Here is a 56,100-nt window from a genome sequence, read left to right as displayed (position 1 = left end):
GTACCCGGAGCGGCTGGAGCGCAACGGCATCTCCTGGAAGATCTACCAGGACGTCGGCACCGGCCTCAACGCCGCCGGCTCCTGGGGCTGGACGAACGACCCGTACATCGGCAACTACGGCGACAACTCGCTGCTCTACTTCCACCAATACCAGAACGCGCAGCCCGGAACGCCCCTCGCGGACAAGGCCAAGACCGGCACGGAGATCCGCACCCAGGGCCGCGACCCCGAGGCGCTGCTCGCCGACTTCCGGGCCGACGTCGAGGCGGGACGCCTGCCGCAGGTCTCCTGGATCACCGCGCCCGAGGCGTACACCGAGCACCCGAACTGGGAACCGGCGTACGGCTCCTGGTACATCTCCCAGGTCATCGACATCCTCGCCGCGAACCCCGAGGTGTGGAGCAAGATGGCGCTCTTCATCACGTACGACGAGGAGGGTGGCTTCTTCGACCACGTGGTCCCGCCGACGCCTCCGCAGACGCGCGAGCACGGGCAGTCGACCGTGCCGACCACCAACGAGATCTTCCCCGGCGACGCCGACCACCCGGCGGGCCCGTACGGTCTCGGCATCCGCGTACCGATGATCATCGTGTCGCCGTGGACCCGCGGCGGCTACGTCAACTCCCAGGTCTTCGACCACACCTCGCTGATCAAGTTCCTGGAGACGCGGTTCGGGCACGGCCGGCCGGACCTGGTCGAGAAGAACATCACCCCGTGGCGTCGGGCCGTCGTCGGTGACCTGACCACGGCCTTCGACTTCCGGCACCCGAACCGGTCGCGTGAGGTCACGCTGCCGGACACGGACGACTTCAAGCCCGACGACCTCGTCCGGCACCCCGACGAGGTTCCGGTGCCCCCGGCCGAGGGGCGGTTGCCCAAGCAGGAGCGCGGCGTACGCCCGGCACGGGCGATCCCGTACACCCTGCACGCCGACGGCCGCGTCGCCGACGGCGCGTTCCGGATCGACTTCCGCAACACCGGCGGCGCCGGCGCGGTCTTCCAGGTCCGCCTGGCCGGCAGCACGGCGGTGCCGCGCAGCTACACCGTCGAGCCGGGCAAGCGCCTCACTGACACCTGGGCGATCGAGTCCTCCTACGACCTGTCGGTGTACGGGCCGAACGGCTTCTACCGCCGGTTCGCGGGCGGCCGGTCGCAGCTCGACGTCACCGCCTCGTACGACGAGCACGACCACAAGGTCGTCCTCACGCTGGGCAACCGGGGCGCGAAGCGGGTTGAGGTGACCGTCCGCGACGGGTACCACTCCCGTCCGGTGACGCTGGCGCTGCGGCCCGGCCAGGCGGAGCGGGCGACGTGGGAGCTCACCCGCACCCATGGCTGGTACGACCTGACTCTCACCGTCGCGGGTGACGCCGGCTTCGTGTACCGCTACGCCGGTCACGTCGAGAACGGCAAGGACAGCATCAGCGACCCGGCCCTCGGCGGGCTGGTCTGAGCGACGCCGCGGCACCCGGACCGCTGCTGGTCCGGGTGCCGCGGCAGGACGGATCCTCCGTTGAGCGGTATGACTCACCGGAATGTTTATTCCTCTGAGTCATACGGCTTGTCGCCACGTCCGAGCCCGCAGGTGTCACGCCCCGTGACACCCCGTGCCCGGGTGGCCGAGCCCTCGGGCGGCGTTCAGTCGTCGGCGCCGTGCCCGACGGAGGCGGCCGGGGCGCTGCCCCAGACGGCCTTGGCCCCGGAGTCACCCACCCGGTAGACCTGCACCAGGTTCGCTACCGCCACGACCACGGCCAGCACCGCGACCACCACCGCGAGCGCCCTCGGCGTTCGGCGGGAGTCGCTCGACCGGGTGTCGCGACGGTGCAGCCAGACCAGCGCGACGGCGGCGACCAGCAGGGGCAGGGCGAACCAGATCAGCGTGTCACCGAGTTCGGCGTGCTCGCCCGGGTCGCCGACCCGGTGCTCCAGGCTCTCCCCGCTGGAGGTGGCGAGCGGGATCGCGGCCGTCGCCAGCGCGGTGATCAGGACGACGAGCCCGCCGTAGCGGCCCCGCCACGACGGTCGGACGGCCAGCGCGGCGACACCGAGCGCGGCCAGCGGCAGGAGAACCACCACCGCGTGCACGACGAGTGGGTGCAGCGGCAGTCCGTTGACGGTGTCGGGCACGGGGTCTCCTCGGCGCTCGGGATGTCACTGCCCGTCACCATATTGCCGAATTCTTGCGAAGTTCTTGCGCCCTCGAATCCGAACCAGCAGCGGCGTCGGTGGGTCCCTCAGGATGCCGGCAGCAGCAGCGTGAAGGTGGCACCCGCACCCGGAGCGCCGGCCACCGTGATCGAACCCCGGTGCGCGTGCGCGACCTGCTGCACGAGCGCCAGGCCCAGCCCGAACCGGCGACCCGCCCCGGCCGTGCCGTGCGCGAAGCGCTCGAAGAGCCGGTCCGCCTCGGCCGGGTCGAGGCCCACACCGTCGTCGCTGACCTCGACGGCCACCTGATCGGCGTGCCGTCGCACGGTCACGGCGACGTTCCCGCCAGCGGCGACGTGCCCGATCGCGTTGTCCACCAGGGCGGTCGTCGCTCGCCGCAGCGCCGTGCGCGCTCCATGGACCAAGGCCTCGCCGGAGGTCTCCACGCGCAGCTCGACCGTCCGCTCCCGGGCGTACTCCTGCATGCTCGCGACCACCTCGCGGGCCACCTCGCTCAGATCGACGACCGCGGCCGGTGGCGGCTGATGCTCGGCAGCGGCAGACACCAGCAGGTCCTCGACCACGTCGCCGAGCGCCCGGGTGTCCGCCACGAGCTGGTCGAGCTGGTCGGTGAGTCGCGCCGCCGGCTGCGTCTGGGATCGTCGGGCCAGCATCTGTGCACGGGTGTGCAACACGGTGAGCGGGGTGCGCAACTCGTGCGAGGCGTCGGCGACGAAACGGCGTTGCAGAGTCAGCGCGGTGGCCAGGGGCGCGACCGCCCGCCGGGCGAGTAGCGTCGCGGCCACCAGCGCCCCCGTCAGGCCGGCCAGTTCGGCAACCAGCAGCGCGACGCCGAGCTGCCCCTGGCGTTGACGCAGCGGCGCGAGGTCGGCGGCGACGGCCCAGCGGCTGCCGTCCGCTCGGTCGGCGACCAACACCCGTACCGGATGGTCGTCTCCCGCATCCGTGTCGAATCGCCCCGGCTGCCGTCCCAGCGCGTCGCCGAGGACCCGGGCCAGCTCCGGCGAGGCGCTTTCAGTCACCTCGACGGCGCCGGATCCGGCCGCCCTGTGGGCCAGGAATTCGCCGGGCGGCGGGTCGTCGGTGTCCTCGGCCATCGCGAGCACCTGAGCCAGCTCGGTGTTCAGCGCCCGCGATTCCTGCCGGCTGGTGAGGACGAACATCAGCGCGCCGACCAGCAGCAGCACCACGCCGATCGCCCCGGCGGTCTGCGCCACACTGCGCCGTCGGGCCTGGACCAGTCGGGCCTCGTCCACGCCGTCAGACCGCGCCGATCCGATAGCCGAGACCGTGCACCGTACGGATCGCCCCCCGGCCCAGTTTGCGACGCAGGTGATGCACGGAGGCGTCGACGCTGCCCGGTGCGTCGGCGTGGTCGAACGCGCTACTCAGCAGCTCGGCACGCGTGAAGACCTTCGTCGGCCGGCCGGCGAGGGCGCGCAGCACGGCGAACTCGCGGGCGGAGAGCGGAATCTCCCCGTCGTCGTCGAGCACTCGCCGGTTTCCCACGTCCAGCCACCGCCGCCGCCCCAGCGGCAGCCGGCCCGCCGCGTCCTGGTGTCGACGGCGCAGTGCCCGCAGTCTGGCCAGCAGTTCAGGGACCTCGAAGGGCTTGACGAGGTAGTCCTCGGCGCCCGCGTCGAGCCCTTCCACCCGGTCGTCCAGGGCGCCCCGGGCGGTGAGCAGCAACACCGGGGACGTCACACCCCGCGCCCGCAATCGGGTGACCAACCCCAGCCCGTCCAACACGGGCAGCCCTCGGTCGACCACCAGCACGTCGTAGTCGCGGGCCAGGGCGCGGTGCAGGCCGCTCTGCCCGTCGCCGGCCACCTCGACCTCGTACCCCTCCTCGGTGAGCAGGTCGGTGAGCAGCGCGCTCAGCGCGCCGTCGTCCTCGACCAGCAGCAGGCGCGGGCGGGCAATCTCCACCCGGCCAGTATTCCCCCTGACCACGACCCCGCCCGGGATGCTCAGAACTCCTCGTACACCGCCGGGTCCTGGTCCGCGAGCCGCCCGTCCGGGCGGCCCAGCGCGGTGATGGCCTCGACCTGCGCGTCGGTGAGCTTGATGTCGAAGACGTCCAGGTTCTCGATCTGCCGCTGCGGCGACGCGGCCTTGGGCAGCGGGATCACCTGGCGGGCCACGTGCCAGGCGAGGATGGTCTGCGCCGGGCTGACGCCGTGGGCGTTCGCGATCTCGGTGATGACAGGATGCTGTTGCAGGTCGTTGCCGTGCCCGAGCGGGCTCCAACCCTGCACGAGGATCCCGTGCTCCCGGTGGTAGGCGATCGCCTCCTGCTGCGGGAAGTACGGATGCACCTCGATCTGGTTGACCACCGGGGCGACCCCGGTCTCGGCCACCAGCCGGTCGATGTGCTCCGGCAGGAAGTTGGAGAGACCGATGTGTCTCACCAGCCCGCGCTCCCGTGCCTCGATCAGCGCGCGCCAGGCCTGCACGTACAGGTCGACCTTGGGGTTCGGCCAGTGGATCAGGTACAGGTCGATCCGGTCGAGGCCGGTGCGGAACACACTCTCCTCGATCGTGGTCAGCGCCTCGTCGAAGCGGTGGTGCCGCCCCGGCAGCTTCGAGGTGACGACCAGCTCGTCGCGTACGTCACCCGCCGCACGAGCGGCCCGACCCACCGCGCCTTCGTTCTCGTAGTTGACCGCGGAGTCGATCAACCGGTAACCCGCCCGGATCGCTCGCCCGATCGCGTCGACACCCGCCGAGCCGTTCAGCCGGTACGTGCCGAGCCCGATCGCCGGCAGCGCGGTGCCGTCGGCGGCCGTCAGGTGCGGAATCGTCATGCTGGGGACCCTACCGGTGCGTCTCGGATGGCGAGTGCGGCCTGGATGAGCGCGGCGTGGGTCAGCGTCTGGGGGTAGTTGCCGAGGTGGGCACCCGTCGCGGGGTTCACCTCCTCGGGGTAGAGGCCCAGTGGGCTGGCGTACTCAACCACGGCCTGGAACAGCTCGATGGCCGCGCGGCGACGCCCGGTGCGGGCAAGCCCCTGAGCGAGCCAGAACGAGCAGGGTAGGAACGCGCCCTCGGTGCCGGGGAGGCCGTCACGTCCCGGCGGGTAGCGGTAAAGCAGTGGACCGCCGGCGGACAGTCGGCCCCGGATGGCGTCGATGGTGCCCCGTACCCGGGGTGACTCGGTCCGGTCCATGCCGAGCAACGGCAGCACGAGCAGAGCCGCGTCGAGGTCCTGGGATCCGTAGCTGCGGACGTAGCTGGCCGCCGTCGGGTCGAAGCCGCGCGTCCGGACCTCGGCGGCGATGGCATCTCGGGCTGTCTGCCAGCGTCGACGTTGGCGGTCGGGCAGGGGGTGCGTGTCGGCGATGGCCAGGGCGCGGTCCAGGGCGAGCCAGCCCATGAGCTTGGAATGGACGTGTTGCGCGGGCTCGCGTACCTCCCAGATGCCGGCGTCCGGCTCCTGCCAACAACCGGCGACCACGTCGGCGAAACCGCGCACCGCCCGCCACGTCTCGGGGTAGAGGCGGTGTCCGGCCCGAGCGAACGCCCAGGCCGCGTCGATCACCCAGCCGTAGCCGTCGAGCTGATGTTGGCCGGCGGCGCCGTTGCCGATCCGCACCGGACGGCTGTCGAGGTAGCCGGGCCAACCGCCCAGTTCTCGTTCCGCTGGTACGTGCCGGCCATGCAGGGTGAGCAGCGCCGGCAGGCGCGGTCGTTGCAACCGACTGGCGTGCAACAGCCACGCGAGGAAACCGCGGGCCTCGTCGGTCTTGCCGACGCTGAGAAAGGCGCTGACGCCGATGCTGGCGTCACGGGGCCAGACGTAGCGGTAGTCCCAGTTTCGTACCCCACCGGGATCCTCGGGCAGTGACGTGGTGGGCGCGGCCACCGGCGCTCCCGAGGGCGAGTAGGTCAACAGCCGCAAGGTGAGCAGGCTTCGTGCGACGTGTTCCCGGAAAGGCAGCCGCTCGTCGATCTCCGCGGTCCAGGCCCGCCACCGGGCCTCGTCCTCGATGAGCAGGTCCCAGGCGGCCGTCGGCTCGACGTGGATCACCGGTTCGCGGTGCGCCACGGCCAGCACGAGGGTGACCGGCCGGCCTGGCCGGACCGTGATCGAGGTGGGCCGACCGGGTTCGATTCTGAACCTGGGCGTGCTGTCCAGCGCGACCGCGAGCGGCCCCCACTCACACACGAGGGCCTGGCGTCGGTGATGGACTCGGGGCCGGCGGCGCCGTGCGCCAAGGCGGGGATCGAACTCCACCACCGCGTCGAGGGCTGCCTGCTCGGCCGACAGCCGTCGCACGATCAGTGTCGTGGGCAGCAGGCGACCGCTGACCTCGGCCACCATCGCCTCCGTGAGGCGGAGCCGGCCGCTGCCCACCGCCCAGGTGGTCTCCAGGGTGGCGGTGTGCTGCCGGTAACGCCGCTCGACGACCGTGGCCTGGCCGGCCGGGCCGACCCGGAACGTTCCGGCGTCCGGGCCTCCGACCAGTCTGCCGAACAGGGGATCGCCGTCGAAGCGTGGTACGCAGAGCCAGTCCATGCCGCCGTCACTCGCGACCAGGGCGGCGGTACGGGTGTCGCCCAGCAGGCCGTAGTCGCTGATCGGTGCCGAAGGCTGAGGACGCATCGGGTCGGGCCCATCAGTCATGGAGATCGCCCCGTGCCGAGCCGCGTTGGCAGGCGTCAGGCGCGGACGACAGCCCCGCGCGGGTCACCGGGCTTGCAGGAGCAGCCCGAGGAAAGCCCCGTAGACGACGTGGACGACAGCCGTGACCAGGGGAGTCTGGATGCCGTAGTTGACGGCGAACAGACCGGGCGGCTCCAACACCGCCGTGCTGGCCGGCCCCGCTCGCTGCGAGGCCATGCGCGGGTGGACCCCAGGAAGCAGCGGCAGAAGCACCGTCAGCGCGATCCCGACGTGCACAATCCCGAACAGCGCCCCAATCCACCAGGTGGCGCGGTGCAGCAGCGCGAACGCGGCCGCGTAACCGAGCGCGAAACCCTGACCGGCGCAAAGATGGAGGAAGAACCCGACGACACGCGCCCGATCGGGATCCTCGGTGACGAAGGCCCCGAGCACCAGGGGAAGGTCGAGCCGAGTGAGGCCGGCCAGTTGAGCTGTGATCATCGCCGCGGTGAGCGCCGCGGTGGCGACCAAGCCGAACAACGCCCATCCGGCCCAGTCCATCTCAGCAGTCGTCGACGTCGCGGGCGTTCTCGGTCATCGGTCCACCCTCCGGCTGAGCAGCGTGAATCCCACGGCCCCGACCGGACACCCGCCCACCGGGTGCCCGGTTTCTCACCATAAGCCACCGGAGGTGTCGCGCTGACCTGCTCGCCCAGACGTCCGTTGACGAGTTGGCAGCGAGACGGGGCAGTCGGTCAGTGCCTTGCCCCAACCGGGGTGGCCTCTGGTTCGTCCAAGATACTGAGGACAACACCGAGGGGACCCTGTTGTGGCCGGTTGGGAGCGGGTGCTGACGGATCTCGTCAGCACCAGAGGTGCGGCGCTGAAGCGCTACGCCTTCCTGCTGTGCGGCAACGACAGCGACGCCGAGGACCTGGTGCAAGATGCGCTGGTGCGGGTGTTCACCCGGCAACGACGCGACGAGATCGGCAACCCCGAGCAGTACGTTCGCAAGGCTGTACTCAACCTCTATCTCGACCGGGTCCGCCGGCGCGGTGTGTGGCGGCGGGTGCTGCCGTTCGCGCTGACGCCAGATCGGATCGACGACGCCTCAGACGCCGCCGACGCTCGCCACGACCTGCGCGCGGCGCTCTTGGCGCTCACCCCACAACAACGAGCGTGTGTCGTCCTCTACTACCACGTCGATCTACCGATTCCAGAGATCGCCGCGCAACTCGGCTGCGGCGCCGGCACGGTGAAACGCCACCTGTACGACGGAAGACATCGCCTGGCCGGCCTGCTGCACGACGACACCAGGGAGGACGACCGTGCCGTCCGATGATCACCTTTGGCGGGACAGCCTGGCAGGCCTGGCAGACCGGGCCGCTCCGCCGTCGTTCGCCGCCGATCGCCTGCGCGCACGTGTCCGGCGACGCCGTGGTCTGCTGGCGGCGGGAGCCGGTGCGGCGTCGATCATGGTGGTCTCGCTGGTCGCGGTCGCCGCCGCCGGGATCGTCGGCGGCGGCGATCCAACCACCGGCACGGGCGCCACGCCGGGGCCGTCGACTCCCACCAGGCCCACCGCAGAAGAGCCTGCGGCGTACGTCTGCGGCGACCGCTACGACCACCCGGGTTCAACTCCGGGAGGCATCCTCAGGGCCGAAGTGTCCTCGCTAACCAAGGTGAATGGCGACTCCGGTCCCACGATAACGGTGACATTCGCCGCCGCGCGGGCAGTCCATGTGGCCTCCAGTCCGCCATCGCTCCTTCAGGTGCTCTACCTGAAGGACGGCGTGATTGTCGGCGGAGGGCCGATGGTGAACCGGCAGGGCGAGACTCGCGGCCAGGGCGTCGACGCGATCCGAGACGGGTTCGATCTCGCTCCCGGCAAGCCTCACGAACAGCAGCTCGGTCCGCGAGAAACGTTGTGCCCGTCAGTGACCTGGTCCGAGATCTGGGCCACGCCGGACCGCTACGAGGTCGCGGTGGTGCTCGGCCCGGTCGAAGACCGTGGGAAGGAGCTCATTCTCGGTGTTCCGCTCCCGCCCTCGGTCGCCGCGCTGGTGGTGAAAGCGGCACTGCCGGGCTGAAACACGATGCTCAGCTGGAGCGTCACCTCATCACGCATAGCAGTCCAGAGGCGAGTGGCCGAACAGACCGAGTGTGGGCGGGCGGGGCCGCAGCGCCACGGCGACGGGCAACTATTGGTTCGTGGTGCTGGCGGTCGGTTGGAGGTGCGTGAGCAGGGTGCTCACCTCGGTGTGCAGGCGTCGCAGCTCCGCCGCCGTCGGGGCCAGCTCATAGCAGTGATGGTGCGTGGCGGTGGAGAGCGTCGCCCAGGCGAACGCCACCCGGCGGGCGGTTTCAGTGCCCGGCCCGAGTCGGCCGCGCAGCATCAACTGCTTGGCGCGGCCCTGCCGGCATACCGCCACGGCCGGCTTGACCCGCTGCCAGTAGCCGTCGATGCCGCCTTCCAGGGCGAGCCGGATCAGGCAGGCGCAGGCCCGCGGCCACCAACCGGCGCTGACCGCCGCGGCACCGAGCAGACCGGACCCGCGCAACAACTGGTCGGCCGCCGCCAGGCAGCGCTGTGGCGTCGGCGCGGTCACGACAGCGCCGCCGCGAGGAGGCGGGCGTCCGCGACCAGGCCGGGCAGGTCCGCCAGGTACGCACCGTGCACGCCCTCCCGGCACGCCTGGTACGCGTTCACCGCACGTCTTCCGTGCCGGCGGCCGAGCCAGCCGAGCACCTCGCCGCCCTTCTCGGCATCGTCGAACGCCGCCATCGCGACGATGGTGGCCAGCCGACGCGACGCGTCCACGATGGCCGCCTCGATGTCGGCGTGCGGAACACCCCGCACCACCCGGGTCCGCCAGACCGTCCGGTGGCAGGCAGCCTCCACCGCCGAGCGGCACAGCTCGGCGACCACTGGCCCGCGCACCTCGGCGGGGATCTCCTTGTTCCGCGACAACGCGTACGCGTCGTCAAGGTAGCGGGCCACCGGGTCGGAGCCGGGCCGCAGCGTCACCACCGACTTCTCCGCCCGGGTCACCTCGATGATTCGCGCCTTGCCGATGTCGAGCCGGCGCACCGCGTCCGGCAAGCGCGTGTCGTGGGTGAAGACCACCACCTGCCGCTGCTCGGCCAGCGCGGCCAGCACCCGGGCGAGCCCGTCCACCTTCGACGGGTCCATGCTCTGCACCGGGTCGTCGACCACGATGAACCGGAACGGGCTCTCCGGGGCGCAGCTACGCGGCAGGAAGGTCGCCAACCCGAGCGCCTGCATCTCACCCTGACTCATCACCCCGAGGGCCGTGCCATTGTCGGCGCCGTCCACGCTGACCGGGAAGACCACCCGCCGTCGGGTGTTCGCGCCTTCCAGCGTCATCGCACCCAACTCGACGTTGCTCTCCTGCCGCAGCTGCGCCCAGATCTGCTGGGAGTGCTCCGCGAACGGCGCGACCCGCTCGTTGCGGATCTGCGTACCGGCGTCCTTCAGCCAGGCGCGCGCGGCCTTCAACCGGGTCAGGGTCGCCTCCCGCGCCGGCAGCCCGTCGGCGGCGGCCACCCACTCGCGCACGTCGGCCGCCGCGGCCCGCCAACCGGTGTCGCGCTGCCGCAGGAACCCTTCGGCGTACGCGCGGGCCGCGTCCGCCGCGGTCACCACCGCCGGGTACCGTGCGGCCAGGTGGTCGGCCAGTTCGGCCGGCTCCCCGGGTACGCGCCGCAGCGCGGCCACGTCGTCCCGCAGTGCCCCGACCGTCGGCTCCGCCCCGGGGCCCTCGGGCACCGCGAGGTCGTCGATCAGGTGGTGCGCCTGCCGCAGCAGAGCCGTCAGCCGGGTCGTCGCCGTCTGGGCGGCGACGCTGCGCTGCCGAAGCTCGGTGAGCGACTGCGCGGCCGCGGCACGCCACCCGCCGTCCAGGGTGCCGGTGGCGCACACCGGGCACGACCCGTCGCCCTCGTCGTCGTGGTGTTCGAGGGCGAGGCGGAGCAGCTCGGCGCTGCGCAACGCCGCCCGGGACCGGCCACCGTCGTAGCGCATCGCCTCCGCCGCCGCCTCCCGCAGCTGGCCGGCCAGCCGGGTCACCTCGTCGACCGGCGGCGGGGCGAGGGCGGCGAGCTCCCGGCAGAGCAGCACCTCCCGGTCGGCGGTCGCCTCGTCCGGCTCGTCGAGGATCGCCGTCACCGCCGCGAGGTCGACCGCACCCCGGCCACGCAGCAGAGCGGCGGTCCGCCGAGCCCGATCGTCGGCGATTCCCGCAAGCGCGTCGGCCAGGGCGGTGCGCTGTGCGCGTACCTCCTTGATGGTGGCGTCGTGCGGCCGGGCGGCGCGCAGCAGACGCTGATCGGCGTCGGTGAGCGCGTCCAGGCCGAGGATCGCGAAGAGCGCGTCGAAGAGCTGGCTCTGCGTGCCAGCGGCGAGCTTGCCCAGCTCGGCGGCGGTGAGGAACGGCCGGTACAGCTCCAGCGGGCGGGCCAGACCCAGCTCGGAGAGGCCGATGTGCCGACCCTGGGCGCTGGTGACGGTCACCTCGGCGTCGGCCAGCTCGGCCCCGACCGGCCACGCACGGTTCACCCGCGTCGGCGTGGCCACCCCGTCGACCCGCAGCTCGACGTCGACCCAGCACGGGTCCGGGCTGTGCAGGTTGCGCCATCCCGTACGCCAGACGCTCGTCTTGTCGGCCCACCTGGCGCTGTCACCGGTCAGGGCGAGCTCGACGGCCTCGGCGAAGCTGGACTTGCCGGAGCCGTTGCGGCCCACGACCAGGGTGAGGCCCGGACCGGGGTCGATCTGGAGGGTCCGCTCCGGGCCGACGCCGCGGAACCCGGCGACGGTCACCGACTTCAGCCAGATCCGTTCGGTTGGGCCGTCGCCGGTGGGGGAGCGGGGGTCGAGCCGGGTGGGCGTGCCGGCGAGGGCTGCGGTCAGGTCGTCCTCGCTGGTGAGGGCGGCGAGGACCAGCTCGGCGGTCTCGGTCGGTACGTCAGCGGCGGCGAGCCGGTCGAAGATCAGCTCGATCAGGGGCGTGGTGGGCGGGGGAGGCTGGGTCATGGTCGTCTCCAGGCGTGTGGTGTCCGCGGACCGACGGGTCGTCGGTCCGCCCGGGTGAGCGGTGGATGTGCGTTACCGTGGTCGCGCGGTCAGAGCGTGACGTTCGCGTGCCAGTCGCGCAGGAACGCGTCGACCAGGGCGTGCGCCCGAGGACGCAGGTCGAAGGACTCCTCCTGCCGCCGGCGGGCCATGTGCGACAGGCCGTCGGCAGCCTCGTTGAGGGCGTGGCCGCTGTGTCCCTTGACGTGCGCGAACGTCAGATCGGGGCGGCGGGCCACCTGCTCGGCGAGCCGGACCAGGGTGGGCTGGTCCGACCAGCGGCGCTCCCGGAGGCTGTAGCCGGCCGGCATCGCGCCGGTCTCGCCGGCCTGCCAGCGGCGCAGATAGCGCAGGGCGGCGAGGCTGTCCAGCAGTACGGTCATGCCCGCTGGCACCTCGTCATACCCGGTGAGCAGGTAGTCGACCGCGCGTAGCTCGTTGATCAGCACCCGGGAGACGCCGGTCGGGTCGAGCCGACCGGTGCCCCGGCCGAGCAGGCCGTAATGGCCGTCGCTGACGACGTACCCGATGCCGCCGACGCGGCCCTTCCAGCTGGCGTCGGTCGCGGCGACCAGCGGCGCGGACGTCGCCGCCCAGCGGACCACCCGGCCGCGGCCGCGCTGCTGGTCGTCGCCGGACCGGCGGTGGATGCCGTGGTCGGCGGCCAGCCGCTCGGCGGTGTCGAGCAGCTCACCGGTGGAGGTCAGCTCGTCGTAGTGGGCGGCGGTGAGGGCCAGGCGGAGGGCGTCGCCGATGCGCTGGCAGTCGTCGCAGCGGGTAGGGCGGGTGAAGGCGCGCAGGGTGAGTGCACGGTCGTGCAGGGGAGGGGGGAGCAGGGCCAGGGTGCGGAGGAACTCATCGGGACGCACGACGCCTCCTGACGTCTCGGGAGAGGATGGTCGAGGCGCCGGCTGTGGCCGTCTTCCGCCTCGACGCTATGGAGCTGATGTCGTCAACGGATCAGGCGGGCGTGATGGTCCAGTTGCCGTCCGCCGTCACCTGAACGAGGGCGGGCGCCTGCAGGGGACGCACGCCGGAGTAGCCGCCGATCTCGTTGACGAGCAGGCCACCTTCGCCGGTCTCCATCGAGTAGGCGTGTACGACGAAGTTCGAGCTGCCCCTGGAGTGCGTGATCTTCGCGGCGGCGGCATCGCCGCCGAGTACCAGCACGTCGTCACCCTTGCCCGCAGCCTTTCCGGTGAGCGCCTTCGTGGCCATCTGCTCCACGCTGCCGATCGTCAACGTCCACGACCCGGACGCCTCCACCTCGAACTGGGTGGTCAGTGAACCGTCTTCAAGGTTGATCCACCGCTTACCGCTGTAGGAGCCGATCTCGTTCACCAGCAGGCCGTCCCCGTCGCTCTTCAGGGTGGTGTTGCTGGAGCACTTGCAGGTGAACTTGATGACCGACAGATCGGTCAGTTCCTTGATCCGTACGACGTCGTCGCCTCGTCCCTTGAGCACCTTCGGCTTGGGGGTCGGCGGGGCCGTGGTCGGCTCGGCGGCGGTGGTCGTGGGCGCGGTCGTGGTGGGCGCAGCCGTCGTGGCGGTGGCCGTCGGCGCAGCAGTGGTCGGCGTGGCACTGCTCGGAGCGGTAGACGTGGAGCTGCTCGCACTGGCAGCCGGCTCGGCGTCGTCGCCGGCGACCGCGCCGACGACGGCGCCCCCGCAGCAGAGGGCGATGACGAGGGCCAAGCCGCCGGCGGCCCAGGCCTTGGCGACAGATCGCTTGGTCGGGACGGCGACACCGGCCGGAACGCCAGCGAGCCGGACCGTCGGGTCCTCAGGCGGTACGGCGGCACCGGCCGGCGGCGCATCGCCAGCCGCCGCGTTGCGCGGCTCTTCAGACGCCTCGGGCAGGCGGGTCGGCTCGTCGGGCGAGGTCGGGGTGGTCGGATTGGTCACGACGGTTCCTCCAGTGAACTGACGATGGCGGGGGACAGCGGGGCGGGCGGGACGCCCACCCCGCTGTTGCAAGGGGATGGCGCTCGTCAGCCGAGGGCGACGTCGACGCCGCCGGAGAACATCGAGTCGTGCAGCTCGAGCTTGGCGAGCTTGACGTTCTTCGGGATGTCGAAGACCACGACGCCGTTGACCTGGTTGCCGGGGTTGATGTCGTTGAGGAACGTCTCGGCGTTCTTGTTGGCGTAGATCGCCGCGCCGGTGTCGGCGGAGTACTCGGTGCCGTCGGCCGCGTACGCCTTCTGGCTGCTGCCGTCGAACATCTGCGCTTCCTTGCCGATGTTCTTCACGTTGAGCGTGACCAGGCAGAACTGGCCCTGCGCCTTCGCGCCGATCAGGTCGGTGCCGATCTTGGCGACGCCGCACTTGGACGACTTCACCGTGAACTCGAACTTCCCGTCCCGGGCCGCCTCGCCTACCTTCGCGGTCTTCGCCGGGGCGTCCTCGCCCTTGTCTCCGGCGCTGGAGCTCGTGGACTTGTCGGCGGTACCGGAGCCGCAGCCCAGGGCGATGAGGCCGGTGGCGAGCAGGGCGAGAGTCGTGGTCTTGCGCATCGTTGTCCTCCTGAAGTGATCGTTGCGGGGTCAATAAGAGCATCGTCCGACAACAGTGTCAACAGACAATCTCGTGCTTGACAGATGTGCGAGACTTTCGGCGTGCAGGAGAACCCGACCATCACGGCAGCGGAGATCGCCCGGCTCGCCGGCGTCGGTCGTGCTGCGGTCAGCAACTGGCGTAAACGGCATCCCGACTTCCCTGCCCCGGTGGGCGGGACGACGGCGAGCCCCGAGTTCGACCTGATCCAGGTCGAGCAGTGGCTCCGCGCCCAGGGCAAGCTCCCCGAGCTGGCCACCGCCGACCGGCTCTGGCGACACCTCGCCGCGGCCAGCGACACCCCGGCCGCCGGCCTCGCCGCCGTCGGCGCCCTCCTCCTGGCCCGCCAGCGCGGCTCCCGAACCGGTCACCCCGACGCGCAACTCGCGCCGCTGCTGCCCGACATCGACGCCCTCGCCGACGAGCTGGGCCCGCAGGGCGCGTTCGACGAGCTGTGGCAGCGGTTCTCCGCACCGGGGCCCGGCCGCCCTTTCGCCACCCCCGACGACCTCGCCGACCTGATGATCGGGCTCGCCAACGTCAGCGGCGGCTCAGTGCTCGACCCGGCCGCCGGCTCCGGCGCCATCCTGCGAGCCGCCGTCCGCGCCGGCAGCACATCCGTGTACGGGCAGGAGCTCGACGACGACCTGGCCCGGCTCGCCGGCCTGTGGTTGGCCCTGCACGACGTACCCGGGGAGGTCAGCACCGGTGACTCGCTGCGCGCCGACGCCTTCGCCGGCCGCGCCGTCGACGCCGTCGTCTGCCACCCACCGTTCGGCGCCACCAATTGGGGTGACGAGGAACTCGGCCACGACCCCCGCTGGGTCGTCGGCACCACACCCCGTACCGAACCCGAGCTGGCCTGGGTGCAGCACGCCCTCGCCCATGTGCGGGTCGGTGGGCACGCCGTCCTGCTGATGCCACCCACGGTCGCCAGTCGCCGCGCCGGCAAACGCATCCGCAGCGAGCTGCTGCGCCGAGGCCACCTGCGCGCCGTCATCGCGCTTCCACCGGGGGTGGCGGCGCCGCACGGCGTACCCCTGCATCTGTGGGTGCTGCGGCGGGCCGCGACCGACGCGCCGCCACCGGCGCGTGCGCTGCTGATCGACGCCGCAGGCGGCGACCTGGCCGACACCGCGCCGCGCGTGCTGGCCGCGTGGCGGGCCTTCGCCGCCGCCCCGGACTCCGACATCGAGGAGGCCGGGTTCGCCCGCGCGGTCCCGGTCATCGAGCTGCTCGACGAGGAGGTCGACCTCACCCCCGCGCGCCGGCAACCCGCCGTCGTGGGCGAGGCTTCCGGAGAGCATCTGGTACGCACCAGAGAGCGACTGGCCGCCATCGTCGGTGAGTTGCCGGCGTTGCTACCGCAGGTCACGCCAGCACCCGACGGGCCGGACGGCCTCTTCCTCACGGTGGGGGAGCTGGCGAAGAGCGGGGCACTGCAACTGATCGGCCCGGTTCGCGCCGGCACGTCCACACCCGCACCGGACGGGCCACCAGTGCTCACCGTTCAGGACGTGCTCGCCGGGGTGGCGGCGTCCGGGCGAATCGACGACCGCTTCGGGCAGGAGATCCGCCTCGCTGTGGGGGACGTGGTGGTGCCGATGATCGCGCGGCAGCTCACCGCGCGGGTGGTCACGACCGAGGGGGCGCTGTTGGGGCGCAACCTCTACCTGCTGCGGCCCAATCCGGCGGCGTTGGATCCGTGGTTTCTGGCGGGTCAGCTGCGAACGTCGGCGAACGAGAAGCAGTCGTCGAGTCTCTCGGGCACGATGCGGTTCGACATTCGACGGGCGCAGGTGCGGCGACTCTCGTTGGAGGAGCAGCGGGCGCACGGCGACGCGTTCCGGCGCCTGGACGCCTTCGAGTCAGCGATTCGGCAGGCCGCGTCGCTCGGAGCGGAGCTGGCCCAACTCACCGCCGACGGCCTGGCTCGGGGAACGATCCGACCGGACGCCGCGCGGTGACCTCAGACCTCGACGATCGGCCAGTCGTCGCCGAGTACCTTGCGCACCTGATCGGCCCGAGACGTGATGAGGCCGGCAGCGCTGCTGATTGCGAGGAACGCCGCGTGGCCGGCACCGAGGCGGCCGGCCTGCCGGGCCATGCCCCCGATCACCGGGCAGTCGTCGGCCCGGTCGACGTGCAGGGCCGGCGTGACGACCTGGACGGCCGGGTTGCGACGCAGCATCGCCAGGTACTCGTGCTCGGTGTGGTCGAGCAGGCTGTACGCCTCGAGCAGGCAGACCAGCGGAACGGCAACAGTCGCGTCGGCGTCGGCCGCCGCCACCATCGCCTCACCGACGGCCTCGACGCCCTGGGCGTAGGCCATCAGGGCGCCGGTGTCGAGCACGTAGACCGGTGCGCTCACGCCGCGCTCGGCCGGTCGAAGTCGGCGCGGACCTCGTCGACCGGACGCTCCAACAGCTCCGCCACCCGGGCGATCGCCGCCTCGCGCATCTCCGGTGTCACCTGGCGAGAGGCGAGGCGCCGCGCCGCGCCTTGCGGGTCGTACGGGAACTCGCCGTGCCCGGCCGCCCGCAGCGCGGCCCGCATGTCGTCGGATATCCGACGGCGGCGCAGCGCTTCGGTGACGTACGCGGAAACCTGGCGGGCCGGGAGCGCATCCAGCTGCTCGGCCACGTCATCAGGGACGGAGATCGTCACACGCCGACTCATACTCGCGAGCCTAGCGAAGTATGAATCCTCCGTCAGCGACGACCCGCTGACACTTGGTTGATCATCTCCGCCGAGTGGGGGACCCCGACAACGCCGGCCAGCAGCAATACTCCTGACTTAAGGCAATCGAAAGGAACCTGGTGAGCACCAAGCACCAAGAGCTCGCGAACTTCATCTGGTCGGTCGCCGACCTGCTCCGCGGGGACTACAAGCAGTCCGAGTACGGCCGGGTGGTCCTTCCCCTGACCGTCCTGCGTCGGCTGGACTGCGTGTTGGAGCCGACGAAAGACGCGGTGCTGGCCCGGCATGCGCAGCTCAAGGACATGGGCGTGCAGAACATGGACCCGGTGCTGCGCAAGACCGCCGGGCTGTCGTTCTACAACACCAGCGAGATGTCCTTCCGCAAGCTGCTCGGCGACCAGGACAACGTGGCGCTCAACCTGCGCGCCTACATCGGTGGCTTCTCGCCCGGTGCGGTCGACGTGCTGGAGAAGTACGGCTTCGACACCCAGATCAGCCGCCTCGCCGAGGCCGGGCTGCTCTACCAGGTGGTCGCCAAGTTCGCCGACATCGACCTGCACCCGGACGTGGTCTCCAACCACCAGATGGGCTACGTCTTCGAGGAGCTGATCCGCCGCTTCTCCGAAATCAGCAACGAGACCGCCGGTGAGCACTTCACCCCGCGTGAGGTCATCAAGCTGATGGTCAACCTGCTCCTCGCCCCCGACGAGGACGACCTGATCACCCCGGGCATCGTCCGCAAGATCTACGACCCGGCCTGCGGCACCGGGGGCATGCTCAGCGAGGCCCAGGACCACATCCAGGAGCACAACCCGCACGCCACCGTCGAGGTGTACGGGCAGGAGCTCAACGGCGAGACGTACGCGATCTGCCGCTCCGACATGATGCTCAAGGGCGGCGACCCAACGAAGATCGCCTACGGCAACTCGTTCAGCCAGGATGGCCACGAAGACGAGCGCTTCGACTACATGCTCGCCAACCCGCCGTTCGGGGTCGAGTGGAAGAAGGTCGAGCCGTTCATCAAGGCCGAGCATGCCCGTGGCCACGCTGGGCGGTTTGGCGCTGGCCTGCCTCGGATCAACGACGGCTCGCTGCTCTTCCTCCAGCACATGGTCTCGAAGATGAAGCGCCCCGAGGACGGCGGAAGCCGGCTGGCAATCGTTTTCAACGGCTCGCCGCTCTTCACCGGTGCCGCCGGGTCGGGCGAGTCGGAGATCCGCCGGTGGATCCTGGAGAACGACCTCCTCGAAGGCATCGTCGCGCTGCCCGACCAGCTCTTCTACAACACCGGCATCTCCACGTACTTCTGGATCCTTACCAACCGCAAGGAGCCCGCCCGCCGGCGAAAGGTCGTGCTGCTCGACGGTCGCGATTACTGGACCAAGATGCGCAAGAGCCTCGGCGACAAGCGCAAGATGCTCACCGACGAGCACATTGCAGAGCTGACCCGCGCGTACGTGGACGCACTGTCCATCGCGGACGACCCGGAGCACCCGCAGCACGCCAAGGTAAAGATCTTCAAGACCACCGACTTCGGCTACCAGCGGATCACCGTCGAACGCCCGCTGCGACTGCGCTTCGAGGTCACCGAGGAGACGGTCGCGCTGCTCGCGGAGGCGAAGGCGGTCTTCAAATACGCGGAGCGGGAGTCACTGCTGACGGCGGCGAAGTCCCTGATCGGTACGTTCTCCGGGACGCGGGCCGAGTTCGCGATGAAGCTGAACGGGCTGGGGAAGCTGCCGGCGGCGGTGGAGAAGGCGGTGTGGGAGGCGTTCTCGATTAGCGACCCGGAGGGGGAGGTGCAGACCGACCGCAAGGGCAACCCGCTGTCGGACCCGGACCTGCGCGAGAACGAGAACGTGCCGCTGGACGAGGATGTGCACGACTACCTCAAACGGGAGGTACTGCTGTATCACTCGGATGCCTGGATTGATGACACAAAAACAAAGGTCGGCTATGAACTGCCTGTCAATCGGCACTTCTACAACTATGCACCGCCGCGACCCTTGGCTGCCATCGACGCTGAGCTGAGGGCTGTCGAGATCGAAATCCAGACCTTGCTACGAGCGGTGGTCAAGTGAGTTCGTACAAGTCGTGGGTGGCAACGCCAATCAAGCGCCTGGCTCGGGTGTCGTATGGGCTGGGGCAGCCCCCGCGGCTAAGCGCCGAAGGCGTGCCGATTATTAGGGCTACAAATATCACTGACGGGCTCATCGTTCGGGAAAATCTGATCTTCGCCGCAAAGTCTGACTTGCCGCTTGATAGAGCCCCGCTGCTCCGTTCCGGTGAGATTCTAGTAGTCCGGAGTGGCGCTTGTACCGGCGATTCGGCAATCGTGACGGATATGTGGGCCGGCTCGGCGCCGGGCTACGACTTGCGCCTTACTCCGCAATTTGCTGAACCCCGTTTCCTCGCCTATGCGCTACGTAGCCGGCCTGTTCGGGGCCAGATCGAAATCGCCAGAAGTCGAGCGGCTCAGCCGCACCTCAACGCTGAAGAACTTGGCGAGATTCGGATTGATGTCCCAAATAAAGACGAACAGCGGCGGATCGCGGACTTCCTTGACGGCGAGGCCGGCAAGATCGATGCCTTGGTCTCGAAGAAACAGAGAGTACTTTCTCTACTGGATGAGAAAATCAATAGTCGGATCCTCGAATTTATCGGATCAAGCCAGCTGGTCGGGTTGGCTGATCCGAGCACGTCCGTGATCCCCATTCGTAGAGCTCTGGCTAAGCTTGTTCGGCCTGCGGATCCGGATGGCGATGTCGTAACTGCTTTCCGCGACGGACAGGTGGTAGCCCGGTCGGCGCGTCGCCCTAGTGGTTATACCCTACCCACTGGCACCGAAGCGCAGGGGCAGTTCGTACAGACGGGGGACGTGGTGATACATGGCTTGGATGGATTCGCGGGAGCGATTGGAACATCCGAATCATCGGGAAACTGCAGCCCGGTCTATCACGTCTGCGTTCCGCGTGACAGAGGAAACGCGCTCTTCCTGGGAAGATTGCTTCGGGTGCTTGCGATCACTGGGTACTTGGGCCTCTTTGCTACCAGCACTCGGGAACGTGCGGTAGATTTCCGCAACTGGGATGGGTTTGGCCGAATTCCTATTCCCGCCGTCCCTCCCCGTTTGCAAGAGGAGATCGGAGGATGGATTGGCTCTGCTCGCCCCCTTCGTTCCGCCGTAAACCGGTCTTTTGTTCTCGCTGAAGAGCTCCGGCAAGCGCTGATCACGGCGGCGGTTACCGGACAATTCGACGTGTCGACGGCGCGGGGGGCGGAACTATGAGCGGCGTCGACCAGGAGAAGTCGTTCGAGGCTGCCATCCAGGGAGCATTGCTCCGCTCGCGATGGTTGCGCGGTCTGCCCAGCAACTATGACCGTCAGCTGGGCCTCGATACAGGGGAAGTTTTCGCTTTCATCGGCGCGACCCAACCCGACGACTGGGCGAAGCTGCTGGCCTACCAAGGAAACAACCCCGACGAGGCGCAGCGGCACTTCGCCCAGCACCTCGCGAAGCAGATCGACGAACGAGGCCCTCTCGACGTCCTGCGGAGGGGGATCAAGGACAAGGGCATCCTGATTCGCCTTGCCTACTTCAAGCCCGCTCACGCCATTACCGAGGGTGCGCTTAAGCTCTACCGCGCCAACCGCCTCACCGTCACCCGCCAGCTCGCCTACTCGACGAGCAACAACAACATCCTCGACCTGGTCCTCTTCGTCAACGGCATCCCCCTGGCGACCGCCGAGTTGAAGAACCCGCTGACCGGACAGACCGTCGAGGACGCCAAGAAGCAGTACCGCGAAACCCGCGACCCGAAAGAACTGCTCTTCGCGAGGCGTACCCTCGTTCACTTCGCTGTGGACCCCGACATGGTCTTCGTCACGACGAAACTGGCTGGCGACAAGACCCGGTTCCTGCCCTTCAATACGGGCTCCGATGGTCCGGGAGTGTCCGGCGGCGCCGGCAACCCGCCTGCGGGCGAAAGCGGCTACCGCAGCTCTTATCTGTGGGAACAGATCTGGCACCCGGACACGTGGATGGACCTGGTCCGGCGGTTCCTGCACACCGCCAAGGAGTCGCGGAACCTGATCTTCCCGCGCTACCACCAGTGGCACGCCGTCACCCAGCTCACCGAGCACACCGCCCGCAACGGCTCCGGCCACAACTACCTGGTCATGCACTCGGCCGGATCGGGCAAGTCGAACACCATCGCCTGGCTGGCGCACCGGCTCTCCAGCCTGCACACCGCACCGGCCCTCGATCAGGATGCCCAGGCCAAGGGGCTGCGCCCCAACGAGCCGGTCTTCGACAAGGTCATCATCATCACCGACCGCGTGGTGCTCGACCGGCAGCTGCAGGACACCGTCTTCCAGTTCGAGCACGTACCGGGCGTGGTGCAGCGGATCGACAAGGACTCAGCTCAGCTCGCCGCCGCCCTCCAGGGCGAAACCGCGAAGATCATCATCACCACGATGCAGAAGTTCCCCTACATCCTCGAGAAGGTGCAGGGGCTCAAGGGCAAGCGGTTCGCGGTCATCGTCGACGAGGCGCACTCGTCGCAATCCGGCGACTCGGCCGCCGCGTTGAAGAAGGTGCTGCTGAAGCTCGGCAGCGACGACGTGGACGAGTCGGGTGACCTGCTCACCGCGTCGGCGCTGGCCCGGGGCCGGCATGAGACGCTGTCGTACTTCGCGTTCACCGCCACGCCAAAGCCGAAAACCCTCGAACTCTTCGGCACGCCGCATCCGGTCACTGGCAACCCGCAGCCGTTCCATACGTACTCGATGCGGCAGGCCATCGACGAGGGCTTCATTCTCGACGTGCTGCGCAACTACCTGACCTACAAGTCGTACTGGAAGCTGGCCAACGCCAACCCCGATGACCCGGAGGTCGACCCGAAGAAGGCCGGCGCCCAGCTCGCCCGCTTCGCCAGCCTGCACCCCACCATGCAGGCGCAAAAAGCCGAGATCATCGTCGAGCACTTCCGCAAGCACACCGCACCGCGCCTGGGCAACCGCGCCAAGGCCATGGTCGTCACCGGCTCCCGCGAGGCCGCCGTCCGCCTGCACACCGCCATCAAGAAGTACGTCGAGATGCAGGGTTACGTCGGCTGCGAGTCCCTGGTCGCCTTCTCCGGCGACCTGGAGATCGACGGCGTCGAGCACACCGAGGCGCGGAGCAACGGCTTCAGCGAGGGCGAGCTGCCCGAGCGGTTCGCCTACACGGCCGCCGACGACAAGTACGCCGGCACGGCGAAGGCCAAGCAGGACGTCGAGCACAAGATCTTGGTCGTCGCCGAGAAGTACCAGACCGGCTTCGACCAGCCGCTGCTCACCACGATGTACGTCGACAAGCTGCTCAAGAACGTCGCCGCGGTGCAGACCCTGTCCCGGCTCAACCGCACCCACCCGCTCAAGGCCCAGGGCGACGTCTTCGTCCTCGACTTCGTCAACGAGGCCGGCGACATCGCCGAGCAGTTCAAGCCGTACTTCGAAACCGCCGCCACCACGCCCACTGACCCCAACCTGCTCTACACCGCCCAGAACGCGGTGACGGGTTACCCCGTGCTGGTCGACTCGGAGATGCAGGCGTACGCCGAGGCGTTGCTCGCCGTGGAGCAGAAGGCGACGAGTGACACCGCCCTCCAGCGGGCGCACGCCTCCCTCTACCGCTTCACGGAGCCGGCCGTGCAGCGCTTCAACGCCCTGGCCGCCGACGACCCCGAGGCCGCGGACGGCTTCCGGTCCGCGCTGCGCGACTACACCCGCATGTACGCGTTCCTCAGTCAGGTCGTGCCGTACCACGACGAGGACCTGGAGCGGCTCTACCTGTACGGGCGGGCACTGCTCAACCGGCTGCCCCGCCGCCAGGATCCGTCTGTCGACATCGGCGAGGTGGAGTTGACCCACCTACGGGTCAGCAAGACCGGCGAGCACGACGCGTCGCTGTCGCCGGAGGGCGAGCAGATGCTTCCCGGCTTCCTCGGCGGCGGTGCGGGCCGACAGCACGACCTGGAGAAGGTCGTGTTGTCCGAGCTGATTGATGCGTTCAACGACAGGTTCGGCATCGGGCTCGGCGAGGCCGACAAGGTCTGGGTCGAGCAGCAGATCGTAGCCCTGGCCGAGGACGGCACCCTCGAAGCCGCCGCGATGGTCAACGACGAGAGCAACTTCGGCGTGGTCTGCGACAAGCGGATCGAGGACGTGATCCTGTCCCGCCACGACGACAACGGCAAGCTGATGCAGCGCTACCTGGACGACGAAAGCCTGCGCTCGCAGCTCAACCAGTTCGCCCGCCGGCAGGCGTACCAGATGATCCGCAGCCGCAAGGGCATCGCCTGACCTTCCACCCTCGCCGAAAGGAGGACGGTTGTCTCCCGTCCGATAACCGCTTCCGCCTCAGAACCATAGGTAGGGCGAACTGTACGGTGACGAATCCGAGCTACGTCGATGGTTGCTGCAATGAGATGCGACATGCGTTGGGGGCGTGATGCGGGCGCAGGAGCGTGTCGCTGAGCGGTACGAATTGACGTACCCGGTAGGCCATGGCGGTATGGGCGAGGTGTGGGCCGGCTTCGACGAGAAACTCGACCGGCCAGTCGCCATCAAGTTCCTCCGCAAGCTCTCCATCCCAGAGAGCGAGCGGGAGTACGCAGTCGAGCGGTTCTTCCGGGAGGCGCGTGTTACCGCCCGGCTCGATCATCCAGGCGTGCCCAGCGTTCACGACGTCGGGGTTCAGGGCGACGACATCTACATTGTCATGCAGTTGGTGCCGGGCATGCTGGTCGCTGATCTCATTGCCGAGCGGGGGTGGCTCTCCGTGCCGTGGGCGGCGGCGATCGGTGCGCAGATTTGCTCCGTGCTGGCGGCGGCCCACGCCGCCTCGCTGGTGCACCGCGACCTCAAGCCGCAGAACCTCATGCTCACGCCGACCGGCGCGGTCAAGGTCCTCGACTTCGGCGTGGCTGCGCTCCTCGGGCCGGCTGACGTTCCGCGACTGACCGCCACCGGGCACACCCTCGGCACGCCTACATACATGGCACCCGAGCAGGCGTTGAGCAGCACGGTGGGTCCGAGAGCAGACCTGTACGCGCTCGGCTGTGTGCTGTTCGAGCTGCTGACCGGCAACCCGCCTTACCGGTCCGACAATCCGCTCGGCATGCTGCACCGGCACATGAATGACCCGGTGCCCTCCGTTGCGGACCACCGCGGGGGCGTGCCCGAAGAGCTGGTGCGGCTCGTCGCGCAACTACTCGCCAAAGATCCGCAGCACCGTCCGGGATCAGCCACGGAGGTGTATGAGCTACTGGCTCCACTCGGGGCAGTAGAGCGTGAGCTGGCCGCCGACCTGGCGCTGACCGTCGCGGGCGGTGAACCGGTGGACCCCACGATGCCGTACCGGTACCCGTTCGGCCCGTTGCCGCCACGTGTGCCACTGGCACCCACCAGGGTGGACGTCGTGCGGCCCCGCAACGCTCCGGAGGTCGTCGAGGCTCTCTCCATCGATGAGCTGAGTGAGGTAGCGGAGCGGGCGTGGGACCTGGCCGAGGAGGAGCGGTTCACCCAGGCCGCCGAGCTGCTGGAGACGGCCCTGCGGCCGGTCAGGAAGGGGCACGGCGCGAGGCAGCCGAGGATCCTGGAGCTGCGGCTCCACCTGGCCAACCTGTACGTCCTCGCCGGCGCGTTCCGGCAGGCCCTGCCCGAGTTTCAGCGACTCATTCCGGACCTGGCGACCCGCCCGGTGCCCGACCAGGAGCTGATCTGGCAGTGCCGGCAGCAGGCTGCGGTGTGCCAGGCGGAGTTGGGCGAGGCGACCACAGCCTTGGACGAGCTGCGTTCGCTGCTCGCCGAAGAGCAGCGTGCGCTGTCGCCTGAGTCGCCTGAGTTGTTTTCACTGCGGCAGCAGGTCGCCATGCTCGCTGCTGGGGTCGGTGACGTGACCGGGGCTCGTCGCCACCTCACGGATCTGCTTCGAGACGTCAGCGCGCTGTATGGGTCGCAGTCGCCAGCGGCGGTGGAAATCGAGACATTGTTGGTGCACCTCGATCGACTCGGCGAGAACGCGACCGATGAGACGAACCGACGGCGTGAGGGGTGATGAGCATGTTGGAGCTGGAAGACGCGCTGAAGAAGTGCGTCGAACGGGTGGCGCGATTCCGCCGTCAACACCAGCGCATTGGTGAGCAAAACACCAAGGCCGGGCTGATTGAATCAGTCATCGGAGCGCTCGGCTGGGACCTGTTTGACCCAGACGAGGTGCACCGTGAGTATCGTCGACGCGGTCCCGACAACCCGGTCGACTATGCCCTCCTTCTGCTGCGAACACCACGCCTGTTCATCGAAGCGAAGGGCCTCGGGGAGAACCTCGACGATCCGCGGTGGGCCAACCAGACCATCAGTTATGCCGCGGTTGCCGGCGTCGAGTGGGTGGCGCTGACCGACGGCGCCGAGTGGCGGATCTACAACGCCCACGCGCCAGTGCCCATCGAGCACAAGCTGTTCCGCGCGGTCCGTATCGAGGAGGGCCTCGACGATGCGGTAGACCTGCTGTCGCTGCTCAGCAAGGGCAACATGCGTGACAACCGCATTGAGGAGTTGTGGAAGGGCTACTTCGTCGATCGCCAGGTCCACGGGGAGTTGCTCGAACTTTTCGGTGACGGGGAGCCTGCGGCGGAGCTGGTGGCGATGCTCGATCGGCGCCTGCCCAGGCTTAGCAGGGACGAGGTCCGGTCCAGTCTCATCCGAGCCCGTGCCACCTTCGATTTTCCGTCGTCCGCTGCACCGACCAAAGTCAGTCCTGTCCCCGTAACTGAACCGGTGCACGTCGTGCGTCCATCGGCCACCCCTACTGTGCCTCAGCAGCTGACGCCACCCGGTTCGGCCAAAGGGCGTCCGCTCAAGCGGCCGGTGACCAGCGCAGAACGCGCGCTCAAGGTGATCGACCTGATCAGGGCTGGGAGGTTGCGTCCGGGCAGCAAGCTATACGGGAAGTATCTGGGCAAGCAGTACGTCGCCGAGGTACTCATTGACGGCAGCATCCGCTACGAGGGCCGGGTCCTCGGATCCCCGAGCGCGGCTGGGGAGGCGGTGAAGATCGACGTGTATGGGTCGTCGATCACCGCGACCCGGCGGGCCACCGATGGGCTCGACTTCTGGTCGGCAGAGGATGCCCGAGCCGGTGACATGGTGACCCTCAAGGAGATCCGACGCCGTGTGGCAACCGAGGGGGAGGCGTGAGACAGCCGCTCACCCTCGCGCAGATTCTCACAGTCCTGGACGAGCCGCAATCTGTCAACGATCTGCGCCGGTACTTCGGGGTCGATGGTCGTTCGCCGTTCACCGGCGGACAGTTCGAACGGCTCGGGGGCGGCGGTGACCGAGCGGAAACCCGCGACGTCATCACCGCGGAGGATCTGGTCGCGGTCGAACTGCTCAGCGTTCGAGTGCCGCCGCATACCTCTCTCGATCTCTTGCAAGGGGCGCTGGGGAAGGCCGTAACGGCCGAGTTGCGGGGCATACCGACGCACGTATCCCTGGGGCACCCTGACGCGAGCCAATACATCGAAGAGCGAGGACGAGCTGACCGGGCTTGGCGGTTATTGCGGAAGGCGGACGGCATTGGCTGGGTCGTGGCTGGGAAACTACTCGCGCGCAAGCGGCCCTTGCTCGTACCGGTCTACGATGAGATCGTCGCATGTGCTTTCCGGACTCGCAGAAACTTCTGGCGCTGGCTGCACGGTCGTCTGTTGGAGCAGGAAGCGACGCTCGCCAGCCGCCTTTTCGACCTCCGAAGGCGTGCTGGATTGCCTGCGGACGCCATCACTTTGCTCAGAGTTCTCGACGTGGTGATCTGGATGCGTCACCGCGACGAGCACACCGGCTACCGATGCCGAGGCATTCAACTTCCCTAAAACCGACCGCTAGTGGGCGCTGGGGTCGAAGCCGGTCTCATAGCCTGACGAAATTGTCAACTGATCGTTGCAGGGAGCACCGTGGGATTCCAGACGCCACAGTACAAGTTGTCCAAGCTGCTGGAGCAGGCCGGCAGCGGCAGCATCCAGCTTCCGGACTTCCAGCGCGGCTACAAGTGGGACGAGGAGCGCATCAGATCCCTGCTCGTCACGGTGACTCTGGGCCACCCGCTCGGCGTGCTGATGCTGCTTCAAACCGGCAACGACCAGGTGCGGTTCAAGCCAAAGGCGATCGAGGGAACTCCTCCGATGTCCAGTAAGGTGGAGCCAGATTTGCTCCTACTCGACGGGCAGCAGCGCTTGACGTCGCTCTACCAGTCCCTGACCGGCTCGGGTGTTGTCGACACCGAGGATGCCCGGAAGAAGCAGGTTCAGCGACGCTTTTACATCGACATCACCCGAGCCTTAAAGGACCCGGCTCGCCGGGACGAGGCGGTGGTGGTCCTGCCGGGCGACGGGATCGAGCGGACCAACTTCGGCAAGGACATTCGCCTCGACGTGTCCACGCCGGAGAAGGAGCGCGAACACGGTTACTTCCCGTTCCGCCTGATCTACGACTCGCCAGGTCAACTCGACTGGTTGTGGAACTTTCCCGGAGAAACGGGTGAAGCGGCGGCGCGACGAGCGCTCATCCAGCGCTTCCAAGGCGAGATCCTCACGCCAATGCAGAGCTACGAGATCCCTGCCATTGAGCTGGACAAGTCGACGACCAAGGGAGCGGTCGCCACCGTCTTCGAGAAGGTCAACACGGGTGGCCTTCCCCTCAACGTCTTCGAGTTGTTGACGGCGACCTTCGCTGGTGACGCCGCCTACTTCCACCAGCACGGGGACGACTTCCGGCTGAAGGACGACTGGCAGCTCACCGAGGAGATCATCTCCGCCCATCCCGTCCTGAGGGGCATCCGCAACACGGATTTCCTCCAAGCCATCACCCTGCTCGTGACCGCTCACGGGTCGTCGTTCACCTCCGCTCGGAAGGAAGACGTGCTGCGGCTTGAGCTCAGTCAATACCTGGCTTGGGCTGAGCAGGTGCGGGAGGCGTTGGTGTGGGTTGCGCAGTTCCTCCGGGACGAACACATCCACCGGGCGCGCGACATCCCCTACCCGACTCAACTGGTGCCTCTGGCAGTGATCCGCGTGATCCTCGGCGAGGCTGCGACCATCCACGGGGTTCGCAGCCGTTTACGCCAGTGGTTCTGGTGCGGCATCCTCGGCGAGCTCTACGGAGGCGCCACGGAAACCCGCTTCGCGCGCGACGTTGACCAGGTCCCGGCCTGGGCGCGAGCCGTGACGTCCCCGGACACCGCCCCCGAGCTTCCGGGCACCGTGTCGGGAGCGACGTTCGCTGAGTCCCGGCTGCTGTCTCTGCGAACTCGGCAGTCCGCCGCGTACAAGGGCTTGCACGCACTCCTGATGGCGGGGGGTGCCAAGGACTGGAGATTCCACCAGACCTTCGACCATACGCAGTACGTCGCTCTCGACGTCGACATCCATCACGTTTTTCCAAAGAAGTGGTGCGACGACAACAAGATCCCGCGCAATCTCCGGGAGAGCATCATCAACAAGACGCCGCTGGCCGGGAAGACCAACCGTTTCATCGGGGGAGCCTCTCCTGCGGCCTACGTGCCGAAGCTCGAAGGTGCCGCCGCCATCGGCTCCGATGAACTTGATGCCATCATCGGTGCGCACCTGATTGACACCAAGGCACTGAGGGCCGCTGACTTCGACGCCTTCTTCCTTGCGCGTCGGCGAGCTCTGCTGGAGCTGGTGGAGACGGCCATGGGCAAGCAGGCGCAGCGGGACGTTGATGCGGGGAAGTTGACCGGGGGTGGGGAGGCACCCGAGGCCTTCGCGGAGGAGGACGACGATCCGCAGGACACAGACGACGCCAACGAGGACGACCGCTAACTCGTCCGGCTGCTGTGGCTAACTCTCGGTCGGGCGCATCAGCTCGACCTGGTCGCCGGGTTTGACTTCCATCTCGCCCTTGCCGTGGCGGATCTCCAGCACCGGGACGCCTTCGTCCAGGTGCAGCTCATTCCGTTCTTGGCCCGTCGGCATTCGAGCGACGACCGACGCGCCGGCCGGCAACTCCATCTGCTGCCGCTCAGGCGCACGTCGTACCCGCGTTCCGTGCCCGCGGACCGTGCTGACCAGCCCTTCGGAACGCAGGATCGACATTGCCATCCGGACCGCCTCACGGCCAATGCCGTACTCCTGTGTCAGCCGCGATTCGCTCGGCAGCGACACCCCAGGCGCCAGCTCACCGGACTCGATCCGTCTCCGCAACAGGTCAGCGACCTGCACGTAAACGGGCGTGTGTGAGCGCGGATCGACGGTCATGTCTGGTAAGCCTTGTCCCCCCGTGGGCCGTGGTGGTTGTGCCCCTGTGCCCCTGTACGTATATTCATCAAGGCGGCGGAAGCTCAACGCGGGACGGGGATCTATAGCCCGGTCGAGTGACGCCGTGCAGCAACCCCGCTGCCGTGCTGCCAGTCGACGCTGTGGTGGCAGGCCGGGTGGGTTCGCGCAAGCGGTGTGAACACGGGCCCACCCTCCATCAAAGGGAAGGCAGGTCGAGTAGATGAGCGCCCGTAACCAACGACCGGCACGGGAGGTTGGAGCGACCATCCGCTCCTCGACGCACACCAGTCTGCTGCCGTGGCAGGTGCGCGAGCGCCGCTTCGCACCGACCGGGCTCGGGCGTCGCGGGCTGAACCCCGACGACGTGTACGCCTTCCTCGACCGGGTCGCCGTCGACATGGCTGCCGTCTACGCTGCTCTCGCCGAGAGCCGCCTCGAGACGGCCCGGATCAAGGCCGGCGTGCGTCGCCGGCAGGCCGGCGCCAGCAACGAACTGGACCACACCCAATGAGCCAGCGGTACGTCATCCACCTGCCCGTCGTTGCCACCGACCTGCCCGCCGCGCAACGCCTGGCCCGGGTCATCGGTCGCTGGATGCTGGTGCTGCCGATGGCGGACCCGGGGGAGACCACGGTCTCCGAGGAGGACCAGCAGTACCTGCGACACCGGGTCTTCTGCGACCTGCGGCTGGCCGGCGGCCGGCGGTGCCTACTGCGCGATGGCCACGAGGGCGAATGCTCCCGCCGCTTACGCAGGTGACTGGAGCGATGCCTGCGACGGACCACCATGGACACGGCCGTACAGGCGGGCCATGATGCGGTGTGCCATTCATAGCGAGCCAGGTGATGCACACGATCTGCCAGAAGGCCGAGGGCAGGAAGGTCAGGGCTGCCGTCGCCTACGCGGGCGACGGAGCGGCCGACCTGCTGCCGGTGAAAGCAGGCGACCTGATCGTCGTCAACGGCAGCAGGAACGCAATCGCCAGCGGCGCTACCTCCGCTCGTCTGCTGCGGAGCTGGTATGAGCAGGGTGTCCTGCTCTATGCCCATGAGACCCTGCACGCGAAGGTCTTCGTCATCGGTCGGACCGCCTTTGTGGGTTCGGCCAACCTTTCGCTGCGTGCCCACAACGACCGTACGGTCGAGGCGGCGATCCAGAGCACCGAAGCTGCAGTCGTCGTCAGTGCTCGGGAGTTCATCGACGCGATGGCTGCCGATGCATTCGAGGTCGACGAGGCTTGGCTCGATTGGGCGGACACGGTGCCGGTGCGTGCCGCTGGTGGCCCGGTGCTGTGGAACCCGGATCCACCGTTCGAACCGAACGAGCCGTACGACGTCTGGGTGGGCCCGGAGGAAAGCGTCGAGTGGACTGACGAGGAAACCGCGCTCGCGCAGGCGGGCTATCGGATGCACAGGGTTGCCGGGGGCAGGGGCAGGTACGGCACGATCGCCATCAGCGAGTCCGCGACGGACGCGAGTTCGCTTGTTCAGCCCGACATGGTGGTGCTCATCCGCCCGCGCAGCGTTCAGCTGGTCAGGTTTCTCGATCGCCGTCGCCGTGGGGGAGCGGCCATGGGCTTCTACCGGACGGACCGGGATTGCGTCCGTCGAACACTGGGCGAGGTGGCGGCCGCTCTCGACAGCACCCTAGCGAAGCTGCGCGAGGGGGACTGGGTGCGGATGGATTCACCGCAGCGTGAAGCGCTTCGTGAGTTGTTCAAGCTGCCGAAGCTTCCTGCTCGATCATGACGAGCGCCGTCGCCATGTGAGCTGGTGAACAGCACCCGCCGGGCGTCCCGGTGTTGGCTGGGGATGTGGCAGGCTCCGCCGGTGACGATCACGACGGCAGGTGCGCGATTCCTCGCCGCCTTCAATGACATTGAAAAGCACTTTCGCTCTACTCTGCGGGCCGACGTGGCAGTCGGGTTTGCCCAACTGATCCGGGACTATGGGCAGCGGAGGCCTCTGTCGCAGCAGCAGAAGAACGCCCTGGTCGCGTTTGCCTCGCTGCGGAACGCGATCAGCCACGGCACCTACTACGGCGGCCGGCCGATTGCCGACCCGGTCGAGACCGTCGTGCAGGAGATCGAGCATCTCCGACAGCAGATCATCGAACCGCCGTTGGCGCTGACTGTCCTCAGAACCGGCAATGTTTGCGCGGTGCACCCGGACGACCCGATCAGCACAGCGCTGGAGCACGTCCGTTCCTTCGGGTACTCACAGTTGCCGGTGTACGACGACGCCTACGTGGGCGTGCTGACTACCAACGCCATCGCGCGGTGGCTCGCCGATCAGTTGGTCAGGAACACGGGAATTGCCGAGGAGGAGCCGGTCCGGCAGGTGCTGGGGTTCGCCGAGCCCGGGGAGGGCGCCGCTCTGGTCAGCAGGGCGATCACCGTGGTGGAGGCGATCGACCGGCTCAGCCGAAGCCGGCTTGCCGGTCAATTGAATACGACGCTCATCATCACTCAGAACGGCATGCGGACCGACAAGCCTTTGCGCCTGGTGGTTCCGTTCGACCTACCGGTCTTGAGCGAGGCGCTCGCCTTCACCTGAGCTGCCCAGGCAGGGCTGGCCGGGGGCAGCCTGCGCCGGGCCAAACGGCAGCCGCTCCCGCCGCCGCAGACTGCAGCCGGTCGACGAGGGCCGACTCGGGGCCGAGCAGACAGAATCGGTCGACGATGGCGTCGGGGACGCAACTGCGGTGGTGGTGAAACCACCACTCCTGATTCGCCCGATCCGGATGAGGCACGGTCACCCCCGGTTCCCGCAGGCTGTCGAGGTACCAGGGCGCTGCGCGACAACCAGTTGGGTATCACGGGACGCTCAACGAGCGGGAACGCCAGGGAATTCTTCCTCCGCCGCCGGGAACCCAGGGGCCAGCCAGTTCGAACACGTCGTGACGCCATCAGGCGACATCGACCCGAACAGCGTCGACGCGGTCTTCCTGGGCAGGGTGTTGACCCTTACGCCCGAGCAAGACGCACCGAACCGAAACGCGGCGCATTGAGGTCAGGGGCGCACCTGACTGACGGTTCGACGGCGATCGGGCAGGAGAGGAGAATCAGGTGGAATACGATGATTTCATCAACGCAGTGGCCACGCGGCTGAAGGTGTCGACCGATCAGGCGGCGACGCTTACCAGCGCGACGTTGGAGACATTGGCAGATCGGATCAGCGCCGGCCAGGCTGAGGACCTTGCCTATCAGCTTCCCGACGGGCTCGACGATCACCTGCGCAAACCCCCACCGCTGAGAAGGCAGGAACATGCCCAGCCGTTCGGGCTCGACGAGTTCGTGCGGCGGGTGGCGGACCACCCGGCCGTCGACCGTGCGCTCGCCGGTGCCGGGGTCCGCGCGGTGCTCACCACGCTCCGTGAGGCTGTTTCCCGTGACGAGTTCGAGGACGCGATGGCCCAGCTTCCGAAGGAGTTCCGGCAGGTGATCGAACCGGTGGGCGCCGGTGGCCGCCAGCGCCGCGGGTAGCACACACGGACCCCGCGACGCACCCCAACTGGTCACTGGTGAACTACGCCGAATTTCTCGAAGCGGTGGGGAAGCGGGCCCGAATGCCGGCGGCGAACGTCGTCGGAGCCACGCTGACGACCGTGGCGGAAGGGGTCAGTGGTGGGAGGGACGAGCGGACCGCTGAGGGCGCCCGCGCCGTGTTGACGACCCTGCGCGAGGCGGTGAGCGCGAAAGACCTCGAGAACCTGGAATCCGAACTGCCAAAGGACTTCCGGCTGCTGCGTGCGGTGGGTCGCAGCGTCGGGGCCTGAACCGAGCCACTTCCTGGCCCGATCCGGGTACGGTGCGCGGGTGGAGGTTGGATTCGCCCCGCCCGTCTCCGGCTCGTGGGCCACACCGGAGAACATGATCCATGTCGCCCGCCGCGCCGAGCAGCTCGGGTACCACTCGCTCTGGACGTTCCAGCGGCTCCTGGTCCCCGCCGACCTCGCGTGGAGCGAGACCTACCACAGCGTCCAGGACCCGCTGACCACGCTGGCGTTCCTGTCGGCCCACACCACGCGGATCCGGCTCGGCGTCGCGGTGCTCAACATGCCGTTCTTCTCTCCGGTCCTGCTGGCCAAGCAGACCGCGACCCTGGACATCCTCGCCGGCGGACGGCTCGACGTGGGACTCGGCCTCGGCTGGGCGGACGAGGAGTATCAGGCGACGGGGGTGAGCAAGCATCGGCAGGGTCATCGTGCCGAGGAGTTCCTTGCCGTTCTCCGTAGTCTCTGGCAGGACGACGTCGCCGAGCATCGCGGCGAGTTCTACCAGGTCCCGCCGACGCGGATGGAGCCGAAACCCGTGCAGCGGCCACACCCGCCGATCCTGCTCGGCGGCCAGGCGCCCGCCGCGCTGCGCCGGGCCGGCCGGCTCGCCGACGGCTGGGTCAGTGGCAGCCAGGCGGACCTGACAGGCATCGGCGAGGCGGTCGCGACCGTCAAGGCTGCCGCCGCGGAGGCCGGCCGCGATCCCGGCGCACTGCGCTTCGTCTGCCGCGGCGCGGTCCGTGTACGGCCGACGAGCCCGCCCGGGCGCGAGCCGCTCACGGGCACGCTCGAGCAGATCCGGTCGGATCTTGGCAGACTCGCCGAAGCCGGCATCACGGAAGTGTTCGTCGATCTCAACTTCGATCCGGAGATCGGCTCACCCCGCGCCGACCCGCAGGCGTCGCTGCGCCGGGCCGACGAGGTGCTGGAGGCCCTTGCTCCGACCCACTGACACCCCGGCCGGTGCTCACCCGGCCGGGTCGGCTGCCGCGTCCGCCGCGGACCACGCCGACCAGCCGGTCACCGCGATCGCGATCACCGGCCCGGCTGGCGGCTGCTGGACGTACTGCGGGTACTTGTCGGCCAGCGCCGCGCGGGCCGCGGCCTCCTCCGCGTGGTCCTCCACCAGCCGACCGTGCCCGTCCAGCCGGACCCACCACAGCCGCGACCAGTCCTCGTCGTACTCGTCGATCAGCAGGCAGGCATGCCCCGTCGCCCGGATGTTCTCCACCCGGCGTAGCCGCCGGTGGCGCTTGGGCTTCTCGTCCACGGCGTGGTAGACGACATCATCGAGCAGGACGAAGCACACGGGCACCAGGTGGGGACGCCCATCCGCCCGGACGGTGGTCAGCCGGGCCACCCTGGCCGACTGGACCCGATGCCGGATTTCGTCGGCGGGCACAGGCCCGACGGTAACAGCCGACACCCGTCGTGGTGACTCGTTGTGGCCGGCGGGTGTGCCGGCGGCGTATGCGGGTAGGCCCTGCCGATCGGACCCGGGGAGGCGTGATGGCGAGCGAGGCGCCCGACTACTTCCAGCCCGAGGCTGGGCTGGTGCTCACGCACCTGCTGATCGTGCGGGACGTGGACCGTTCCCGGGAGTTCTACCAGCGGGTGCTGGGCGCGACGGTGGTGCGGGAACGCCAGCCGGCGATCCTGCGGTTCCACAACAGCTACATCGTGATCAACGACGAGGGTGGTCCGACCGACGACAAGCCGGGTGTGCAGGCGAAGGCGCCGCCGGATCCGAACACGCTCAGCAGCGCGATGAACGTCCGGGTCACCGACGTCCGGGCGGTCTACGAGCAGTGGCGGTCACGGGGTGGGGAGTTCCTGACCGAGCCCAAGGATCATGGCGTCGAGATCCGGTGCTACCTGCGCGATCCGGACGGCTATCTGATCGAGCTCGGTCAGGGCACGGGGATCCGCGCCGGGATGGGTCGAGCAGCCGCCGCCTGAGCGACCGACACCGGGGAACCCAGCCCGGACCAGCCATCGTGATCGGGCCCCTGGTGATCAGGCGGTGGGTAACGTGAACGTCGTGGAGGATCTCGGCGCGAAGGTCTCGTACCTCGCGCTCGCCGTCGGCACCCGGGTCTACGACGTCGATTCGGCACCCGTCGGCGTGGTCGAGCACGTGCTGACCGACGAACCGAAGGACATCTTCCACGGCATCATCGTGGCACCGCCGGGGCCGGACCAGTCCCACCGCTTCGCCCACCGGGAGCAGATCGCCGACCTGTACGAGCGGGGGGTCGTGCTGTCGGTACCGGTGCGGAGATGCACGAGCCGGGTGAGGACACGCCGGCCAGAAGGGCCGAGGCCGCGGGTGACGACCCGGTGCAGGTGGGCCTCCGCCACGCCTGGGAGTGGCTGAGTCGCCCCCGCTGAACCTGGGGGCAAGATGTTCCGCTGGGACACCGCCCTGAGCGAGCCACACCGACCTTGTGCTCGGCTGCCGGAAGCCGAGCCGTAACCGGCTCGCTGCCACGGAACTACGCTTCGCGATGCATCATCTGGTCTGCTCAAAGCGTGACCATGGCGACGGTGCGGCCGTCGGCGTCGGCGAACTCGACTTCGTACGCAGGCGGGGGGCCGTCAAAGACCTGCACGACGGTTCCCACTGCCCCGGCAGGAAGGCCTTCTCCCGGAATGGCTTCTCGGAGCTCAACCACGTCGTACAGCTCAAACATGTCAGCGTTCCTTCGGCGGAAACGGGATGGTCACCATCCGAGGCGCAGATGCGCCGTTCTCCAGGTGCGATTGGACCGAGTAGCTGACCCAGGTGCACGCCACCAACCCCGTCGGAAGGTCGCTCTCGTCGGCCTCTGAGCAGGTCCTGGCGTACGGGGACGGCCCGGTCACCCCGATCCCGGCGAGCCATCAGCACGCACCCGCCGCGGCCCACCAGGTCGAGACGACGATGCGAGAGTTCGAGGCGGCCGACTCCAGGCCGTGCATGCCATCGTTGCCGTCAGGTCAGCGAGCATCATGACCGGGGAAACGGATCTAACGCCGCTGACCTTGTGGGCACGTCGTAGCGGTTTCGGCGCCCAACTCCTGGGGTGACGGGACCGCGTAGCGTCATCGACTAACAGGATTGCTCGAGTCGGGGTACCCGGCTGAGTAGGTTGCGTCCACCAGTTCCTGAAGATGGCGAATGACGTCGACCTTGTGCTCGGTCTCGGGCAGTTGCCGTTCGCCAGTTGTCACCAGGTCGTTTCGCCAATGACTCACGATCTCCAGCTGTGCTGCCGCGGGCAGGTCGTCGACCCACAACGACCCGAGGTTGTTGTCGACGATCTCCTGCAGGCGGTTAGCGGTCTGTCTGTCCGAGAGGCGGGAGATCAAAAACTCCAGCGTCCAGTCAAACAGCCCTCCCGATGAGGTCCAGTCGACGCCGGGTTTCAGCACGATGAGGCCAGCCATCATTTCCCCACGATGAATACTCGCGGACCGAGGTTTCGATCCGTGATGAACTGTTCGATCCGGGCAACCTGTTCCGGGATGAACTGCGACACGTCCACCGGCACCAGGTCAGCTTTGTCCAAGTGTCGTTCGATCTGATACTGCAACTGGGGCCACTGACGGTCAAAGAACTGCGCCGGGAAGTTGCCCACCGCATCGTAGGTCCGTCCGGCCTCGTCCACCCAGTCGGCAGAGGAGGCCGGGGGAGCGCGGTGGAGTATCACGCTCATTTCCTGCTCTAGCCGGACCGCTGTCTCCGCCTCGCCGGGACGGAACCTCCCGGTCGCCGGATCCATGCCGAGATCGTGTATCCGCTGCTGCTCCGTCGCCGCAAGCGTTGGGGGCTCGCGAGGCGGCTCAGGTTCGGGCGTGTTCCGGCTCGGTGGCGATTCTCCTTTCTGGAGTCGCCCGAGCGCCTGCTTGAGTTTCTCGATCAGGTCGCCGAGCCGGCGTACCTCCGGGATCAGCCGTCGCAGGCTGGCCAGCAGCCCCCGCAACAGCCGCGCGATCCGCGCCCCCCACGACGCCACCAGCGTCGTGACCTGCTCCACGACCAGGGGCGTGGCGAGGCCCGCCGTGACGACGAGTTCGCCCGCGTACGTGATGAGGCGGGACACGCAGGTGGCGATGGCGTCGCGGACCAGGAGCCGGACGGCGGCCACCAGGCCGGCGGCGCCCTCGGTGATCGCGGCCATGGTGTCGGCGCCCTGGGCGAGGCCGGTGATCGCCTGCTGTTGTTCGGCGGCCCAGGCGCGGTAGGCGGGGCCGGCGCTGCCGCCCCAGCCGGCGACGTCGTCGCGGACGGCGCGGGTCAGCTCGGCGGCTTCCTCGCGGAGCGAGGCGGCGACGTTGCGCCAGGTCTGGGCGTGTGCGGTGATCTGTGCCGGGTCGCCGGCGAGCCAGTCGAGCGCCTCGCTGAGCGGCTTGACGTGCTCGATGAGCCAGGCGATCCCGTATTGCAGCAGGGCGCCGACCGGGTCGGAGACGAAGGCGAGGGCGTCCAGGCCGGCACTCACCACACCGAGGCTGCCGTCGATCCAACTGCCGTTGCGGACGCCCTGCGCGATGAGTTCGATGTCCTCGCAGATCCACACACCCGCCCACGCGCCGGGCGGGGTGTCCGCTGTGGCGGCGACGAGCGGGTTGGACGTCACGGGCGTTGCCGCACCCCGTCGAGCAGGTGCTTCGCGCGGGCGTCGGAGTGTCGGTAGCGGTCCGCTCCGGTCCGCAGCCTGCCGGCGGTGTCCCGCACCGACCCGGCGGCGGACCCGATCCCGTCGACCAGGGTGCGTTGCAGGCCGTCGAGCAGCATCGGCATCATCGCGCAGAGCTGCCCGTAGGCGTCGGCGCCCAGCCGGACGTGCTGGCCCGCCTGCTGGGCGGTGTCGAGGCTGCCGGCGCAGCGATCGAGGCGTGCGGCGTGGGCGGTCAGGTCGTCCGGGTCGACCTGGATGCCGTCACCGGCGGGCATCGCTCGGCCCCTGGTCGCGGCTCAGCCGACTGCGGTACGAGTCGATGATGGCCTGGGCGCTCGCGTCGTCGCCGAGGGACTCCGCGGTTACGTCAGCCACCTGCCGCAGCAGGTCGGTACGCGCGGCTCTCGTGGTGTCGAGGATCTGCCGGGCGGTGCGCGCCGCGGATTGTTGCCGGATGCGTTCGTCGAGCCGCAGGTCGATCAGCAGGCCAGCCGAGTCGACGGTGACGTCAATCGTCCGGTCGGCGTTGCGGGCGCTGCCGGTCAGATCCTGCATCCTCGCTGACAGCGTCTTCGCCCGTTCCGCCCGTTCGGCGAGCGACGACTCCCACTCGTCGAGCCGGCGTCCCGCCGCGTCGAGCGCAGCCTCGTCCGCCCACATGCTGACCCTCCCCAGGGGACCACCGCCGGCCACCGCCGGCGAGATCACCGGTACGCTACCAACCGGTGGCGCTGTGTGCATGCCCGGATATTGGGCGGCGTCGTCGTGCGAGTCGCTCCGGAGGGCGTCACTTCTTTTTGGCGACGGCCTCGCGCCAGAGCAGACCTGCGATGCTCGGCCGAACCTCGGTGGTGATCACCGCCATCGCCCGCTGGACGAACCGGTCGTCGGTCAACTGCGCCAGCATGCTCGCCGCCAGGTCTGCGCGTGCCGTGAACAGGCCGTCCGCGACGTTCTCCGCCACCTCGTAGCGCGTCGCGGTGGGGTGGTCGAACAGGCCGGACGGGCGGGCGATTGTCCAGTCCAGGTCGCTTTCGCGTACGAGCGACTCCATCCGGCGCATGTCCTCGTGGGCGGTACGGCCCACCCGGCGGTTGAACAGCGGATCCAGCACGTTGTTGAAGAAGAACTCGCCGGTCGGCCGCCAGGTCGGGTCCAGGACGCTGGAGCTGACCGTGACGAGCCGCTGCACGCCGTGGCGGTGCATCGCCGCGACGATGTGCGCGTTGCCCCGCGAGTAGCGGACCCACCGGCCGCCAGATAACCGAGCAGGCCCTGGCCGCCGGCCACGAGGTCGTCGCGGTCACCCGCCGCCCCCACCACGTCCGGCCTCGCGCCGGCCTCACCGTGGTCGGCGCCGACGTCGCGGACCCCGACGCGGTCGACCAGGCCGTCGCCGGCAGCGACGCCGTCCTGTCCAGCCTGGGCGTGCCGCTCACCCCGAAACCGATCACCGTGTGGCGCCGAAGACGACGGTACGCATGGGTGCACTCCTCGTTGCTGTGGTGAAGGTGTTGACCGTGCCACCGCAGGAGCGCATTATTCAACCGTGTTGAATAAAACGCGGGGTCGGCCCCGCGGCAATCCCGATACCCGGGCCCGCATCGCGGAGGCCGCCCGCGACCTGTTCCGCGAGCACGGTTACCCGGGTACGACAGTGCGGGCGGTCGCCGCCGCCGCGGGGGTCGACCCGGCGCTCATCAGCTATCACTTCGGCTCCAAGCAGGGCCTCTTCAGCCAGTCGCTGAACCTGCTCTGCGTCGACCCCACCGCTCTGGACCAGGCTCTGCGGGGCGACCAGGCCGGCCTGGCCGACCGCCTGCTCGACTCGGTCACCGGTCTGTGGGACGCCACAGTCCCCGCCGAGAACCGGATGGCGGTGCGGGACGACGACACGATGCGCGCCCTGCGTGACTACCTGGACGGTGAGCTGCGCCTCCGCATCGCTGAATTTCTCGGCGGCCCCGACGCGACCGAACGCGCCACCGCCGCCGTCGGCGTACTCGGAGGGTTGATCTTCACGCGGTACCTGAACCCGATCCGTTCGATCGGCGCGCTGTCCCCGGCCGACGTCCGGCGCGTCTTCGGTCCGGCGCTGCGGGCGGCCCTGCACGCCCGGCCCCGCCGGCCCTGACCCGCCGCGCACGACGTACGCTCCGGGCCGCGGACACGAGTGAGGTGTTGTCATGGCGTTCACCACCCGGCCGACCCTGCAGGGAACCTTCGGCATGGTGTCGTCGACGCACTGGCTCGCCAGCCAGTCCGCGATGGGGGTCCTGGAACGCGGCGGCAACGCCTTCGACGCCGCGGTGACCGCCGGGTTCGTCCTGCACGTCGTCGAACCCCACCTCAACGGCCCGGGGGGCGAGGTGCCGGCCATCGTGGCGACCGCCCAGGATCCTCGCCCGAAGGTGCTGTGCGGGCAGGGCCCGGCGCCGGCCGCCGCGACCATCGCCCACTTCCGGTCCCTCGGCATGGACCTCATCCCGGGGGCCGGCCCGCTCGCGGCGGCCGTGCCCGGCGCGGTGGACGCGTGGCTTCTGCTGCTGCGCGAGCACGGCACGTTCTCGATCGCCGACGTGCTGGAGCCGGCGATCGGCTACGCCGCCGCCGGTCACCCGCTGGTGGGCAGGGTCGGTGAGACGGTCGCGGCCGTGCGGTCGCTGTTCGAGGAGCACTGGCCGACGTCCGCCCAGCTCTGGCTGCGCGACGGCCGGCCACCGGCCGCGGGGGAGAGGTTCGCCAACCCGGCGTACGCGCGCACTCTGCGCCGACTCGTCGTGGCCGGGCAGGCGGCCGGCGCCGACCGGGAGGCGCAGATCGAGGCCGCGCGCCGAGCCTGGGGTACGGGCTTCGTGGCCGAGGCGATCGACGAGTTCAGCCGGCGGCCGTTCCGCGACTCCAGCGGACGCGCACACACCGGGCTGGTCACCGGCGACGACCTGGCCGCGTACTCGGCGACCTGGGAGGCCCCGACCACCCTCGACTGGCAGGGCTACTCGGTGGCGAAGACCGGGTTCTGGGGCCAGGGCCCGGTGCTGCTCCAGGCGCTGGCCGTCCTCGACGCGCTCGACGACGACGGCGCGTACGAGACGGCCACCGCCGCCGGCGTCCACGCCCAGGTCGAGGCGCTCAAGCTCGCCTTCGCCGACCGCGAGGCATGGTACGGCGACAGCGCCGACGTGCCCGCCATGGCGCTGCTCTCCCCGGCGTACGCGCGGGAGCGGGCGGCCCTGATCGGTGACCGCGCGTCGACCGAGTTGCGACCGGGGAGTCCCGACGGGGCGCAGCCGCGCCTGCCGACCCACGTCCGACGCGGCGCCGGCAGCCGCGTCGACGCGTCGGACCCGACCACGGGCGAGCCGACGGTGCGGTCGGACGGGGTGACCCGGGGCGACACCTGCCACGTGGACGTCGTCGACCGCTGGGGCAACATGATCTCCGCGACGCCGAGTGGTGGCTGGTTGCAGAGTTCGCCCACGATCCCGGAACTCGGCTTTCCGCTGGGCAGCCGGCTTCAGATGTTCTGGCTGGAGGAGGGGCTGCCCTCGTCGCTCGCCCCGGGCCGCCGACCGCGCACCACGTTGAGCCCGACGATGGTGCACCGCGACGGAGAGCCGGTCCTGGCATGCGGTACGCCCGGCGGTGACCAGCAGGACCAGTGGCAGGTGCCCTTCCTGCTGCGCCACCTCGTCGGCGGTCAGCACCTGCAGGAGGCCATCGACGCGCCCGCGTGGCACACCGTCAGCCTGCCGGCGTCGTTCTATCCCCGCGACTCGGAGCCGGGCGTCCTGCTCATGGAGGACCGGTTCGACGCCGACGTGGTGCGGGCCCTGCGGGCGTACGGGCACGAGGTGCGGCTCGCCGACGCGTGGAGTCTGGGCCGGCTCTGCGCCGTGACCCGGGACCCGGGCACGGGCGTGCTCGCCGCCGGCGCGAACCCGAGAGGCATGCAGGGCTACGCGTGCGGCCGCTGACGCTCAGGCGCCGCGCGCGAACAGGGCCAGGCGTACCCGGTTGGGGCTGTCGGTCTTGGTCATGAGGCTCGTGATGTGGGTCTTGACGGTGGTGACGCCGATGTGGAGCCGTTCGGCGATCTCGCTGTTGGACAGGCCCTCGGCGACCAGGGTCAGCACGTCCTGCTCGCGGGCGGTCAGCCCCTGCACGGGTCGGGGCGGCTCGGCGCGGGCGCGCACCGCGCGTTGGACGAGGCGGTGCAGCACCTCCGGGGTGAACGGGCTGTCGCCCGCGGCGGCGCGGCGGATGCCGTCCAGCAGCTCGGTCGGGGGCGCGTCCTTGAGCAGGAAGCCGCACGCCCCAGCGCTCAGCGCGGGGTAGAGGTGGTCGTCGTCGCTGAACGTGGTCAGCACCAGCACCCGGGTGGCGGGACGCTCGGCGAGGATCCGCGACGTCGCGGTGATTCCGTCGACGCCGGGCATGCGCAGGTCCATGACGACGACGTCGGGGATGAGTCGCGCGGCGAGGACGACCGCCTCGCGGCCGTTGTCGGCCTCGCCGACGACCTCGATGTCGGGCTGCGCGTCGCACAGCATGCGCAGGCCCGCGCGAATGAGGTGCTGGTCGTCGACCAGCAGGACCCGGATCACGCGGGCTCCGGGGCGGCTGATGCGGCCGGTACCTCACGGGCCCGCGGCGCCGGCCCGGCGGCGGTCTCGGGGAGCGTGTTCGGCAGGACGGTCCGCACGCGCCAGCCCGTGCCGGTCGGTCCCGCCTCCAGCCGGCCGCCGAGGACCTCGACGCGTTCGGTCATGCCGGTGATGCCGTGGCCGCCGCCGGCCGGCACGGGCGTCGGCGCGCGGTCGCCGTCGACGCCACCCCCGTCGTCGGTGACCTCCCAGTGCACGGCCCCGCCGTGCAGGGCGACCACCAGGTGCGCCCGCGCGGCCGGCCCGGCGTGGCGTGCCACGTTGGTCAGCGCCTCCTGGGTCAACCGCAGCACCGCCAGGCCACGCACCGCGTCGAGGGAGCCGATCGCCGCGTCGATGTCGGCGTCCACGGTGATGCCGGCCTGGCGGGCCCGGTCGACGGCGGCGCCGAGCGCCGAGGGGAGCGCCGAGGGCTCGATCGCGGTCAGCGCCGCGTCTCCGCGTACCCCGTCGGGGTTGCGCAGCACCGCGACCAGCCGGCGCAGCTCCGCCAGGGCCGCGGTGCCCGTGCCGTGCACGTCGTCGAACACCTCGTCCACCCGGGGGTCCAGGTCGGTGAGGACGTGCCGGGCCACACCGACCCGCAGCACCATCGACGCCACGTGGTGGGCGACGACGTCGTGCAGCTCGCGGGCGATGGCGCTGCGCTCGTCGGCGCGCGCCGCGCGGCTCTCCGACTCGCGGCGCCGCTGCTCGGCCAGCGTCCGTTCCACGGCCTGCCGACCCAGCTCCCGGTTGGTCCGGATGACCAGGCCGAGCAGCACCGGGACACCGACCTCCAGGGCCAGCCCGACGACGCCGGAGGCGACCTGGCGCAGCGGGTCGCCGATCGAGTCGGTCAGGTCGACCACGGCCAGCAGCCCGGCGCCCAGCCAGATGGTGCGGGCGCGAGCCGAGAGCATGGTGACCTCGAGCAGAGCCCAGCTCGCCCCCACCTGGTTGATGGTGAAGTCGTCGATGAGGCAGACCGCGACCGCCAGCAACGCCGTCTGGAGCACCAGGTTGACCACCGGCCGGCGATACGTCACGAGCGCGGCGGCGAACGCGGCCACCGCGAGGATCCACTGTGTCACCGTTGGCGCGGAGCCGGAGTGGGGCACGACGAGGAGGTAGCCCAACCCGCTGAGGTCGAGCAGCACCATCCGCACGCGCGCGTCCCGCGTGTCGAACAGTCGTCCCAGCCGCCCCACGGTCGTCAGCCTAGGTGCTCACGGTCGGTGGCAGCGACCGCCGACCGCCGCCACCGCGTCCGTACGCCCAGGTAGGCGGCCAGCCCGAGTGGTCCGAGCAGGATGGTCAGCACCAGCACCGGAGCCATGACCAGCGCCGGCACCCCCCGTTCCCGGCTGTCCCACCACGCCCAGCGGCCCACGAACAGATCGAACGCGATCAGGTGCGCCCAGCCCGCCGCCGCGCCGTCGGGCGTGCCGAGCAGGTCGCGTACCCCGGCCAGGGTCGGCGACGCGACGGCGGGCAGCACCTCGCCAAACGCCGGGACCACCAGCAGCGCGTAGATCACCACGACGGGCAGCACGATCAGCGGTGAGCTGATGATCCGGGCGGTCCAGGACCAGCGCGGCACCAGGATCATCAGCGCCCAGAACGGCGCGGCCACCGCGAACATCAGGGAGAACAGCGTCGCGGTCATGCCGCCAGCGCCAGTTCCGGGCGGCGTCGGCGGGCCAGGACCAGGCCGCTGGCGGTCGCCGTCGCGACCACCAGGGCCGCGACGGCGGCCAGGGTGCGGGCGTCCGGGCGCAGCAGCGGCTGCCCGCGCAGGGCCTGCCAGGTCAACAGCATCGTGAGTACGCCGTACGCGCCGCCCGCGACGACCAGCAGCCGGACGCGGGTGCGCGTGTCGAGCCGGGTCGCGAAACGGGTCAGCAGGATCGCCAGGATCGGCAGGGCCTGCAGGGCGTGCAGCCCCACGAAGTGCCCGATCCGCAGGTCGCCGCCGGCGGTGCTCCAACCGACCACGGGCAGCCCCGGCCCACCGTCGGCCACGCCGACGCTGTGCGCCCCGGAGATGCCCTCGATGCCCGGGTCCTGCATCGGCAGCACCATCGGTACCGCCGCGAGCATGCCGAGCAGGGACAGGCCGAGCCCCCACCCGACGGCGGTCGCGGCGACCCGGTCGGGGATCCGCCGGATCAGCACGACGATCCCGATGACGAGGTGCGCGAGGAACAGCACCATGATCGCCGCGCCCATCGACGCGAACAGCGCGGTGTTCAGCGCTGTGGTGTCGTTGAAGTGGCTGGTCTGCCCGCGGATCACCTGACCGACGATCCACGCGTTCTCCAGGACCGCCACCGCGACGATGACGATCACCGCCCACTCGGCGATCCGGCTGCGCCGGGGCAGCAGGGAGAGCATCCAGGCGAGCGTCGCGCCGTACAGGACGAAGGACACCGCGAACTTGAACGGCTTGAGCCAGATCGGCGCCCCGGTGAGGACGCGCGGGTCGACGAGGATGCCGACCGTGGCGATGACGGCGAGCACCGCCATCGCGCAGACGAGAATCAGGAGGGGGCGGTTCCAGTGTGTCGCCCGACGCAGAACGGTAGTCATGTCTGTAGATGCTCGTGGCCGTTCCCGCCGGTCGCGTCCGACCGCGGGCCCCGGTTGCGGCCCGGGGTCGGAGCGCATCTCCTCCCTGGGTAGGAGGCGCGATCGGGGCGGCCCGCCGCCGGTGCTGGCACAATGGCCGGCCTGCCGACCGGACCGGGAGTGACCATGACGATCAACGAGGACCGCGTCCAGCCGAACGAGACCACCGTGCCGCTGCTGCCCTGCCCGGCGCCGGAGGAGACCCTGGCCTTCTGGCGTGCCCTGGGCTTCGAGGTGACCTACGAGCAGATGAGGCCGTACGTGTATCTGGTCGTTCAGTGGAGCGGGTTCGCCCTGCACTACGGGCCCGCGCCGAAGGACCTCGACCCGGCGAAGGAACAGACCGGCGGCTGCCTGGTGTTGGTCGACGCGGTCGCGCCGTACCACGCGGCGTTCGCCGACGCGATGCGCCGCGCCCACGGCAAGGTGCTGGTCAAGGGCCTGCCCCGACTGACCCGCTACCGTGCCGGGGCATCACGGTTCAGCGTCGTCGACCCGTCGGGCAACACCATCATCTTCATCCAGCGAGACGAGCCGAAGGATCTGGAGTACGGCGGGTCGAAGGACCTGCAGGGGTTGGCCCGGGTGCTCGACAACGCGCGGATCCTGCGCGAGTTCAAGCTGGACGACCGGGCCGCCTACCGGGCGCTCGACTCGGGGATGCGTCGTCGCGCCGAGGACGCTCCGACGGTCGAGCAGGCCACCGCGCTGGCCGGCCTGATCGAGCTGTCGATCGCGCTGGGGAAGACCGATCGGGTGCCCGAGTGGGGCGCCCGCCTCCGCGCGCTGACGTTGACCGAGCCGGAGCGTACGCAGGTGCGGGCCTACATCGCGGACCCGGTCGTCCTCGAACCCTGGTGGTCCGATCCGCGCTGACCACACGGACCGGGGCGAGCCGGACACGGCCCAACCCCGGTCGGCGGGGTCAGCGGGCTGCGGGACGGCGACGGAAGAGCGCCGTCACACCGGCGAGCATGACGAGCAGCAGGCCGGTGAACCAGTTCATCACCGTGATCGTGCTGACGGCTCGCGTGGCGATCCCGATGCCGACGGCCGGCAGGCTCATTCCCAGGTAGGCGATGAGGAACAGCCCGGCCAGGGCCTCGCCGCGCCGGGCGGGCGTGGCCATCGCCGCGACCATGCCGACGGCGGCCTTGAACAGCACGCCGGCCCCGACACCGGCGACGACACCACCGACCAGGAACGCGGTCAGGCTGGCGGTGTGCATACCCACCAGCACGACGGGCACGCCGACCGCCTGCGCCAGCAGCCCGAGCCGTACCTTCGCCGGGGCGGGGAGCCGATTGGTGACGGTCTGCGCCACGGCGGCGCCGCCGAACACGGCGAACACGACCGCGCCGGCCAGCGCCCGCGAGGGCAGGTGCAGGGCTCCCGCGACGAAGCTCGGGGCGACGGAGGTGAACAGGGCGAACACGGCGAACGACGCGAAACCGGCGCCGGCAGCAGCCACGTACCCGGCCTGGTCGCCGTGGTCGGCGCTGATCCGTTGCGGCCGGTACGTGGGCTTGACCAGCCGTTCCTTGACGGTCTCCGGGGTCGCCGCGACCGCCACGATGCTGGCGGTCAGCAGCACGGCAAACACCAGGTACGGAGTGCGCAGCGGCGCGTGGACGTACTGGGCGAGGACGCCCGCGACCAACGCGCCCACGCCGAGGCCACCGATGTTGGCGGCGGTGGAGACCACTTCGAAGCGCTGGCGCGACGCGCCGGGCCGGTGCGCCGCGTGCAGTTCCTGCAGGTAGGCGGTGGCGGTCGCGGTGATCATGCCGATGCCCAGTCCGCTCACCAGGCGGGCGACCAGCAGCACCGGCAGCGACGCGTCGCCCAGGAACAGCGCGGCGGCGACCAGCTCCAACACCAGCGCCGGAATGAGGATCTTCTTCCGGCCGACCCAGTCCGAGACGTGCCCGGCGAGCACCAGACTGATCACCACACCCACCGTGTACGACGCGAACACGATCGTGGCCATGAACGTGGAGAAGCCGTCCCGGGCCATGTAGAGCGGGTAGAGCGGGGCCGGCACCGTGCCGAACGCCATCGCGGTCAGGAACGCCAGAGCGATCACCCAGAAGCCCCGGCCGTGGCGGCGAGACGATCCTTCGGCGCGGGTGGACGCGGCGGCGGGCCGGCGGGATGACAGGATCGTCGACGACATGACCCCACTGTCGCTCCACGCGATCATCGCGTGCAACGAAAGTTGACGCTAGCAGCGATCAGTATGGGTGATACTTGGCGGCGTGGAACTCCGCCAACTCGAGTACTTCGTCGCCGTGGCCGAGGAGCAGAACTTCACCCGCGCCGCCGCCCGCCTGCACGTCGTCCAGTCCGCCGTCTCGGCGGCGGTCAAGACCCTGGAACGCGAACTGGGTGCGCCGCTGCTGGACCGCAACTCCAAACGCGTACTCCTCACCGACGCCGGCGCCGCGCTGCTGCCCCGCGCCCGCATCGCCCTCGACGCGGCCCGCGACGCCCGCGACGCGGTCGCCGAGGTGCACGGCGGCCTCCGTGGCACCCTGCGCATCGGCACGATGACCTCGATCAGACTCCTGCACCTGCCGGCCCTGCTCGGCGAGTTCCACCGCCGGCACCCCGGGGTGCTGCTGCACACCAGCGTCGCTCCGTCCGGCTCCCAGGGGCTCATCGACGCGCTCGCGGAGCGCCGGCTCGACCTCGCGTTCGTCTCGCTGCCCGGCGCGCCGCCGGCCGAGGTCCGCTTCACGGAGCTGGCCCGCTCGGTGATCGATCTCGTCGTGCCGGACGATCATCCGCTGGCCGCCCGCGAGGCGGTGACGCTCGGGGAAATCGCCGGGCTGAACTTCATCGACTCCCCGGTCGGGTACGGCAACCGCGCCGTCACCGACCGGGCGTTCGCCACCGCCGGCCTGTCCCGGCGCGTCACGATCGAGATCCCCGACATCGCCACCGGCGCCGACCACGTCCGGCACGGCCTCGGCATCGCGCTGCTGCCCCGCTTCGCCGTCGCCGACGCCGGGGGCGTGCGCACGCTGACGGTCACCGACGCCGACCTCGACTGGACGGCGTCGCTCGCCACGCCGGTGGACCGACCGGTGGGCGCGGCCGCCCGCGCCCTCATCGCCCTGACCGGCGAGTTCCTACCCTGACCCGCGCGCTGCGGGGCGGGTGCAGCCCCGCAGCGCGTGGATCAGAAGGGCCACCGGTCGTCGGACCCGGCCTCGATCAGCGGGATCATCGCGAACGCGGCGTCGGACAGTCCGCCGAAGGTGTGCCGGTTCGTGACGGTCGGCGTGTGCCCGACCCGGTATCCGGCCAGGTTCCAGGTGTAGATGGGCACCTCCGCCGGCACCGCCGCGACGACATCCGTCGAGCCGTGCCAGTGGGCCTGCTCATCGGTGAGGATGATCAGCCGGTCGTGTCGGCCGTGGTGCTCGCGGACCGCCTTCTCGGTGTCGGTTCCCCTGCCGAGGAAGTAGCCGCCCTCCTTGAACCGCCGCACCGCCGCGAGGACCGACTCGCCCGCCACCGCAGGGAACACCAGGCTGTCATTGGAGAACGACACCACCGTGGCCGACTGTGCGCGGGCGGCCAGCGCGAGACCGAACACCGCGGCGGCGTCCCAGCAGAGCAGCGTGCCGTCCTTGCTGAACGGGCTCTGCATCGAGCCGGACGTGTCGATGAGGATCAGCGTCCGCCCGTCCAGGGCGGGCACGTTCGCGAGGGCGTGCTGCAACGCCTTCTCCAGCGGGTACGCCCAGCGCAGGCTCGGCGCCGCGTTGTACGCCGACAGGAAGCGCATCGGCAGCACCCGCGAACTCGCGACCTGAGCCGGGTCGGAGAGCGTGGCCGCCACGGTCTCCGCGACGGTGTCGCTGACCCCGGCCCGGTCGAAGTTGCGCAGATTACGCAGCAGCGCCAGATAGCCCATCGTCGGGATGACCGACTCCCATGCCGCCGCGTCCATCGCGCTCTGTCGCCAGCCGGCCAGCGCCTCCCACGTCATACCGGCAGCGTCCAGCGTCGCCGGATCGGTGACCTCCCTGCGCTGCTCGACAGGCATCGCCATGAGCGCGTCCCGCGCCCTGAGCATCCGCAGGGACGGGGGTACCGGGTTGTCCCGCCGGTGCCGCCGATCCAGCGCGTGCCGGAACAGGTCGCCCTGTCGCTCATCCCTGGCGGTGGGGTGGGTCAGCTCGATGACGTCACCGAAGCGCACCTGGTTGGCGATGGAGTCGTACTTGAGCAGACTCCGCTCGGTGTAGAGCCGGACCGCCGCGTCAGCGATGCCCCGCTTCACCGGCTTGGGCAGTGCCCGGCCATGACGAGCCAGCCAGTACGCGAGCGCCTCGCCCGGCTCGTCCGCACGCTGCAACGCCGCATTTACGACCGCGCGGGAACCCGGAATTCCCGCCGCTACCTGGGCACGGGCACCCTCAAGGGCCGCCACCACGGACGCTGAGCGCATCATCGCACCGGTTCGGAGCCACGGTACGAAGCGCGCGAACCAGTCGGGATCCGCGACGGCGACGGCGGCGACCAGGTCCCGGAAACGGGCCTCCCGGCTGGTGGAACCCTCGTAGAAGGTGTCCTCGCCCACCATGTTCGAGACACCGAGCAGGAACAGTTCGAGGCGCGGCTCACGGACGAAACCGGGTGCGCCCTCGCCGGTCGCCGGCCGATGCCGGCTCGTGCGCAGCTTGACGTTGAACTTGGCCATGACGTCCCCCACGTCAGTCAGCCGAGAAGGCGCCACCACAGCGCACACCCGAGATCAGAGTCGGCCACGGACTAGTCCGCCGTTCTGTCCGTTGAACCACCGACCCGAAGGTGTCGGGGGGATTCGAACCACCATCTGCGGAGCCGGGAAGTAACCGTTGCCTGCGCACCGGGTGTGCGTGTGGTCGCGCTTCCCGAGATCGAGGTTGGCGACGGATGTCCTTCACCGGGGTCGAAGCCCCTCCAGATGTAGCCGTCGCCTACGCACCGGGAAGTGCGGTCACGACCGTAGCGGCAGCGGTGCGGGAGGGGCAACGGGTTTTGTGATCTTGTAATCGAAGGCGGTGTGGTCGCACCGCACGCCCGAGATCAGAAGTGGACACGGTGTTCGCGGGTTCGAACCGCAGGCCCTTGTCGGGCCTTCACCAGGAAGTAGCCGTATCCGTCGCACCGGGCGTGCGGCGAGAGCACCTCCCGAGATCGAAGCGGCGACGGCGACCGGCCCTCGCGGGCCAAGGTGACCTGGGCCGCTGGTCGACGCCACGTGACATGGCGGTGGGATTCGAACCCACGTCTCCCCGATTGGAAGCGGAAGTAGCCGTTGCCTGCGCACCGGGAGGTGCCCCATGACGGTAGGCCCGCGTTGCCACGCCAACAACCCGATTCCACATCCGCTGTCGAGGACTCCGGGCGGTGGGCGCAGCCGGCGGCCGGCGGCGACCGTCGGTCACCTCCGTGGGGGCGGATGCGGTGGTGAGCGGTATACCTCAGAGTCATATTCATACCTCTGAGGTATACCGCTCACCAGCACATCGACACGGCGGGCAGCCAAAGCGGATGACCAGCGCCCTTCGCCGCAGCCCCAGCCCCGTCTTGAGTTAGGACTTATTCGTCTAGATCATGGGCAGAACCAGCGCGGTCGAGGCCGCCAGCTCCCGATCGAACACCTCGTCGCGCGGGACGAACACCATGGCCTGCCCCTCGCCGAGCACGACGTCTTCCTGACGCGCGGTGGTGACGCCATGGAAGACGTGCACCGTCACCGTGTGCCCGAAGCCCGCCTCGTACGGGCGCGGACCGCTCCACAGCAGGCGCAGCTCATCGGCTGTCAGGCCGGTCTCCTCCAGCAGCTCGCGGCGGGCCGCCTGCTCGGGCGACTCGCCGGGCTCGATGTGACCGCCGGGAAGGCTCCACTGGTTCGGCGAGACGGGCGCGTGCTCGTCGCGATGCTGCATCAGCACCGCCCCGGAGGCGTCGACGAGCAGGACGAGGGCGACGTCGTAGGTGGCCATGCACGAGACCATGCCACGCTGGCCGGCCCTCGTCGCCGGTCGTCGGGCGTACCCTCCGTGGATGGATCTGGATCATCTTTCGGTGGCGGAGTTCGGGTTCCCCGGGCCGCTGCGGGACACGCTCGTGGCCGCGATCCTGGCCGGCGCGAAGACCTCCACGTCCGCGCTGCTGCTCGGCTACGAGCACGCGAACGAGCCGCTGCCGGAGGCCGGTCACGTGCTCTGAACAGCCCTGGGGCGGCCGCCGGATCAGCCCTGCGCCGCGGTCGGTCCTGGGCTACCTGGCCTTACCCCAGGGAAAGAAGAAGTCGTCACTGTTGGCGAGCCACCAGTAGTACTCGGGAGACTTGTGGTTCCTGCACGCCACCCGCGTGACGGCGACCGATGCGGCCCGGATGCGATCGGCAGCGACGCCGGGAGCGATGATCGCGGTGGGTGGGAATTCCGTCTTGATCCGCCGGCCGAGGTCGTTCGCGGCCGCCTGCAGGTCGGGCCACTCAAGCCGCTTCCGCATCAGGTTGAGTTCTTCGGCCTTGCGCGCGTAGTAGACGGTGAGCACGAGACCAACGACGCCGGTGATGAACCCGCCGATTCCCAGCCATCGATCCATCCCGCCAGCGTAGGCGCGGCCCGCCAGACCTCCACGCTCGCTCGCACGCCGTGGTCGCCGTCGAGTCGTGGGGATCTCAGCGCCAGGCTGGTCTTCGTAACCTGGATCCGCGAGACTCCCCGGTATGGGTGATCGTTCGCGCCGGTGGGCGTGGGTCGGAGTGCTCGTCATCGGGCTGATCCTGTATCTGGCGGTGCTGCGGACCCTCGTGCGCACCCAGAACCCGAACTTCGTGCCGGCACTGATCCTGCTCGGCGCGACCCTGGCTCCCCTGACGTTCCTCACGTTCGCCCAGGCCCGTACCGGGCGTTGGCAGGTGCCGGCGTCGGTGCTGGTGACATCGGCGTTCTTCGGCGGGGTGATCGGCACGGTGGTCGCCGGCACCCTGGAGTACGACACTCTGCGCGGCCTCGGCGCCCTGCCCATGCTGTTCGTGGCTTTGATCGAGGAGTCGGCGAAGCTGATCGTCCCCGTGGTGCTGCTGTTCACGGCCCTGGCGCAGCACCGTCGCCGTCTGCCGTCCGACGGTCTGGTCATCGGTGTGGCCGCCGGCATGGGTTTCGCCGCGTTGGAGACGATGGGGTACGCCTTCACCGCGCTGCTGAGCTCGCAGGGCAACATTGGCGCGGTGGAGCAGACCCTGTTCATCCGTGGTCTGACCGCGCCCGCCGGGCACACCGCCTGGACCGGGCTCACCGCCGGAGCGCTGTGGGCGCTGCTGGCCAGCCCGTCGAGCTGATCGCGGCCCTCCTACACCATGCCGTCGGCGGCCAGCGCGAAATGGCCCGCTCTGCTGATCCCGCTGCGGCCGGGCTGGCACCTCATCTACTGTCGGACTGTTCACATTTAGTGGCTTTCGTCGGGAAGGTGCAGCGATGGGGGTGCGCCGCTGGGTCGAGAGCTGGCCGCTCTACCGCCAGCTCACCGGCACCGACCCGCTCGGGCGGGGCGCGGCGGCCAAGTCGGCCCTGTCACTGTCGCTGACCGCCCGCACCGACACCGCCGACTCGGTCGCCCGGTCGGTCTGTCCGTACTGCGCGGTGGGTTGTGGCCAGCGGGTGTTCGTCAAGGACGGGCAGGTCACACAGATCGAGGGTGACCCGGACAGTCCTATCTCGCGGGGCCGGCTCTGCCCGAAGGGCTCGGCGAGCAAGAGTCTGGTGACCAGTCCGCTGCGGCAGACGACGGTCCGCTACCGGCGGCCGTACGGCACCGAGTGGGAGGATCTCGACCTCGACACGGCGATGCACATGATCGCCGATCGGGTCCTGGCTGCCCGGGACGAGACCTGGGAAGACCGTGACGACGAGGGCCGGCCGCTCAACCGGACGTTGGGGATCTCCAGTCTGGGCGGGGCGACGCTGGACAACGAGGAGAACTACCTCATCAAGAAGTTGTTCACCGCGATGGGGGCGCTGCAGATCGAGAACCAGGCGCGTATTTGACACTCCGCCACCGTCCCCGGTCTGGGGGCCAGCTTCGGTCGTGGCGGCGCCACCCAGTTCCAGCAGGACATCGCCAACGCTGACGTCATCGTCATCCAGGGTTCGAACATGGCGGAAGCACATCCGGTGGGTTTCCAGTGGGTGATGGAGGCCAAGCACCGTGGCGCGAAGGTGTTCCACGTCGACCCGCGGTTCACGCGGACCAGCGCGGTGGCGGACGCGTACCTGCCGATCCGGGCGGGCACCGACATCGCCCTGCTCGGCGGCGTGATCCGCTACATCCTCGACAACGAGCTGGACTTCCGCGAGTACGTGGTCGCTTACACGAACGCCGCCACCATCGTGACCGAGGAGTACCGCGACACCGAGGATCTGTACGGGCTCTTCTCCGGCTTCGCCGAGGACAACGCCAGCTACGACCAGAGCAGTTGGCAGTACGAGGGCGTCGAGGAGAACATCCCCCCCCGGGACACCGAGACGCAGCGGGAAACGGCGGCCGGGCTGGAGCACGAGTCGCACGGCGCGCCGGTGGGCGGGCAGACGCAGCGGGACGAGACGTTGCAGCATCCGCGCTGCGTTTACCAGATCCTCAAGCGGCACTTCTCCCGCTACACGCCGGAGATGGTGGAGCGGGTCTGCGGCATCCCGCAGGAGAAGTTCCTCGAACTGGCGCAGGCGTGGACGGCGAACTCGGGCCGGGACCGCACCGGCATGCTGATCTACTCGGTGGGGTGGACGCAGCACAGTGTGGGCGTGCAGTACATCCGTACCGGGGCGATCATCCAGCTGCTGCTGGGCAACATGGGCCGTCCGGGTGGCGGGGTGATGGCGCTGCGCGGTCACGCCAGCATCCAGGGTTCGACGGACATCCCGACCCTGTTCAACCTGCTGCCCGGCTATTTGCCGATGCCGCACCACGCCGACCACCCGACCCTCGACGAGTGGGTGGACAGCATCCGCCACCCCGGGCAGAAGGGCTTCTGGGGTGACGCGCGCGCCTACGGCGTGAACTTGCTCAAGGCGTACTGGGGTGACGCGGCCACCGCCGACAACGACTACTGCTACGGCCACCTGCCGCGGATGACCGGTGACCACGGCACCTACCAGCAGGTGCTCAACATGATCGACGGGAAGGTCAAGGGGTACTTCCTGCTCGGGCAGAACCCCGCGGTGGGCTCGGCGCACGCCCGCGCGCAGCGCCTCGGCATGGCCAACCTGGACTGGCTGGTCGTGCGGGACCTCTTCATGGTCGAGAGCGCCACGTTCTGGCAGCACGCCCCGGAGATCGAAACGGGCGAGATCGTGCCCGAGGAGTGTCGTACCGAGGTGTTCTTCCTGCCGGCCGCCTCACACGTGGAGAAGGAGGGCACGTTCACCCAGACGCAGCGGTTGTTGCAGTGGCGGGAGAAGGCTGTCGAGCCGCCGGGCGACGCCCGCTCCGAGCTGTGGTTCTTCTACCACCTCGGACGCCTCATCAGGGAGCGGTTGGCCGGCTCGACCCGGCCCCGCGACCGGGCGCTGCTCGACCTCAACTGGAACTACCCCACGCACGGTCCGCACGCCGAACCGAGCGCCGAATCGGTGCTGTACGAGATCAACGGGTACGAGGTGGCCAGCGGCCGACCGCTGTCGAGCTACACGGAGATGAAGGACGACGGCTCCACCGCCGGTGGCTGCTGGATCTACACCGGGGTGTACGCCGACGGCGTCAATCAGGCCGCGCGCCGCAAGCCCGGCTCGGAGCAGTCCTCGGTGGCGCTCGAATGGGGTTGGGCGTGGCCGTCGAACCGCCGCATCCTCTACAACCGTGCCTCGGCCGACCCGGAGGGCAGGCCGTGGAGCGAGCGCAAGAAGTACGTCTGGTGGGACCCGGAGAAGGCCGAGTGGACCGGCTACGACGTGCCGGACTTCGAGAAGACCAAACCGCCGTCGTACCGGCCGCCGGCCGACGCGTCCGGGCCGGCGGGGATCGCCGGCGACGACCCGTTCATCATGCAGGGCGACGGCAAGGGCTGGCTCTACGCGCCCACCGGCGTGCTGGACGGGCCGCTGCCGACGCACTACGAGCCGATCGAGTCGCCGGTGCGCAACCCGCTCTACCGCCAGCAGGCCAACCCGGCTCGCAAGGTCTACATCCATCCGATCAACACCCTCAACCCGAGCCCGCCCGAGCCGTACAGCGACGTCTTCCCGTACGTGTTCACGGTCAGCCGGCTCACCGAGCACCACACCGCCGGCGGCATGAGCCGGACCGTGCCGCACCTCGCCGAGCTGCAACCGGAGATGTTCGTCGAGGTGTCGCCGGAACTGGCCGCCCAACGCGGCCTGACCCACCTGGGCTGGGCGCACCTGGTCACCGCCCGCGCGGCCATCGAGGCGAAGGTCCTGGTCACCGACCGGATCACCCCGCTGCGGGTAGACGGTCGGATCATCCACCAGGTCTGGGTGCCGTACCACTTCGGTTACGAGGGTCTGGTCACCGGCGACTCGGCCAACGACCTGTTCGGCATCACCCTCGACCCCAACGTCCTCATTCAGGAAAGCAAGGTCGGCACGTGCGACGTGCGGCCCGGACGACGCCCGAGGGGCCAGGATCTGCTGAACCTCGTATTCGACTACCGGCGACGGTCGGGGCACCTGACCCACCGCTACCCGCCGCTGATCACGACCGACGTCGCCGACAGCAGCAGCGACCAGGAGGCCTGACCGATGCCCCACCCCAACGCCCTGTACGGGCCGCTCGACCCGGCGCCGGACGCTGGCTATGTGGACGCGCCGCCGCGGATGGGGTTCTTCACCGACACGAGCGTGTGTATCGGGTGCAAGGCGTGCGAGGTGGCCTGCAAGGAGTGGAA

General features: G+C 69.6%; 56 protein-coding genes and 2 pseudogenes (1 of these 58 only partly in view). 29 read left to right on the top strand and 29 right to left on the bottom strand.

The genetic code is table 11. The features are described from left to right. Positions 1 to 1,453, top strand: the 3' portion of a protein-coding gene (locus ABZU53_RS14870) for a phosphocholine-specific phospholipase C (RefSeq protein ID WP_355066317.1). Its footprint begins 617 nt before the window's first position; only the last 1,453 of its 2,070 coding nucleotides appear in the window; its start codon lies beyond the left edge, outside the window; its stop codon occupies positions 1,451 to 1,453. A 185-nt stretch (positions 1,454 to 1,638) separates the two neighbouring features. On the opposite strand, the gene ABZU53_RS14865 is transcribed toward ABZU53_RS14870, so the two are convergent. The 6 genes from ABZU53_RS14865 to ABZU53_RS14840 all read right to left on the bottom strand — a co-directional run bounded on the left by ABZU53_RS14865 (position 1,639) and on the right by ABZU53_RS14840 (position 7,339). Next, complete coding sequence (locus ABZU53_RS14865; RefSeq protein WP_355066315.1) at positions 1,639 to 2,130, bottom strand: DUF2231 domain-containing protein; 492 nt, start codon at positions 2,128 to 2,130, stop codon at positions 1,639 to 1,641. Between the two features lie 107 nt (positions 2,131 to 2,237). Further along, complete coding sequence (locus ABZU53_RS14860; protein WP_355066313.1) at positions 2,238 to 3,428, bottom strand: HAMP domain-containing sensor histidine kinase; 1,191 nt, start codon at positions 3,426 to 3,428, stop codon at positions 2,238 to 2,240. Between the two features lie 4 nt (positions 3,429 to 3,432). Further along, entirely contained in the window at positions 3,433 to 4,101 is a 669-nt protein-coding gene (locus ABZU53_RS14855) for a response regulator transcription factor (RefSeq protein ID WP_355066311.1), read from the bottom strand. A 41-nt stretch (positions 4,102 to 4,142) separates the two neighbouring features. After that, entirely contained in the window at positions 4,143 to 4,979 is an 837-nt protein-coding gene (locus tag ABZU53_RS14850) for an aldo/keto reductase (protein ID WP_355066309.1), read from the bottom strand. Next, positions 4,976 to 6,799 carry a glycoside hydrolase family 15 protein gene (locus tag ABZU53_RS14845; RefSeq protein ID WP_355066307.1) on the bottom strand — a complete coding sequence of 608 codons (1,824 nt, stop codon included), beginning with the start codon at positions 6,797 to 6,799 and terminating at the stop codon, positions 4,976 to 4,978. The genes ABZU53_RS14850 and ABZU53_RS14845 overlap by 4 nt, the downstream gene beginning before the upstream one ends. Before the next feature lie 63 nt (positions 6,800 to 6,862). Then, the gene (locus ABZU53_RS14840; protein WP_354856911.1) at positions 6,863 to 7,339 is read right to left on the bottom strand and encodes a hypothetical protein; all 477 of its coding nucleotides are present in this window, start codon (positions 7,337 to 7,339) and stop codon (positions 6,863 to 6,865) included. 268 nt (positions 7,340 to 7,607) lie between these two features. Here ABZU53_RS14840 and ABZU53_RS14835 point away from each other — a divergent pair, with 268 nt between their 5' ends. Continuing rightward, the gene (locus tag ABZU53_RS14835) at positions 7,608 to 8,120 is read left to right on the top strand and encodes a sigma-70 family RNA polymerase sigma factor (RefSeq protein WP_355066305.1); all 513 of its coding nucleotides are present in this window, start codon (positions 7,608 to 7,610) and stop codon (positions 8,118 to 8,120) included. Beyond that, complete coding sequence (locus ABZU53_RS14830) at positions 8,107 to 8,868, top strand: hypothetical protein (protein ID WP_355066303.1); 762 nt, start codon at positions 8,107 to 8,109, stop codon at positions 8,866 to 8,868. The genes ABZU53_RS14835 and ABZU53_RS14830 overlap by 14 nt, the downstream gene beginning before the upstream one ends. A 111-nt stretch (positions 8,869 to 8,979) precedes the next feature. Here ABZU53_RS14830 and ABZU53_RS14825 read toward each other — a convergent pair whose 3' ends face one another. The 5 genes from ABZU53_RS14825 to ABZU53_RS14805 all read right to left on the bottom strand — a co-directional run bounded on the left by ABZU53_RS14825 (position 8,980) and on the right by ABZU53_RS14805 (position 14,389). After that, positions 8,980 to 9,387: a hypothetical protein gene (locus tag ABZU53_RS14825; RefSeq protein WP_355066301.1), complete on the bottom strand. Its 408-nt coding sequence runs from the start codon at positions 9,385 to 9,387 to the stop codon at positions 8,980 to 8,982. Then, complete coding sequence (locus tag ABZU53_RS14820) at positions 9,384 to 11,834, bottom strand: AAA family ATPase (RefSeq protein WP_355066299.1); 2,451 nt, start codon at positions 11,832 to 11,834, stop codon at positions 9,384 to 9,386. The genes ABZU53_RS14825 and ABZU53_RS14820 overlap by 4 nt, the downstream gene beginning before the upstream one ends. Positions 11,835 to 11,923: 89 nt before the next feature. Continuing rightward, positions 11,924 to 12,742 carry a hypothetical protein gene (locus ABZU53_RS14815; protein ID WP_354856904.1) on the bottom strand — a complete coding sequence of 273 codons (819 nt, stop codon included), beginning with the start codon at positions 12,740 to 12,742 and terminating at the stop codon, positions 11,924 to 11,926. Between the two features lie 91 nt (positions 12,743 to 12,833). Then, positions 12,834 to 13,778 (bottom strand): hypothetical protein, encoded by a 945-nt coding sequence (locus tag ABZU53_RS14810; protein WP_354856902.1) that lies wholly within the window; start codon positions 13,776 to 13,778, stop codon positions 12,834 to 12,836. Between the two features lie 86 nt (positions 13,779 to 13,864). After that, entirely contained in the window at positions 13,865 to 14,389 is a 525-nt protein-coding gene (locus tag ABZU53_RS14805) for a DUF4352 domain-containing protein (protein ID WP_354856899.1), read from the bottom strand. A 102-nt stretch (positions 14,390 to 14,491) separates the two neighbouring features. Between ABZU53_RS14805 and ABZU53_RS14800 the strand changes: the two genes are divergently transcribed. Continuing rightward, the gene (locus ABZU53_RS14800) at positions 14,492 to 16,396 is read left to right on the top strand and encodes an N-6 DNA methylase (RefSeq protein ID WP_354856897.1); all 1,905 of its coding nucleotides are present in this window, start codon (positions 14,492 to 14,494) and stop codon (positions 16,394 to 16,396) included. Positions 16,397 to 16,398: 2 nt separating this feature from the next. On the opposite strand, the gene ABZU53_RS14795 is transcribed toward ABZU53_RS14800, so the two are convergent. Both ABZU53_RS14795 and ABZU53_RS14790 read right to left on the bottom strand, forming a co-directional pair. Next, on the bottom strand, positions 16,399 to 16,800 hold the full coding sequence (locus ABZU53_RS14795) for a hypothetical protein (RefSeq protein WP_354856896.1): 402 nt from the start codon (positions 16,798 to 16,800) through the stop codon (positions 16,399 to 16,401). Further along, entirely contained in the window at positions 16,797 to 17,108 is a 312-nt protein-coding gene (locus ABZU53_RS14790) for a hypothetical protein (protein WP_354856894.1), read from the bottom strand. The genes ABZU53_RS14795 and ABZU53_RS14790 overlap by 4 nt, the downstream gene beginning before the upstream one ends. Positions 17,109 to 17,248: 140 nt before the next feature. On the opposite strand from ABZU53_RS14790, the gene ABZU53_RS14785 reads away from it, so the two are divergent. From ABZU53_RS14785 to ABZU53_RS14755, 7 genes are all read left to right on the top strand, one after another. Next, positions 17,249 to 19,210: a class I SAM-dependent DNA methyltransferase gene (locus ABZU53_RS14785; protein WP_354856892.1), complete on the top strand. Its 1,962-nt coding sequence runs from the start codon at positions 17,249 to 17,251 to the stop codon at positions 19,208 to 19,210. Positions 19,211 to 19,227: 17 nt separating this feature from the next. Continuing rightward, positions 19,228 to 20,418: a restriction endonuclease subunit S gene (locus ABZU53_RS14780; RefSeq protein ID WP_355066298.1), complete on the top strand. Its 1,191-nt coding sequence runs from the start codon at positions 19,228 to 19,230 to the stop codon at positions 20,416 to 20,418. Continuing rightward, complete coding sequence (locus tag ABZU53_RS14775; protein WP_354856888.1) at positions 20,415 to 23,474, top strand: type I restriction endonuclease; 3,060 nt, start codon at positions 20,415 to 20,417, stop codon at positions 23,472 to 23,474. Before ABZU53_RS14780 ends, ABZU53_RS14775 begins: the two co-directional genes overlap by 4 nt. Before the next feature lie 148 nt (positions 23,475 to 23,622). After that, positions 23,623 to 25,230: a protein kinase gene (locus ABZU53_RS14770; RefSeq protein WP_354856886.1), complete on the top strand. Its 1,608-nt coding sequence runs from the start codon at positions 23,623 to 23,625 to the stop codon at positions 25,228 to 25,230. A 5-nt stretch (positions 25,231 to 25,235) separates the two neighbouring features. Next, entirely contained in the window at positions 25,236 to 26,369 is a 1,134-nt protein-coding gene (locus tag ABZU53_RS14765; RefSeq protein ID WP_355066296.1) for a hypothetical protein, read from the top strand. Continuing rightward, entirely contained in the window at positions 26,366 to 27,043 is a 678-nt protein-coding gene (locus ABZU53_RS14760) for a DUF6308 family protein (RefSeq protein WP_354856881.1), read from the top strand. Before ABZU53_RS14765 ends, ABZU53_RS14760 begins: the two co-directional genes overlap by 4 nt. Before the next feature lie 81 nt (positions 27,044 to 27,124). Next, a complete protein-coding gene (locus ABZU53_RS14755) occupies positions 27,125 to 29,011 on the top strand; it encodes a DUF262 domain-containing protein (protein WP_355066294.1) in 1,887 nt (628 codons plus the stop codon). Positions 29,012 to 29,029: 18 nt separating this feature from the next. On the opposite strand, the gene ABZU53_RS14750 is transcribed toward ABZU53_RS14755, so the two are convergent. Beyond that, positions 29,030 to 29,446 (bottom strand): winged helix-turn-helix domain-containing protein, encoded by a 417-nt coding sequence (locus ABZU53_RS14750; RefSeq protein WP_354856878.1) that lies wholly within the window; start codon positions 29,444 to 29,446, stop codon positions 29,030 to 29,032. A 241-nt stretch (positions 29,447 to 29,687) separates the two neighbouring features. Between ABZU53_RS14750 and ABZU53_RS14745 the strand changes: the two genes are divergently transcribed. The 7 genes from ABZU53_RS14745 to ABZU53_RS14715 all read left to right on the top strand — a co-directional run bounded on the left by ABZU53_RS14745 (position 29,688) and on the right by ABZU53_RS14715 (position 34,196). Then, positions 29,688 to 29,978 carry a DivIVA domain-containing protein gene (locus ABZU53_RS14745; protein WP_355066292.1) on the top strand — a complete coding sequence of 97 codons (291 nt, stop codon included), beginning with the start codon at positions 29,688 to 29,690 and terminating at the stop codon, positions 29,976 to 29,978. Continuing rightward, entirely contained in the window at positions 29,975 to 30,226 is a 252-nt protein-coding gene (locus tag ABZU53_RS14740) for a hypothetical protein (protein ID WP_355066290.1), read from the top strand. Before ABZU53_RS14745 ends, ABZU53_RS14740 begins: the two co-directional genes overlap by 4 nt. An 86-nt stretch (positions 30,227 to 30,312) precedes the next feature. Beyond that, positions 30,313 to 31,215, top strand: a complete 903-nt coding sequence (locus ABZU53_RS14735; protein WP_355066433.1) for a phospholipase D-like domain-containing protein — start codon at positions 30,313 to 30,315, stop codon at positions 31,213 to 31,215. An 81-nt stretch (positions 31,216 to 31,296) separates the two neighbouring features. Then, complete coding sequence (locus ABZU53_RS14730) at positions 31,297 to 32,022, top strand: CBS domain-containing protein (protein ID WP_355066288.1); 726 nt, start codon at positions 31,297 to 31,299, stop codon at positions 32,020 to 32,022. A gap of 512 nt (positions 32,023 to 32,534) precedes the next feature. Then, positions 32,535 to 32,951 carry a DUF2267 domain-containing protein gene (locus ABZU53_RS14725; RefSeq protein WP_355066286.1) on the top strand — a complete coding sequence of 139 codons (417 nt, stop codon included), beginning with the start codon at positions 32,535 to 32,537 and terminating at the stop codon, positions 32,949 to 32,951. A 38-nt stretch (positions 32,952 to 32,989) separates the two neighbouring features. Then, entirely contained in the window at positions 32,990 to 33,244 is a 255-nt protein-coding gene (locus tag ABZU53_RS14720) for a DUF2267 domain-containing protein (protein ID WP_355066284.1), read from the top strand. Between the two features lie 40 nt (positions 33,245 to 33,284). After that, positions 33,285 to 34,196 (top strand): TIGR03619 family F420-dependent LLM class oxidoreductase, encoded by a 912-nt coding sequence (locus tag ABZU53_RS14715; protein ID WP_355066282.1) that lies wholly within the window; start codon positions 33,285 to 33,287, stop codon positions 34,194 to 34,196. 15 nt (positions 34,197 to 34,211) lie between these two features. On the opposite strand, the gene ABZU53_RS14710 is transcribed toward ABZU53_RS14715, so the two are convergent. Next, entirely contained in the window at positions 34,212 to 34,646 is a 435-nt protein-coding gene (locus ABZU53_RS14710; protein ID WP_355066280.1) for a TIGR03668 family PPOX class F420-dependent oxidoreductase, read from the bottom strand. 107 nt (positions 34,647 to 34,753) lie between these two features. Here ABZU53_RS14710 and ABZU53_RS14705 point away from each other — a divergent pair, with 107 nt between their 5' ends. Together ABZU53_RS14705 and ABZU53_RS14700 are read left to right on the top strand one after the other, a co-directional pair. Continuing rightward, entirely contained in the window at positions 34,754 to 35,203 is a 450-nt protein-coding gene (locus tag ABZU53_RS14705) for a VOC family protein (protein WP_355066279.1), read from the top strand. Between the two features lie 73 nt (positions 35,204 to 35,276). Then, positions 35,277 to 35,621, top strand: coding sequence for a hypothetical protein (locus ABZU53_RS14700; protein ID WP_355066277.1), 345 nt, complete (start codon positions 35,277 to 35,279; stop codon positions 35,619 to 35,621). 148 nt (positions 35,622 to 35,769) lie between these two features. Here the strand turns inward: ABZU53_RS14700 and ABZU53_RS14695 are convergent, their stop codons facing one another. The 6 genes from ABZU53_RS14695 to ABZU53_RS14670 form a co-directional block, all read right to left on the bottom strand. Further along, entirely contained in the window at positions 35,770 to 35,937 is a 168-nt protein-coding gene (locus tag ABZU53_RS14695; RefSeq protein ID WP_355066275.1) for a DUF4926 domain-containing protein, read from the bottom strand. A gap of 391 nt (positions 35,938 to 36,328) precedes the next feature. Beyond that, positions 36,329 to 36,676, bottom strand: coding sequence for a hypothetical protein (locus ABZU53_RS14690; protein ID WP_355066273.1), 348 nt, complete (start codon positions 36,674 to 36,676; stop codon positions 36,329 to 36,331). Next, complete coding sequence (locus ABZU53_RS14685; protein WP_355066271.1) at positions 36,673 to 37,728, bottom strand: WXG100 family type VII secretion target; 1,056 nt, start codon at positions 37,726 to 37,728, stop codon at positions 36,673 to 36,675. Before ABZU53_RS14685 ends, ABZU53_RS14690 begins: the two co-directional genes overlap by 4 nt. A gap of 134 nt (positions 37,729 to 37,862) precedes the next feature. Next, positions 37,863 to 38,183 carry a type VII secretion target gene (locus ABZU53_RS14680; protein WP_355066269.1) on the bottom strand — a complete coding sequence of 107 codons (321 nt, stop codon included), beginning with the start codon at positions 38,181 to 38,183 and terminating at the stop codon, positions 37,863 to 37,865. Beyond that, positions 38,170 to 38,568 (bottom strand): YbaB/EbfC family DNA-binding protein, encoded by a 399-nt coding sequence (locus tag ABZU53_RS14675; protein WP_355066267.1) that lies wholly within the window; start codon positions 38,566 to 38,568, stop codon positions 38,170 to 38,172. Before ABZU53_RS14675 ends, ABZU53_RS14680 begins: the two co-directional genes overlap by 14 nt. Before the next feature lie 127 nt (positions 38,569 to 38,695). After that, positions 38,696 to 39,115, bottom strand: coding sequence for an NAD(P)H-binding protein (locus tag ABZU53_RS14670; RefSeq protein ID WP_355066265.1), 420 nt, complete (start codon positions 39,113 to 39,115; stop codon positions 38,696 to 38,698). A gap of 53 nt (positions 39,116 to 39,168) precedes the next feature. Between ABZU53_RS14670 and ABZU53_RS14665 the strand changes: the two genes are divergently transcribed. The 3 genes from ABZU53_RS14665 to ABZU53_RS14655 are packed head-to-tail and all read left to right on the top strand — an operon-like array spanning position 39,169 to position 41,885. Then, positions 39,169 to 39,417 carry an NAD(P)H-binding protein gene (locus tag ABZU53_RS14665; protein WP_355066432.1) on the top strand — a complete coding sequence of 83 codons (249 nt, stop codon included), beginning with the start codon at positions 39,169 to 39,171 and terminating at the stop codon, positions 39,415 to 39,417. Between the two features lie 40 nt (positions 39,418 to 39,457). Beyond that, positions 39,458 to 40,042: a TetR family transcriptional regulator gene (locus ABZU53_RS14660; RefSeq protein ID WP_355066263.1), complete on the top strand. Its 585-nt coding sequence runs from the start codon at positions 39,458 to 39,460 to the stop codon at positions 40,040 to 40,042. Positions 40,043 to 40,094: 52 nt separating this feature from the next. Beyond that, positions 40,095 to 41,885 (top strand): gamma-glutamyltransferase family protein, encoded by a 1,791-nt coding sequence (locus tag ABZU53_RS14655; protein ID WP_355066261.1) that lies wholly within the window; start codon positions 40,095 to 40,097, stop codon positions 41,883 to 41,885. Between the two features lie 3 nt (positions 41,886 to 41,888). On the opposite strand, the gene ABZU53_RS14650 is transcribed toward ABZU53_RS14655, so the two are convergent. Genes ABZU53_RS14650 through ABZU53_RS14635 form a run of 4 tightly spaced genes read right to left on the bottom strand, consistent with a single transcriptional unit; the run spans position 41,889 to position 45,146 of the window. Continuing rightward, entirely contained in the window at positions 41,889 to 42,515 is a 627-nt protein-coding gene (locus tag ABZU53_RS14650) for a response regulator transcription factor (RefSeq protein ID WP_355066259.1), read from the bottom strand. Then, positions 42,512 to 43,765, bottom strand: a complete 1,254-nt coding sequence (locus ABZU53_RS14645; protein ID WP_355066257.1) for a histidine kinase — start codon at positions 43,763 to 43,765, stop codon at positions 42,512 to 42,514. The genes ABZU53_RS14650 and ABZU53_RS14645 overlap by 4 nt, the downstream gene beginning before the upstream one ends. Before the next feature lie 5 nt (positions 43,766 to 43,770). Further along, positions 43,771 to 44,223: an ABA4-like family protein gene (locus tag ABZU53_RS14640; RefSeq protein ID WP_355066255.1), complete on the bottom strand. Its 453-nt coding sequence runs from the start codon at positions 44,221 to 44,223 to the stop codon at positions 43,771 to 43,773. Beyond that, a complete protein-coding gene (locus ABZU53_RS14635; RefSeq protein ID WP_355066253.1) occupies positions 44,220 to 45,146 on the bottom strand; it encodes a hypothetical protein in 927 nt (308 codons plus the stop codon). Before ABZU53_RS14635 ends, ABZU53_RS14640 begins: the two co-directional genes overlap by 4 nt. Positions 45,147 to 45,311: 165 nt before the next feature. On the opposite strand from ABZU53_RS14635, the gene ABZU53_RS14630 reads away from it, so the two are divergent. Continuing rightward, the gene (locus ABZU53_RS14630; protein WP_355066251.1) at positions 45,312 to 46,061 is read left to right on the top strand and encodes a glyoxalase; all 750 of its coding nucleotides are present in this window, start codon (positions 45,312 to 45,314) and stop codon (positions 46,059 to 46,061) included. A gap of 49 nt (positions 46,062 to 46,110) precedes the next feature. On the opposite strand, the gene ABZU53_RS14625 is transcribed toward ABZU53_RS14630, so the two are convergent. Beyond that, positions 46,111 to 47,388, bottom strand: a complete 1,278-nt coding sequence (locus ABZU53_RS14625) for an MFS transporter (RefSeq protein WP_355066249.1) — start codon at positions 47,386 to 47,388, stop codon at positions 46,111 to 46,113. A 55-nt stretch (positions 47,389 to 47,443) separates the two neighbouring features. Here ABZU53_RS14625 and ABZU53_RS14620 point away from each other — a divergent pair, with 55 nt between their 5' ends. Further along, on the top strand, positions 47,444 to 48,328 hold the full coding sequence (locus ABZU53_RS14620; protein ID WP_355066247.1) for a LysR family transcriptional regulator: 885 nt from the start codon (positions 47,444 to 47,446) through the stop codon (positions 48,326 to 48,328). Positions 48,329 to 48,369: 41 nt separating this feature from the next. Here the strand turns inward: ABZU53_RS14620 and ABZU53_RS14615 are convergent, their stop codons facing one another. Together ABZU53_RS14615 and ABZU53_RS14610 are read right to left on the bottom strand one after the other, a co-directional pair. After that, a complete protein-coding gene (locus ABZU53_RS14615; protein WP_355066245.1) occupies positions 48,370 to 49,911 on the bottom strand; it encodes a TROVE domain-containing protein in 1,542 nt (513 codons plus the stop codon). A gap of 880 nt (positions 49,912 to 50,791) precedes the next feature. Beyond that, positions 50,792 to 51,190 (bottom strand): NUDIX domain-containing protein, encoded by a 399-nt coding sequence (locus ABZU53_RS14610; RefSeq protein WP_355066243.1) that lies wholly within the window; start codon positions 51,188 to 51,190, stop codon positions 50,792 to 50,794. Between the two features lie 61 nt (positions 51,191 to 51,251). Between ABZU53_RS14610 and ABZU53_RS14605 the strand changes: the two are divergent. Continuing rightward, positions 51,252 to 51,359: pseudogene (locus tag ABZU53_RS14605) on the top strand (RNA-binding protein); the annotation flags it as partial. Between the two features lie 108 nt (positions 51,360 to 51,467). Here ABZU53_RS14605 and ABZU53_RS14600 read toward each other — a convergent pair. Then, on the bottom strand, positions 51,468 to 51,800 hold the full coding sequence (locus ABZU53_RS14600; protein WP_355066241.1) for a hypothetical protein: 333 nt from the start codon (positions 51,798 to 51,800) through the stop codon (positions 51,468 to 51,470). Between the two features lie 124 nt (positions 51,801 to 51,924). On the opposite strand from ABZU53_RS14600, the gene ABZU53_RS14595 reads away from it, so the two are divergent. The 3 genes and pseudogenes from ABZU53_RS14595 to ABZU53_RS14585 all read left to right on the top strand — a co-directional run. After that, entirely contained in the window at positions 51,925 to 52,539 is a 615-nt protein-coding gene (locus ABZU53_RS14595; RefSeq protein WP_355066239.1) for a PrsW family glutamic-type intramembrane protease, read from the top strand. Positions 52,540 to 52,675: 136 nt separating this feature from the next. Beyond that, positions 52,676 to 55,951, top strand: a complete 3,276-nt coding sequence (gene fdh, locus ABZU53_RS14590) for a formate dehydrogenase (protein WP_355066237.1) — start codon at positions 52,676 to 52,678, stop codon at positions 55,949 to 55,951. A 3-nt stretch (positions 55,952 to 55,954) separates the two neighbouring features. Next, a pseudogene (locus tag ABZU53_RS14585) lies at positions 55,955 to 56,100 on the top strand (4Fe-4S ferredoxin); the annotation flags it as partial.

The organism is Micromonospora sp. NPDC005194 (assembly GCF_040608335.1).
Classification (GTDB): Bacteria; Actinomycetota; Actinomycetes; order Mycobacteriales; family Micromonosporaceae; genus Micromonospora.
The sequence above is the reverse complement of the archived record's forward strand: the minus strand, read 5'-3'. Positions and strand labels throughout refer to the sequence as shown.

Excerpts from the sequence above, each read along its gene's own strand:
- ABZU53_RS14600 (WP_355066241.1), bottom strand. The coding sequence starts at position 51,800 with ATGGATCGATGGCTGGGAATCGGCGGGTTCATCACCGGCGTCGTTGGT.
- ABZU53_RS14635 (WP_355066253.1), bottom strand. The coding sequence starts at position 45,146 with ATGACTACCGTTCTGCGTCGGGCGACACACTGGAACCGCCCCCTCCTG.
- ABZU53_RS14690 (WP_355066273.1), bottom strand. The coding sequence starts at position 36,676 with ATGATGGCTGGCCTCATCGTGCTGAAACCCGGCGTCGACTGGACCTCA.
- ABZU53_RS14705 (WP_355066279.1), top strand. The coding sequence starts at position 34,754 with ATGGCGAGCGAGGCGCCCGACTACTTCCAGCCCGAGGCTGGGCTGGTG.
- ABZU53_RS14745 (WP_355066292.1), top strand. The coding sequence starts at position 29,688 with ATGAGCGCCCGTAACCAACGACCGGCACGGGAGGTTGGAGCGACCATC.
- ABZU53_RS14625 (WP_355066249.1), bottom strand. The coding sequence starts at position 47,388 with ATGATCGCGTGGAGCGACAGTGGGGTCATGTCGTCGACGATCCTGTCA.
- ABZU53_RS14775 (WP_354856888.1), top strand. The coding sequence starts at position 20,415 with ATGAGCGGCGTCGACCAGGAGAAGTCGTTCGAGGCTGCCATCCAGGGA.
- ABZU53_RS14750 (WP_354856878.1), bottom strand. The coding sequence starts at position 29,446 with ATGACCGTCGATCCGCGCTCACACACGCCCGTTTACGTGCAGGTCGCT.
- ABZU53_RS14850 (WP_355066309.1), bottom strand. The coding sequence starts at position 4,979 with ATGACGATTCCGCACCTGACGGCCGCCGACGGCACCGCGCTGCCGGCG.
- ABZU53_RS14675 (WP_355066267.1), bottom strand. The coding sequence starts at position 38,568 with ATGTGGGCGGACGAGGCTGCGCTCGACGCGGCGGGACGCCGGCTCGAC.
- ABZU53_RS14840 (WP_354856911.1), bottom strand. The coding sequence starts at position 7,339 with ATGGACTGGGCCGGATGGGCGTTGTTCGGCTTGGTCGCCACCGCGGCG.
- ABZU53_RS14595 (WP_355066239.1), top strand. The coding sequence starts at position 51,925 with ATGGGTGATCGTTCGCGCCGGTGGGCGTGGGTCGGAGTGCTCGTCATC.
- ABZU53_RS14820 (WP_355066299.1), bottom strand. The coding sequence starts at position 11,834 with ATGACCCAGCCTCCCCCGCCCACCACGCCCCTGATCGAGCTGATCTTC.
- ABZU53_RS14845 (WP_355066307.1), bottom strand. The coding sequence starts at position 6,799 with ATGACTGATGGGCCCGACCCGATGCGTCCTCAGCCTTCGGCACCGATC.
- ABZU53_RS14655 (WP_355066261.1), top strand. The coding sequence starts at position 40,095 with ATGGCGTTCACCACCCGGCCGACCCTGCAGGGAACCTTCGGCATGGTG.
- ABZU53_RS14770 (WP_354856886.1), top strand. The coding sequence starts at position 23,623 with ATGCGGGCGCAGGAGCGTGTCGCTGAGCGGTACGAATTGACGTACCCG.
- ABZU53_RS14805 (WP_354856899.1), bottom strand. The coding sequence starts at position 14,389 with ATGCGCAAGACCACGACTCTCGCCCTGCTCGCCACCGGCCTCATCGCC.
- ABZU53_RS14670 (WP_355066265.1), bottom strand. The coding sequence starts at position 39,115 with ATGCACCGCCACGGCGTGCAGCGGCTCGTCACGGTCAGCTCCAGCGTC.
- ABZU53_RS14765 (WP_355066296.1), top strand. The coding sequence starts at position 25,236 with ATGTTGGAGCTGGAAGACGCGCTGAAGAAGTGCGTCGAACGGGTGGCG.
- ABZU53_RS14740 (WP_355066290.1), top strand. The coding sequence starts at position 29,975 with ATGAGCCAGCGGTACGTCATCCACCTGCCCGTCGTTGCCACCGACCTG.
- ABZU53_RS14695 (WP_355066275.1), bottom strand. The coding sequence starts at position 35,937 with ATGTTTGAGCTGTACGACGTGGTTGAGCTCCGAGAAGCCATTCCGGGA.
- ABZU53_RS14790 (WP_354856894.1), bottom strand. The coding sequence starts at position 17,108 with ATGAGTCGGCGTGTGACGATCTCCGTCCCTGATGACGTGGCCGAGCAG.
- ABZU53_RS14640 (WP_355066255.1), bottom strand. The coding sequence starts at position 44,223 with ATGACCGCGACGCTGTTCTCCCTGATGTTCGCGGTGGCCGCGCCGTTC.
- ABZU53_RS14680 (WP_355066269.1), bottom strand. The coding sequence starts at position 38,183 with ATGCCCGCCGGTGACGGCATCCAGGTCGACCCGGACGACCTGACCGCC.
- ABZU53_RS14735 (WP_355066433.1), top strand. The coding sequence starts at position 30,313 with ATGCACACGATCTGCCAGAAGGCCGAGGGCAGGAAGGTCAGGGCTGCC.
- ABZU53_RS14630 (WP_355066251.1), top strand. The coding sequence starts at position 45,312 with ATGACGATCAACGAGGACCGCGTCCAGCCGAACGAGACCACCGTGCCG.
- ABZU53_RS14610 (WP_355066243.1), bottom strand. The coding sequence starts at position 51,190 with ATGGCCACCTACGACGTCGCCCTCGTCCTGCTCGTCGACGCCTCCGGG.